At 69.6% G+C, this 56,594-nt stretch carries 55 protein-coding genes and 1 pseudogene (1 of these 56 running past the window's edge); 34 read left to right on the top strand and 22 right to left on the bottom strand.

Annotated elements, in window-relative coordinates; genetic code table 11:
- The first annotated feature begins 406 nt into the window (after positions 1–406).
- On the top strand, positions 407–1,420 hold the full coding sequence (locus A6A27_RS18210; protein WP_073835810.1) for a LysR family transcriptional regulator: 1,014 nt from the start codon (positions 407–409) through the stop codon (positions 1,418–1,420).
- Here the strand turns inward: A6A27_RS18210 and A6A27_RS18205 are convergent.
- From A6A27_RS18205 to A6A27_RS18185, 5 genes are read right to left on the bottom strand one after another with little or no spacing between them, the layout of a single operon-like run.
- Positions 1,303–2,100, bottom strand: a complete 798-nt coding sequence (locus A6A27_RS18205; protein ID WP_073835809.1) for a serine hydrolase — start codon at positions 2,098–2,100, stop codon at positions 1,303–1,305. The two genes, A6A27_RS18210 and A6A27_RS18205, sit on opposite strands and share 118 nt — an antisense overlap.
- Complete coding sequence (locus A6A27_RS18200) at positions 2,097–3,713, bottom strand: N-acyl-D-amino-acid deacylase family protein (RefSeq protein WP_073835808.1); 1,617 nt, start codon at positions 3,711–3,713, stop codon at positions 2,097–2,099. The genes A6A27_RS18205 and A6A27_RS18200 overlap by 4 nt, the downstream gene beginning before the upstream one ends.
- Complete coding sequence (locus A6A27_RS18195; protein ID WP_274534557.1) at positions 3,713–4,477, bottom strand: amino acid ABC transporter ATP-binding protein; 765 nt, start codon at positions 4,475–4,477, stop codon at positions 3,713–3,715. The genes A6A27_RS18200 and A6A27_RS18195 overlap by 1 nt, the downstream gene beginning before the upstream one ends.
- Entirely contained in the window at positions 4,474–5,433 is a 960-nt protein-coding gene (locus A6A27_RS18190; RefSeq protein ID WP_241825319.1) for an amino acid ABC transporter permease, read from the bottom strand. The genes A6A27_RS18195 and A6A27_RS18190 overlap by 4 nt, the downstream gene beginning before the upstream one ends.
- On the bottom strand, positions 5,430–6,317 hold the full coding sequence (locus A6A27_RS18185) for an ABC transporter substrate-binding protein (RefSeq protein ID WP_073835807.1): 888 nt from the start codon (positions 6,315–6,317) through the stop codon (positions 5,430–5,432). Before A6A27_RS18185 ends, A6A27_RS18190 begins: the two co-directional genes overlap by 4 nt.
- A gap of 267 nt (positions 6,318–6,584) precedes the next feature.
- Between A6A27_RS18185 and A6A27_RS18180 the strand changes: the two genes are divergently transcribed.
- Positions 6,585–8,216, top strand: coding sequence for an amidohydrolase (locus A6A27_RS18180; protein WP_073835806.1), 1,632 nt, complete (start codon positions 6,585–6,587; stop codon positions 8,214–8,216).
- Positions 8,217–8,252: 36 nt separating this feature from the next.
- On the opposite strand, the gene A6A27_RS18175 is transcribed toward A6A27_RS18180, so the two are convergent.
- Positions 8,253–8,702, bottom strand: coding sequence for a hypothetical protein (locus tag A6A27_RS18175; RefSeq protein WP_073835805.1), 450 nt, complete (start codon positions 8,700–8,702; stop codon positions 8,253–8,255).
- Between the two features lie 528 nt (positions 8,703–9,230).
- On the opposite strand from A6A27_RS18175, the gene A6A27_RS18170 reads away from it, so the two are divergent.
- On the top strand, positions 9,231–10,478 hold the full coding sequence (locus tag A6A27_RS18170) for a M14 family zinc carboxypeptidase (RefSeq protein WP_198940353.1): 1,248 nt from the start codon (positions 9,231–9,233) through the stop codon (positions 10,476–10,478).
- Positions 10,479–10,569: 91 nt separating this feature from the next.
- Here the strand turns inward: A6A27_RS18170 and A6A27_RS18165 are convergent, their stop codons facing one another.
- Complete coding sequence (locus tag A6A27_RS18165) at positions 10,570–11,931, bottom strand: hypothetical protein (RefSeq protein ID WP_073835804.1); 1,362 nt, start codon at positions 11,929–11,931, stop codon at positions 10,570–10,572.
- 472 nt (positions 11,932–12,403) lie between these two features.
- On the opposite strand from A6A27_RS18165, the gene A6A27_RS18160 reads away from it, so the two are divergent.
- From A6A27_RS18160 to A6A27_RS18105, 12 genes are all read left to right on the top strand, one after another.
- Positions 12,404–13,450 (top strand): LacI family DNA-binding transcriptional regulator, encoded by a 1,047-nt coding sequence (locus A6A27_RS18160; protein WP_073835803.1) that lies wholly within the window; start codon positions 12,404–12,406, stop codon positions 13,448–13,450.
- A gap of 39 nt (positions 13,451–13,489) precedes the next feature.
- The gene (locus A6A27_RS18155; RefSeq protein ID WP_073835802.1) at positions 13,490–15,085 is read left to right on the top strand and encodes an FAD-dependent oxidoreductase; all 1,596 of its coding nucleotides are present in this window, start codon (positions 13,490–13,492) and stop codon (positions 15,083–15,085) included.
- 21 nt (positions 15,086–15,106) lie between these two features.
- Positions 15,107–16,387, top strand: coding sequence for an ABC transporter substrate-binding protein (locus A6A27_RS18150; RefSeq protein WP_073835801.1), 1,281 nt, complete (start codon positions 15,107–15,109; stop codon positions 16,385–16,387).
- A gap of 7 nt (positions 16,388–16,394) precedes the next feature.
- A complete protein-coding gene (locus A6A27_RS18145) occupies positions 16,395–17,342 on the top strand; it encodes a carbohydrate ABC transporter permease (protein WP_073835800.1) in 948 nt (315 codons plus the stop codon).
- Positions 17,332–18,174 (top strand): carbohydrate ABC transporter permease, encoded by an 843-nt coding sequence (locus A6A27_RS18140; protein WP_073835799.1) that lies wholly within the window; start codon positions 17,332–17,334, stop codon positions 18,172–18,174. Before A6A27_RS18145 ends, A6A27_RS18140 begins: the two co-directional genes overlap by 11 nt.
- Positions 18,171–19,070: an ROK family protein gene (locus A6A27_RS18135; protein ID WP_073835798.1), complete on the top strand. Its 900-nt coding sequence runs from the start codon at positions 18,171–18,173 to the stop codon at positions 19,068–19,070. The genes A6A27_RS18140 and A6A27_RS18135 overlap by 4 nt, the downstream gene beginning before the upstream one ends.
- Positions 19,071–19,117: 47 nt before the next feature.
- The gene (locus A6A27_RS18130; RefSeq protein WP_073835851.1) at positions 19,118–19,819 is read left to right on the top strand and encodes an N-acetylmannosamine-6-phosphate 2-epimerase; all 702 of its coding nucleotides are present in this window, start codon (positions 19,118–19,120) and stop codon (positions 19,817–19,819) included.
- A gap of 9 nt (positions 19,820–19,828) precedes the next feature.
- Positions 19,829–21,469 (top strand): DUF4127 family protein, encoded by a 1,641-nt coding sequence (locus tag A6A27_RS18125; RefSeq protein ID WP_073835797.1) that lies wholly within the window; start codon positions 19,829–19,831, stop codon positions 21,467–21,469.
- A gap of 207 nt (positions 21,470–21,676) precedes the next feature.
- Positions 21,677–22,603 carry a hypothetical protein gene (locus tag A6A27_RS18120; protein WP_073835796.1) on the top strand — a complete coding sequence of 309 codons (927 nt, stop codon included), beginning with the start codon at positions 21,677–21,679 and terminating at the stop codon, positions 22,601–22,603.
- On the top strand, positions 22,600–23,055 hold the full coding sequence (locus A6A27_RS18115; protein ID WP_073835795.1) for an ABA4-like family protein: 456 nt from the start codon (positions 22,600–22,602) through the stop codon (positions 23,053–23,055). The genes A6A27_RS18120 and A6A27_RS18115 overlap by 4 nt, the downstream gene beginning before the upstream one ends.
- Before the next feature lie 5 nt (positions 23,056–23,060).
- Positions 23,061–24,332 (top strand): sensor histidine kinase, encoded by a 1,272-nt coding sequence (locus A6A27_RS18110; RefSeq protein WP_083672672.1) that lies wholly within the window; start codon positions 23,061–23,063, stop codon positions 24,330–24,332.
- The gene (locus A6A27_RS18105) at positions 24,329–24,955 is read left to right on the top strand and encodes a response regulator transcription factor (RefSeq protein WP_073835793.1); all 627 of its coding nucleotides are present in this window, start codon (positions 24,329–24,331) and stop codon (positions 24,953–24,955) included. Before A6A27_RS18110 ends, A6A27_RS18105 begins: the two co-directional genes overlap by 4 nt.
- A 174-nt stretch (positions 24,956–25,129) precedes the next feature.
- On the opposite strand, the gene A6A27_RS18100 is transcribed toward A6A27_RS18105, so the two are convergent.
- From A6A27_RS18100 to A6A27_RS18090, 3 genes are all read right to left on the bottom strand, one after another.
- A complete protein-coding gene (locus A6A27_RS18100; RefSeq protein WP_143194057.1) occupies positions 25,130–25,942 on the bottom strand; it encodes a hypothetical protein in 813 nt (270 codons plus the stop codon).
- Between the two features lie 323 nt (positions 25,943–26,265).
- The gene (locus tag A6A27_RS18095; RefSeq protein WP_158074003.1) at positions 26,266–27,939 is read right to left on the bottom strand and encodes a glycoside hydrolase family 28 protein; all 1,674 of its coding nucleotides are present in this window, start codon (positions 27,937–27,939) and stop codon (positions 26,266–26,268) included.
- The gene (locus tag A6A27_RS18090) at positions 27,932–28,132 is read right to left on the bottom strand and encodes a hypothetical protein (RefSeq protein WP_073835791.1); all 201 of its coding nucleotides are present in this window, start codon (positions 28,130–28,132) and stop codon (positions 27,932–27,934) included. Before A6A27_RS18090 ends, A6A27_RS18095 begins: the two co-directional genes overlap by 8 nt.
- A 799-nt stretch (positions 28,133–28,931) precedes the next feature.
- On the opposite strand from A6A27_RS18090, the gene A6A27_RS18085 reads away from it, so the two are divergent.
- The 3 genes from A6A27_RS18085 to A6A27_RS18075 all read left to right on the top strand — a co-directional run bounded on the left by A6A27_RS18085 (position 28,932) and on the right by A6A27_RS18075 (position 31,559).
- A complete protein-coding gene (locus A6A27_RS18085) occupies positions 28,932–30,128 on the top strand; it encodes an NAD(P)/FAD-dependent oxidoreductase (RefSeq protein ID WP_073835790.1) in 1,197 nt (398 codons plus the stop codon).
- Positions 30,125–31,045: an RNA polymerase sigma-70 factor gene (locus A6A27_RS18080; protein ID WP_073835789.1), complete on the top strand. Its 921-nt coding sequence runs from the start codon at positions 30,125–30,127 to the stop codon at positions 31,043–31,045. The genes A6A27_RS18085 and A6A27_RS18080 overlap by 4 nt, the downstream gene beginning before the upstream one ends.
- A gap of 79 nt (positions 31,046–31,124) precedes the next feature.
- Entirely contained in the window at positions 31,125–31,559 is a 435-nt protein-coding gene (locus tag A6A27_RS18075) for an ankyrin repeat domain-containing protein (RefSeq protein ID WP_073835849.1), read from the top strand.
- A gap of 46 nt (positions 31,560–31,605) precedes the next feature.
- Here the strand turns inward: A6A27_RS18075 and A6A27_RS18070 are convergent, their stop codons facing one another.
- The gene (locus tag A6A27_RS18070) at positions 31,606–32,406 is read right to left on the bottom strand and encodes a DUF998 domain-containing protein (protein ID WP_143194055.1); all 801 of its coding nucleotides are present in this window, start codon (positions 32,404–32,406) and stop codon (positions 31,606–31,608) included.
- A gap of 198 nt (positions 32,407–32,604) precedes the next feature.
- Here A6A27_RS18070 and A6A27_RS45975 point away from each other — a divergent pair.
- Positions 32,605–32,781: pseudogene (locus A6A27_RS45975) on the top strand (IS1634 family transposase); the annotation flags it as partial.
- 9 nt (positions 32,782–32,790) lie between these two features.
- Here the strand turns inward: A6A27_RS45975 and A6A27_RS18065 are convergent.
- A complete protein-coding gene (locus A6A27_RS18065; RefSeq protein ID WP_143194054.1) occupies positions 32,791–33,636 on the bottom strand; it encodes a hypothetical protein in 846 nt (281 codons plus the stop codon).
- A gap of 302 nt (positions 33,637–33,938) precedes the next feature.
- Between A6A27_RS18065 and A6A27_RS18060 the strand changes: the two genes are divergently transcribed.
- From A6A27_RS18060 to A6A27_RS18045, 3 genes are all read left to right on the top strand, one after another.
- Complete coding sequence (locus A6A27_RS18060) at positions 33,939–34,364, top strand: hypothetical protein (protein WP_073835786.1); 426 nt, start codon at positions 33,939–33,941, stop codon at positions 34,362–34,364.
- Between the two features lie 33 nt (positions 34,365–34,397).
- Entirely contained in the window at positions 34,398–37,034 is a 2,637-nt protein-coding gene (locus A6A27_RS42240) for a caspase, EACC1-associated type (RefSeq protein ID WP_083672671.1), read from the top strand.
- A gap of 125 nt (positions 37,035–37,159) precedes the next feature.
- A complete protein-coding gene (locus tag A6A27_RS18045; protein WP_143194053.1) occupies positions 37,160–37,825 on the top strand; it encodes a hypothetical protein in 666 nt (221 codons plus the stop codon).
- 87 nt (positions 37,826–37,912) lie between these two features.
- Here the strand turns inward: A6A27_RS18045 and A6A27_RS18040 are convergent, their stop codons facing one another.
- A complete protein-coding gene (locus tag A6A27_RS18040) occupies positions 37,913–38,239 on the bottom strand; it encodes a hypothetical protein (RefSeq protein ID WP_073835784.1) in 327 nt (108 codons plus the stop codon).
- A 379-nt stretch (positions 38,240–38,618) separates the two neighbouring features.
- Between A6A27_RS18040 and A6A27_RS18035 the strand changes: the two genes are divergently transcribed.
- From A6A27_RS18035 to A6A27_RS18020, 4 genes are all read left to right on the top strand, one after another.
- Positions 38,619–39,035, top strand: a complete 417-nt coding sequence (locus A6A27_RS18035; protein ID WP_073835783.1) for an ASCH domain-containing protein — start codon at positions 38,619–38,621, stop codon at positions 39,033–39,035.
- A gap of 116 nt (positions 39,036–39,151) precedes the next feature.
- The gene (locus tag A6A27_RS18030) at positions 39,152–39,499 is read left to right on the top strand and encodes an ArsR/SmtB family transcription factor (protein WP_073835782.1); all 348 of its coding nucleotides are present in this window, start codon (positions 39,152–39,154) and stop codon (positions 39,497–39,499) included.
- The gene (locus tag A6A27_RS18025) at positions 39,496–39,960 is read left to right on the top strand and encodes an SRPBCC family protein (protein WP_073835781.1); all 465 of its coding nucleotides are present in this window, start codon (positions 39,496–39,498) and stop codon (positions 39,958–39,960) included. The genes A6A27_RS18030 and A6A27_RS18025 overlap by 4 nt, the downstream gene beginning before the upstream one ends.
- A complete protein-coding gene (locus A6A27_RS18020; RefSeq protein WP_073835780.1) occupies positions 39,957–40,316 on the top strand; it encodes a nuclear transport factor 2 family protein in 360 nt (119 codons plus the stop codon). Before A6A27_RS18025 ends, A6A27_RS18020 begins: the two co-directional genes overlap by 4 nt.
- Positions 40,317–40,719: 403 nt before the next feature.
- Here A6A27_RS18020 and A6A27_RS18015 read toward each other — a convergent pair whose 3' ends face one another.
- From A6A27_RS18015 to A6A27_RS18000, 4 genes are all read right to left on the bottom strand, one after another.
- Positions 40,720–41,457 carry a maleylpyruvate isomerase family mycothiol-dependent enzyme gene (locus tag A6A27_RS18015; RefSeq protein WP_241825317.1) on the bottom strand — a complete coding sequence of 246 codons (738 nt, stop codon included), beginning with the start codon at positions 41,455–41,457 and terminating at the stop codon, positions 40,720–40,722.
- Between the two features lie 69 nt (positions 41,458–41,526).
- Complete coding sequence (locus tag A6A27_RS18010) at positions 41,527–41,973, bottom strand: hypothetical protein (protein WP_073835779.1); 447 nt, start codon at positions 41,971–41,973, stop codon at positions 41,527–41,529.
- Positions 41,973–42,416: a hypothetical protein gene (locus A6A27_RS18005; protein WP_073835778.1), complete on the bottom strand. Its 444-nt coding sequence runs from the start codon at positions 42,414–42,416 to the stop codon at positions 41,973–41,975. Before A6A27_RS18005 ends, A6A27_RS18010 begins: the two co-directional genes overlap by 1 nt.
- A 23-nt stretch (positions 42,417–42,439) precedes the next feature.
- Positions 42,440–44,071: a phospholipid carrier-dependent glycosyltransferase gene (locus tag A6A27_RS18000; protein WP_083672676.1), complete on the bottom strand. Its 1,632-nt coding sequence runs from the start codon at positions 44,069–44,071 to the stop codon at positions 42,440–42,442.
- A 358-nt stretch (positions 44,072–44,429) separates the two neighbouring features.
- On the opposite strand from A6A27_RS18000, the gene A6A27_RS17990 reads away from it, so the two are divergent.
- Entirely contained in the window at positions 44,430–44,870 is a 441-nt protein-coding gene (locus A6A27_RS17990) for a hypothetical protein (protein ID WP_143194051.1), read from the top strand.
- 181 nt (positions 44,871–45,051) lie between these two features.
- Here the strand turns inward: A6A27_RS17990 and A6A27_RS17985 are convergent, their stop codons facing one another.
- Positions 45,052–45,921 carry a class I SAM-dependent methyltransferase gene (locus A6A27_RS17985; protein WP_073835774.1) on the bottom strand — a complete coding sequence of 290 codons (870 nt, stop codon included), beginning with the start codon at positions 45,919–45,921 and terminating at the stop codon, positions 45,052–45,054.
- Positions 45,899–46,423, bottom strand: coding sequence for a hypothetical protein (locus A6A27_RS17980; RefSeq protein WP_073835773.1), 525 nt, complete (start codon positions 46,421–46,423; stop codon positions 45,899–45,901). The genes A6A27_RS17985 and A6A27_RS17980 overlap by 23 nt, the downstream gene beginning before the upstream one ends.
- Positions 46,424–46,601: 178 nt before the next feature.
- Between A6A27_RS17980 and A6A27_RS17975 the strand changes: the two genes are divergently transcribed.
- A complete protein-coding gene (locus A6A27_RS17975) occupies positions 46,602–47,246 on the top strand; it encodes a TetR/AcrR family transcriptional regulator (protein ID WP_073835772.1) in 645 nt (214 codons plus the stop codon).
- A 115-nt stretch (positions 47,247–47,361) separates the two neighbouring features.
- On the opposite strand, the gene A6A27_RS17970 is transcribed toward A6A27_RS17975, so the two are convergent.
- Together A6A27_RS17970 and A6A27_RS17965 are read right to left on the bottom strand one after the other, a co-directional pair.
- On the bottom strand, positions 47,362–48,024 hold the full coding sequence (locus A6A27_RS17970; protein WP_241825323.1) for a response regulator transcription factor: 663 nt from the start codon (positions 48,022–48,024) through the stop codon (positions 47,362–47,364).
- Positions 48,025–48,059: 35 nt separating this feature from the next.
- Positions 48,060–49,301, bottom strand: a complete 1,242-nt coding sequence (locus tag A6A27_RS17965; RefSeq protein ID WP_073835770.1) for a sensor histidine kinase — start codon at positions 49,299–49,301, stop codon at positions 48,060–48,062.
- 202 nt (positions 49,302–49,503) lie between these two features.
- On the opposite strand from A6A27_RS17965, the gene A6A27_RS17960 reads away from it, so the two are divergent.
- The 4 genes from A6A27_RS17960 (at position 49,504) to A6A27_RS17950 (ending at position 54,405) form a co-directional block, all read left to right on the top strand.
- Positions 49,504–49,932, top strand: a complete 429-nt coding sequence (locus A6A27_RS17960; protein ID WP_073835769.1) for a DUF6220 domain-containing protein — start codon at positions 49,504–49,506, stop codon at positions 49,930–49,932.
- Positions 49,929–51,926 carry a multicopper oxidase family protein gene (locus A6A27_RS17955; RefSeq protein ID WP_073835768.1) on the top strand — a complete coding sequence of 666 codons (1,998 nt, stop codon included), beginning with the start codon at positions 49,929–49,931 and terminating at the stop codon, positions 51,924–51,926. Before A6A27_RS17960 ends, A6A27_RS17955 begins: the two co-directional genes overlap by 4 nt.
- Before the next feature lie 67 nt (positions 51,927–51,993).
- Entirely contained in the window at positions 51,994–52,230 is a 237-nt protein-coding gene (locus A6A27_RS43220; protein WP_143194049.1) for a hypothetical protein, read from the top strand.
- 9 nt (positions 52,231–52,239) lie between these two features.
- The gene (locus A6A27_RS17950; RefSeq protein ID WP_198940352.1) at positions 52,240–54,405 is read left to right on the top strand and encodes an MMPL family transporter; all 2,166 of its coding nucleotides are present in this window, start codon (positions 52,240–52,242) and stop codon (positions 54,403–54,405) included.
- Between the two features lie 364 nt (positions 54,406–54,769).
- Here A6A27_RS17950 and A6A27_RS17945 read toward each other — a convergent pair whose 3' ends face one another.
- Positions 54,770–55,246 carry a YciI family protein gene (locus tag A6A27_RS17945; protein ID WP_198940351.1) on the bottom strand — a complete coding sequence of 159 codons (477 nt, stop codon included), beginning with the start codon at positions 55,244–55,246 and terminating at the stop codon, positions 54,770–54,772.
- Between the two features lie 109 nt (positions 55,247–55,355).
- On the opposite strand from A6A27_RS17945, the gene A6A27_RS17940 reads away from it, so the two are divergent.
- Positions 55,356–56,150: a methyltransferase domain-containing protein gene (locus A6A27_RS17940; RefSeq protein WP_073835765.1), complete on the top strand. Its 795-nt coding sequence runs from the start codon at positions 55,356–55,358 to the stop codon at positions 56,148–56,150.
- Between the two features lie 74 nt (positions 56,151–56,224).
- A protein-coding gene (locus A6A27_RS17935; protein WP_073835764.1) for an SDR family NAD(P)-dependent oxidoreductase crosses the window boundary here: on the top strand, positions 56,225–56,594 show its 5' end (the start). The gene runs 374 nt beyond the window's last position; 370 of the gene's 744 nt are visible here — the first part of the coding sequence; its start codon is at positions 56,225–56,227; the stop codon falls past the right edge of the window.

Genomic DNA, 56,594 nt, shown 5'->3' with positions numbered 1-56,594 from the left:
CCCGTGCCACGCCCGGGAACAGGCCGGCGCGAACGGCCGCCAGTTCTGGGCGCCGGGGCTGCGCAGCGCAGCCAGCGCCCGCCGTCGACGAACGGATCCACCCTGGAAAATCATGATCAGCCGCCCTCCTTCGAATGCGGTGATCGGGTCGCATCGCATCGCCAGCGGGTAGCACCGATGGCTGGGCTTCCAGCCGGCGCGGATCGACCCGTGCGGGGTGAGGCGGTGTCGCCCCAGACCCAACTGCTGTGCAGTGACGTCCTTCTACCCCCGCCGACGGCTGACTATGCCTAGGCCGCGCGACGCGTCATCGGCCCTGCCGCGGGCGCGGCCGGCATGCGAGAGTGTGGGCCCGGCGGAGGTCGACGATTGACCGCACGCCGCTGAGCAGGGAAGGCAGCCGCCGATGTTCAACACCGCACGCCTGCAGGTCGTCCTGGAGATCGCGCGGCACGGCACGATCGTCGCCGCGGCCGAGCAGCTGGGGCTGAGCCCGTCCGCGGTCTCCCACCAGCTCGCCACCCTGGAGCAGGAGGCCGGGGTGGCGCTGGTGGACCGGGGGCCGCGGAGCCTGCGGCTCACCGTCGCGGGCCAGCGCCTGGCGGACTACGCGCAGCAGATCGCCGATCTGATGTCGGCGGCCCGCGACGAGCTGTCCGCGCACGGGGAGGGCCGCCGCGGACTGCTGCGGATCGGGTTCTTCGCCACCGCCGGCACGGAGCTGCTGCCGCGCGCGCTGTCGAGCTTCACCCGGGACCATCCGCAGGTCGAGCTGGCGCTGATCCTGGGTCAGCCGCACGAGCTGCTGCCCCGCCTGCAGCAGGGTGAGCTGGACCTGGTGGTGGTCTTCGACCATCCGCTGAGTCCGGCCCAGGAGTTGCCCTACGCGAGGGTCGAGCCGCTGATGGTGGATCCGCAGCTGGTGGTGCTCCCGGCCGAGCATCCGCTCGCTGGCCGGCGGCGGCTGCAGCTGGGCGACCTTGCGACCGAGCCGTGGATCACCACCCTCGGCGTGCAGGGTGAGGTGTCGGTGCTGGAGCTGGCGGCGCGGGCCGAGGGGTTCGCGCCGCGGATCCGATGCCGCAGCGACCACTACGAGGTGGTGCTGGGCCTGGTGCGGGCCGGGGTCGGCGTGGCGCTGGTGCCGTCGCTGGGCCTGCGTAATCCGGGTGGGGTGGCGGTGCGGCAGCTCGCCCACGCCAGCCTGCATCGGGAGATCGGGGTGGCGTTGCGCCCCGGCAACCCCAACCCGGTGGTCGGCAGGTTCGTCGAGCGGTTGACCGACGCGGCGGTGGAGCTGAGTCAGGAGCTGTCGGGGCGGTGGGGTCCGGCGAGCCGGTCGACGGCCGTGCCCCAGCGCCGTAGTTCGGCCATGGCGGCCCGTTCGGCCCCGGGCTCGAACGCGGCGATCACGGCGTAGACGACGATGTGCTGGCCGGCCACGATGCCAGTGTCGGCGCGTACGCCGGTGTCGGTGCCGGTCTTGTTCGCCACCCGGACCCCGTCGCTCGACCACGGGTCGTGGCCGATCGAGTCGGCGACCATCGTGCGGTCGGTGTTTCCGGCGAGCCAGCCGCGCAGCAGCCGACACGCCTGCGGGCCCTGCCAGGTCCCCGTCGCCACGTCGGTGAGGAAGGCGCAGAGCTCGCGGGCGGTGCCGCTGGCGAAGGTCTCCGGTACGCCCGGACCGCGCTCGGCGCGGATCCGGTCGTGCATGGTGGTGTGCCGTAATCCGGCGCGGTAGGCCAGCTGCCGCACGGCGTCCAGCGTCACCAGCCGCAGCAGGGCGTTGGTGGCGGCGTTGTCGCTGACGGCGGCGACTGCCCTGGCCAGGTCGGCGACCGTCCAGTGTTGGGGTGACAGCTGGCCGATCAGGCCGGTCCCGCCGACTTCCCGGTCGTCGTCGCGCAGCTCGACGGGCTGGGTCGGGCTGAGCGTGCCGTCGGCGAGCCGCCGGGCCACCTCGCCGAGGAGCAGCACCTTGCCGACGCTGGCCAGCGGCAGGACCAGGTCGGGGTCGACGGAGAGGGCGTGGCCGTCGTCCAGCCGCCGCACCATCGCCCCGACCCGCACCGCCGGGCCGCCGCCGGCCGCGCTCACGGCCGCCCCGGCCCAGCTCGATCCGGTACGGCCAGCACCCGGCCCGGTCGGGCCTCGGTGACCGTATCGCCGTCCACGACAACCTGGCCGCCGACCACCACGCACCGCACCCCGCGCGGCGGCGCCAGCGGCTCGTCGTAGGTGGCGCCGTCGGCGATCCGCTGCGGGTCGAGGACCACCAGGTCTGCGGTGTACCCGTCGGCGAGCAGCCCGCGGTCCGGCAGGCCGAAGCGGCGGGCGGGCATTGCCGTCATCTTGTGCACCGCCTCGGTCAGGTCCAGCAGTCCCACGTCGCGCACGTAGTGGCCGAGCACGCGGGCGAAGCTGCCCGCCCACCGTGGGTGGGGGCGGCCCCCCTTCGGTACGCCGTCGGAGCACAGCATGGTCAGCGGGCTGGCCAGCACCCGGCGTACGTCGTCCTCGTGCATAGAGTGGCTGAGGATGGTGACGTCGCCGCGTTCGGCGGCGAGCAGGTCGCAGGCGTAGTCGACCGAGTCGACGCCGTGCGCGGCGGCCAGGTCGGCGATGGTCTGGCCCTGGGTGGCGGGGTTCTTCGGGGCGGACGCGACGCGGATCAGGTCCCAGCCGCCGTTGCCGACGGTGTTCTCCCAGCCGGGCACACCGGCGACCAGGTCGTGGCGGATCCGGTCGCGGACCGCCGGTTCGGCTGCGGCGGCGAGCATCGCCGGTACCCCGTCGGCGATCAGCCACGGCGGCAGCATCGCATGCAGGGCGGTGCTGCCGGCAGTGTAGGGGTAGACGTCGCAGGCCACGTCCAGCCCATCGGTGCGGGCCCGCTCCAGTCGGGCGAGGGTGCGGACGGTGGCACCCCAGGCGCGCCGCCCTGCCGTCTTGTGGTGCGAGACCTGCAGCGCCGACCCGGCGACGGTGGCGATCTCGATCGCCTCCTCGAGGGCGGACTCGACCTGGGACATCTCGTCGCGCAGGTGGGTCACGTACGGCTTGCCGTGCGCGGCCGCCACCCGGGCCAAGGCGATGACCTCGTCGGTGCTGGCGTTGACGCCCGGGGAGTAGATCAGCCCGGTGGACAGGCCGGCTGCGCCCGCGGCGAGCGCCGCGTCGAGCAGCTCGCACATCCGCCGGGTTTCCTCGGGCGCGGCGCGTCGCTGGGCGAAGCCGACCACCGCGGCGCGCAGCGTGCCGTGCCCGACGAGGGCGGCGAGATGGTTGCGTCGGGCCACGCCCTGCGCGCGGGCGAATTCGGCGAACGACGCGTACGCCGACGCGGGCGGGCCGAAGGTCGCGGCGATCAACTCCCGCACGGGCCCGTCGCGGTCGGGCGGGATCGGGAAGGGGCTGATCCCGCAGTTGCCGCAGATCTCGGTGGTGACGCCCTGGCGCAGCGGCGCCTGCCGCAGCACCTCGCGCTGCTGGTCGTCGCCGGCGAGCAGGTCGGAGTGGGTGTGCACGTCGATGAAGCCCGGCGTGACGACCAGCCCGGTCGCGTCGACCACCTCGGCGGCGGTGGCGCGGCTGCCCGGTGGCAGCAGCACGATCCGCCCGTCCCGCGCGCCCACGTCGGCGGGTCGGCCCGGCGAGCCGGTGCCGTCGATCACGGTGCCGCCGGTGATCAGCAGGTCGAGCCGCGCCATCAGAGCACCTTCGACAGGAAGGCGCGGGTACGGTCGTGGCGCGGCGCGGCGAGCACCTCGCGGGGTGGGCCCTGTTCGACGATCAGGCCCTCGTCCATGAAGATGAGGTGATCGCCGACCTCGCGGGCGAAGCCCATCTCGTGGGTCACCACGATCATGGTCATGCCGCTGGCCGCGAGGTCTTTCATCACCTCCAGCACCTCGCCGACCAGTTCCGGGTCCAGCGCCGAGGTCGGCTCGTCGAAGAGCATCAGCTTCGGCGACATGGCCAGCGAGCGGGCGATGGCCACCCGCTGCTGCTGCCCGCCGGAGAGCTGGGCCGGGTAGTGGTGGGCGCGGGCGGCCAACCCGACCCGGTCGAGCAGGTCGGCGGCGCGCCGCCGGGCGTCGGCCGACGGGACGCCCTTGACCGCGACCAGGCCCTCCATCACGTTCTCCAGGGCGGTGCGGTGCGGGAACAGGTGGAAACGCTGGAAGACCATGCCGATCGACTCGCGCTGCCGGCGCAGTCGCACGTCCGGCAGCGGCCGCAGCCGGCCGTCGCGCTCCTCGTACCCGATCAGTTCGCCGTCGACGTAGATCCGGCCCGCCTGCGGTTCCTCGAGGTGGTTGAGGCAGCGCAGCAGGGTGGACTTGCCGGAGCCGGACGGGCCGACCACGCAGACCACCCGGCCGCGTTCGATGGTCAGGTCGATGCCGCGCAGAACCTCCAGGCGTCCGAAGCTCTTGCGCAGGGATCGGCACTGCACCATCGGCGGGGTCATCGCGTGCTCCCGATTGGGCGCAGGTTGCGGGCGATCCGTCCCCGCAGCGTGCCCAGGGTGGTGGCGCCGAAGCCGCGGCTGAACCGGCGTTCCAGGAAGTACTGGCCGATGCTGGCGACGGTGGTCAGGACCAGGTACCAGATGGACGCGACGATCAGCAGGGCGATCACCTCGAAGTTGGTCAGGTAGAGCCGCTGGGCGACGGTGAGCAGGTCGGCGCCGGCGATGACCGAGACCAGCGAGGTGGTCTTCAGCATGGAGATGAACTGGTTGCCGGTCGGCGGGACGATGATCCGCATCGCCTGGGGCAGCACGACTCGCTTCATGATCTTCATGCGGGACATGCCTAACGCCGCGGCGGCCTCCTGCTGGCCGGGATCGACCGCGCGCAGGCCGGCTCGGACGATCTCGCTCATGTAGGCGCCCTCGTTGATGCTCAGCCCGAGCAGCGCCGCCACGAAGCCGGTGACCAGGGTGTTGGTCTCCCACGTCACCAGCTTCGGGCCGCCGAACGGCACGCCCAGCCCGATCTCGGGGAAGATCAGCGCGATGTTGAACCAGAAGATCAGCTGCACCAGCAGGGGCGTGCCGCGGAAGAACCAGACGTAGGCCATGGCGCCGGTGCGCAGGATGCGGCTGTCGGAGACCTGCATCAGCGCGACGATGACGCCGAGCGCCACGCCGATCGCCATGGCGGCGACGGTGAGCTGGATGGTGACCCAGAGCCCGTCCAGGATGACCCGGTCGAGCTGGTACTTGACGACGATGTCCCAGTGCAGGTTCGGGTTGACCGCGATGGTCCAGGCCAGCCAGGCCAGGATCAGGGTGATCGCCCCGGCGGCCAGCCAGCGCCCGGGCCGCAGCGGGTGGCTGATCCGGTTCGCCTCCGGTGTCTCCGGGCCGGCGGGCGTGGCCTGGCCCGGGCCTTCGGCGGTCGCGTCCACCGGTGTGCTCACTTCTGGTCGTTGACCGTCGCGGCCTTGACGGCGCTGCCCTGCACGCCCCATTTCTCGAGGAGCTTGGTGTATTCGCCCGAGTCGATCAGCTCCTGGAGCGCCTTGTGCACGGCGTCGCGCAGCTGGCTGTCCTTCTTGTCGATCGCGATGCCCCACGGGCCGGCCTCGTACTGGGCCTCCAGGACGTCGTACTTGCCGCTCTGCTGGGCCAGCATCTTGGCCACGGGGTAGTCGACGATGGTGGCCACGGCGCGTCCGGCGTCGATCTGCAGCAGGCCGGTCGGGGCGTCCTCGCTCTGCGAGATGGTCATCTTCTTGGCGCACGAGGTGTTCTGCTTCTCGCCGATGGCGAGGTTGGAGCTGCCCTTGGCGAGCACGACGGCCCGGCCGCACAGGTCCGCCAGGTCCTTCACCCCGGCCGGGTTGCCCTTGGCCACCATGATCGAGCCGCCGGCCTGGAAGTAGTCGACGAAGTCGACAGCCTTGCGGCGTTCCTCGGTGTCGCTCATCGAGGACATCGCCAGGTCCCAGCGGTCGGCCTGCAGGCCGGGGATCAGGCCGGGGAAGCTGGCGTTGGTCATCTCCAGTTTGAGGCCGAGCCGCCCGGCGATCGCCGCGGCCAGGTCCGGGTCGACACCGGTGAGTTCCTGGGTCCCGTCCTTGTACATCTCCATCGGCGGGTAGCCCTCGGCGGTGGCGGCCCGGAGGACGCCCTTCTCCTTGACGGCTGCGGGGACCAGATCGGCGGCCTTGGCGTCGGCGGCGACCGAGGCGCCGCCAGTGCCCTGTGGGGTCTGACCGCTGGTCGAGCGTCCGCAGCCGGTGACGGCGAGCGAGAGTGTGGCGAGACCGACGACGATGCGCAGCGCACGCTTGCTGACCATCGGAAACCTCCTGGCTGAGACGAATGGCGGGACCTTATCCGGGATCAGCCAGCATGAACAGCCCGAACGCTTTGCAGGGTGAGCATCGTCATCTTCGATGCTCAGTGTTCATGGCCCCCACGGCGCCAAGCCGGCACCGATCATTGCCGAAGCGTTTCGGTATGTGTTTCGATCCTGGGCCAACAGCTGCCGGCCCGGATCAGCTCCCGGCCGACACGCCAGCGGGCGGCGAAGGTCGCCGTGCGGTGGAGCCGGAAAGGAGGCACGGTGACCGAGTACGCCGACCTGATCATCACCGGCGTCGACGTCTACACCGTCGACGCCGCCCGCAGCTGGTCCGACGCCGTCGCCGTACGCGGTGACCGGATCGTCGCGGTCGGCTCCGAGCCCGTGTCCGAGCTCGTCGGCCCGCGGACCAGGGTGATCGAGGCCGCGGGCGGCATGGTGCTGCCAGGTTTCCAGGACGCCCACATCCACGCGCCCTTCGCCGGGCGCAACCGGCTCCGGGTCTGGCTCAACGACCTCGCCGGCCGACCCGCGTACCTGGACCGGATCGCGCGCTACGCGGCCGACAACCCCGACCAGCCCTGGATCATCGGGGGCGGCTGGGCGATGGAGCACTTCCCCGGCGGCACCCCACGCAAGGAAGACCTGGACGCGATCGTGCCGGACCGCCCGGTGTTCCTGTTCAACCGCGACGTGCACGGTGCCTGGGTCAACTCCAGGGCCCTCGAGATCGCCGGCATCACCAGGGACACCCCGGACCCCGCCGACGGGCGGATCGAACGCGACCCGGTCACCGGTGAGCCGACCGGCACACTGCACGAGGGCGCGGCGTACAGCTTCAACGACCGGCACGTGCCGCTGCCGGGGCGCGCCGAGTGGGAGGACGCGATCCTCAACGCCCAGGAGCACCTGCACTCGTTGGGCATCACCGGATGGCAGGACGCCTGGGTGACGCCGGGGACCCTGGCGGCGTACCAGTCGCTCGCCGCGTCCGGCCGGCTCGCGGCCCGGGTCGTCGGCGCCCTGTGGTGGGACCGGCACCGCGGCCTCGACCAGATCCCCGAGTTCCTCACCCAGCGGGAGTCCGCCACTGGTGGCAGCTTCCACCCGACCACGATCAAGATCATGACCGACGGGGTGCTGGAGAACTACACCGGCGCGCTGCTCGAGCCGTACTGCGACGGCTGCGGCGGCCACACCGACAACCACGGCCTGGCGTACGTCGAGGCCGAACTGCTCGCCGCCGCGGTGACCGAACTGGACCGGCTCGACTTCCAGGTGCACCTGCACGCGATCGGCGACCGCGCCGTACGCAACGCCCTCGACGCCGTCGCGGCCGCCCGCACGGCCAACGGACGTCGCGACAACCGGCACCACATCGCCCATCTGCAGCTCGTCCACCCGCAGGACGTGCCGCGCTTCCGGCAGTTGGGGGTCACCGCGAACTGCCAGGCCTACTGGGCACAGGTGGAAGCGCAGATGGAGGAGCTCACGGTGCCGTTCCTCGGCCGGGAGCGGGCGGACCTGCAGTACCCCTTCGGTGATCTGCTGCGCTCCGGCGCCACCCTGGCCATGGGCAGCGACTGGTCGGTGACAACGGCGAACCCGCTCGAGGAGATCGAGGTCGCCGTCACCCGGATCGACCCGGAGCACCGCGACAACGCGCCGTTCCTCCCGGAGCAGGCGCTGCCGCTGTCCGTCGCCCTCGCGGCGTTCACCGCCGGCTCGGCGTACGTCAACCACGACGCCGACGGCGGCACTATCGCGGTCAGCAAGCGCGCGGACCTGGCCGTACTCGACCGCAACCTGTTCGCCGCCGGCGCAGGGCTACCGGCCGACGCGCGCGTCACCCACACGATCGCCAACGGCGCCGTCGTCTACGAATCCGCATGAGGGCCTAGGATCTTTGGTCGCCAGCAGCCGAGACCCCTAGAACCTGCTCCCGAATGAACGAATTACCAACCGCCATGCCGGCGTCTTGAGGGCTTCCAGATCCGGGGCTACGACCGGTTCGAGGCCAGGCGCGCACACGCCGTAGATCTGCGGCGCGATCGCATCGGTGAGGATGTTGTCAAAATGGAACGATCCCTCGAATCCGAGCCATACCACGCTGTCGCCCGCGGCGCACGCGACGCCCAGGCAGTGAACCAGGTACGCGTTGAGGTCGGGCGGCAGCTCGTCGAAGACCAGGTCGTATTCGGTGACCCAGGCGTACGGGAAGGAATCCGGGTCATCCCGTTCGAGCAGGTACGTCCGCACCTCGGCCGGCGCCGTGCCGCCGAACTCGAAGTTCGGCGGCATGGTCGGAGCACCCGGCACGAAGACGCTGACGACCGGCTGCGCGGCGAACCGCAGCCCGGATGCCAGGTCAGCAGCCACTGCTCTCCCAGAGCTTCAGATCTGTGGGGGTTACGGCGGAACGACGGGACACGTGGTCGACCCTACCCGCGCCATACCTCGAGTGCCTCGGCCGCAGGGTGCGCCGACTCGGCGTACGCACGGACAGCGGCGCGATCGCGGTCGGCAAGCAGGCGGACCGGGCCGTGCTCGATCGCATTCTGTTCGCCGCCGGCGCGGGACTGCCGGGCGACGCGCGTCACCCACACCATCGCCGGCAGCGCCGTCGTCCACGGAGGTAGTTGTTGATCTACACGCTGGAGGCAAAAGTCCCATTTGAGCATAGCAGCGGGTTCGTGGGCTTCTGCCGTCTGTCGGAAAAAGGTGGACGGAGCTCCACCGTCTGTAGGAAATCTTCATTTTCATTGGCAAAGTTGCATCTTTTCATTGCATCGCCGGGGGCGCGCACGCCAAGATCGCCGAAAGGCAGAGGTGGTCCGCTCCCCCGAGCCTCACCGGTGCTGAGCTGCGCCTCGCTCGGTGGACAGTGGATCCACGAGAGGAGTACGCGTGCAGGTATACAAGATGTCGACGATCCTCCGATCCCGAAGCGCGCTGGCCGCCGCCGTGACGGCCGCGCTGGCCGGTTCGATCCTCACCGCCCCACCCGTATCCGCCGCCGCTCCAGAGGGGCCGGGGCAGGGCAGCTGCAAGATCGCCGACGACCCCTCCTGGTCGGGCTGGAGCAACCACCAGCAGGTGGGCGAGCGGCTGGCGCAGATCGAGCGCACCAGCGGCGGCCGGGTGGACGTCGACGTGGTCGGGCGCACTCAGCAGGGCCGGGAGCTGTGGGCGGCCCGGGTGGGCACCGGCGACAAGGTGCTGCTGGTCACCAGCGCGATCCACGGCAACGAGCGGACCGGCACGGAGGCGCTGCTCGCGATCCTCAAGCGCCTGGGCAGCAGCGGTGACGCGCAGACCCGGAAGATCCTCAGCGAGATCACCTTCGTCGCGATGCCCATGGTCAACCCCGACGGCGGCGAGCTCAACCGACGGATGAACGAGCGGTCCTGGGACGAGACACTGGCGGAGTTCCCGCAGCTGGCCGGGGCGCCGCGCGCCTGGTACCACCGGCTCAGCGGAGACGGCATCGACCTGCCCGGCTACGACCTCAACCGCGACTTCAACCCCGACCTCAACTACGTGCCGCGCGCCGCCGACCTGCCGGGCCGCGACACCGACGCCGGGTTCTTCCTCTCCCCCGAGTCGCGCGCCATTCGCGACGTCTACGTCGGACTGCGGGCGGAAAAGGGCGCGGTCGACGCGTACGTCGACCTGCACCACATGGGACCGTGTGACCGGCTCACCGGCGGTACGCAGGACGGCAACCTCATCTCCGTATCGCTCGACTACCCGCCGCTCGGGGTGCAGGACGGCGCCAAGTACAAGGCGGCGTGGCCGGCGCTCGACCAGGACAAGTCCCGCCGCTACGCCCTCACCGTCGCCAACGGCATGAAGGCGCAGTACGGCGACCAGTCCAAGCTCGCGGCCGTGGGCCGGTACTTCCACCCGGACGCGCGGGAGTACGCGGGCCAGGGCCGCTCGGCGTTCGCCCTCAACGGCACCGGCACGGTGCTGTTCGAGGTCCGCGGCCAGCAGGACGACCTGGGCCAGAAGCAGCACGGCATGCTCGTGAAGAGCGTGCAGACCGGCGTGGAGTCGCTGCTCGGTGGCCTCGCTGACGGCACCGTCGACCGGGTCGACGGCGACGACTTCTTCGACCTGCCCGACTACGGCTGGGACACCACTAACGACTGACGACCGACGAGGCAGCCGCGGGGACATCCTGTTCCCGCGGCTGCTTCGTCTCCTCGCCCCTACCCGCCGTTAGGGAGCCGTAGGTTGAAGATCAAGCGGGTGGCTGCCCCTCGTCGTGCGGGACGGTGACGGTGACGGTGCAGCCGACCGGTCGTCCGATCTCGTCGTGGCCGGCGTATGTCAGGTGGTAGACGCGGTCCCCGCCGTTGCCGGCCCGTTCGGCCCGCAGCTTGCCGCTCGTGGCGGGCGTGCCGGTGGTGAAGCCGCTGACGTCCGCGGCGTCGCCGCCGGTCACGCCGGTCAGGGCGAACGCGTTCGGGCCGAGCACCCCGTCGCGCAGGTCGACGGTCACGGTGACGTCGATCAGCTCGTGGTTCGGCGGCCACAGCACCGGCCGGTCCACCGTGCAGTCCAGCTGCCGTTCGGGCACCAGGTTTGCCAGGGTGGCGGTGGCGTGTCCGATGGTGGCGGTGAGGCGACCGCCGGCCTCGTAGTACATGTGCGCGGTACGTCCGTCGAAGTAGAACGTCGGCGCGGCCGATCGGCCGAGGTCGGGCGCGCCGGACATGGAGTCGTGCACGATGCCGAGGTGGGTCTCCTGGTCGAAGTTCTCCCCGACGTCCACCGCGTGCATGTTGCCGTCGGCGGCGTGGTAGATCACCAGATTGCGGTCGTTCCAGCGCAGGAAGAACGGCCCCGAGGCGTTCGGGCCTTCGACGCCCTGCGGGGTCACGATCGGTTCGGGTTGCATGGTCCAGGTCCGTGCGTCGTTGGAGACCGCCCAGCGGATGCGTCGGGACACCGGCCCGGTCGGTCCGGGCGGCGCCGCGGTGGGGTTGTCCATGAACAGCATCAGGTAGCGGGTGCCGAGGCGGGGCACGGACTGCTCGAACACCCGGGCGTAGGAGGTCTCGCCGCCGGTGGTCTCGTTGCGGCTGACCGCGGTGCCGCCATAGGTGAAGTGGATGCCATCGTCGGAGGTCGCGTACCGGGTGATGGAGTTCTCGCCGTGGAAGTAGAGGAACAGCTTGCGCTCGCCCTCGATCCACACCGCGTGTGGTGAGGAGATGTGGCTGACCGTCGAGTAGTGCGGCAGCCAGGTGTTGCTGATCAGCGGGTTGGCGTCGTACTCGGTCCACGGACCGTCGATCGAGTCGGCGTACGCGAGGGCGATCCCGCCGGGCCGCTCGTGCGGCGCGTAGTACAGGTAGTAGGTGCCGAGCGGGTGGGGGAAGTAGTCGGCGGCCCGGATGACGCTCGGGAAGATGAACTCGTTCGTCGGGTTGTAGGCGAGCTTGCTCTTGTCGAACGCGGTGCCCACGTAGCTGAACTGGGGGAAGTCGAGGCCAGGGTCGGCGGCGGCCGGCGCGGCGCCGGCCATGGCGGCGACGAGCAGGCCGGTGCCGGCGGCTGCCAGGACGGCGCGTCGGGACGAGGCGGGTGGTGGCGTCATGCGTCTTCCTGTTCTGTCGGATCGATCGCTTGGCGGTTATCGACGGGCGGTGGCGGGAGTGCGGGGCGTCCGGCGGCAGCCCGGGAGGCGCCGTCCCGTGAGTGGTGCTCCACGCGGGCCGCCGGCGGCACCGGGCGGCAGGTGGTGACTCTCGGTAAGAGGGCAGGGGTCGTCGACCGTCGGGGTTCTCTCGACCATCTGAGCTAATACGTATTAGCATCTATGTTTCTCGAATGTTGCTCGCCGGGCAGGGCTCCTGTCAAGAGGCTGGCCCACCTCCTCCGGTTTCGCGCAGATCTTCGGCCACCCATGGGTCACCCCGCCGAGGACGGTTCCCGCTAATGCGCATTACTCCAGGGAGTTCATCGGGCGGAAATCTCGACTCCACCTCTTGACACAGGCCAACCCACCCGCCAAGCTCCTTCCCAACGCCGAGCGCTAATACGCATTAGCCGCACCGGAAGGACTCGTCGTGACCGCTCCCCCCAGACGTGTCACCCAACGTGATATCGCGCGGTTGGCTGGTGTCAGTCAGGCGACGGTGTCGTTGGTGCTGAACAACCGCACCGACGCCGAGGTCCGCATTGCCCCGGAGACCCGGGACCGCGTGCTGCGGGTCATCGCCGAGACCGGGTACGCCGCCGATCCCGTGGCCCGCCGCCTCGCCGCACGGTTCAACCGGATCATCGGCGTGTTCACGTACGAGCCCGCCTTCCCCAGCGGCAGCCGGGACTTCTTCCACCCGTTTCTGCTCGGCATCGAGGAGTACGCCGAGCGGGTGGGCTGCGACCTGCTGTTGTTCACCAGCGCACCCGTGGTGGACGGCCGGCGGCGGATCTTCCACCAGGACAACCGGTTGCGCCTGGCCGACGGGTGCATCCTGCTCGGGCGCGAGATCGACGGCTCGGAACTGCACCGGCTCAACCGCGACGGATTTCCGTACGTCGCCGTGGGGCGCCGCGACGACGCCGGCGGACCGGTGCCCTACGTCGGCGCCGACTACGCGACGGCGGTGGCCCGGCTCGTCGAGCTGGCGGTGCAGCGCGGTCATCGGCGCCTGACATACGTGAGCATGGGCATGAACGCCGAGTCCTCGGAGGACCGGCGCCGTGGGTTCGTCGCCGCCGCGACGACGGCGGCGAGCGCCCGCCAGGTGTCCACGGTGGCCGGGGAGGCCGACGCGAGCCTCGACGACCTGCTGGCCGACGGGACCACCGCCGCGTTCGTGGAGGATTTCGCCACGGCGGTGGCGTTGGAGTCGGCCGCCCGGCGGCGTGGGCTGACCGTGCCGGGTGACCTGTCGATCGTCACTCTCGGCGATCCGACCGTCCCGGTTCCCACCGATATCGCGTTCACCGGGTTCCTGATCCCGCGGGAGGAGATGGGCCGGCAGGCGGTCGAGGTGCTGACCGGCGTCATCGACGGCAGCGCCGTCGGCCTCCAGCAGCGGCTTCTCCCCTGCGAGCTCGTCGAGGGCAACACCCTCGGCGCCCCTGATCCGGCGGTTCACCGCCGCTGAGCGGTGGACCGCGCAACTGGAAGGAAGCAAGTGGTACAGATGCGTGCGGACGTCCTCGTCGTCGGGGGCGGACTGGGCGGGGTCGCCGCGGCGCTCGCCGCGGCCAGGGCCGGCCGGTCCGTCATCCTGACCGAGGAGTTCGACTGGCTCGGCGGGCAGCTCACCAGCCAGGCCGTCCCGCCGGACGAGCACTCCTGGATCGAGCAGTTCGGCGCCACCGCCAGCTACCGGGCCCTGCGCAACGGCATCCGCGACTACTACCGTCGCCACTACCCGCTGACGGAGCGGTCCCGGGCCTGGACCGACCTCAACCCGGGCGCCGGCTGGGTGAGCCGGCTCTGCCACGAGCCGCGGGTGGCCGTGGCCGTGCTCGAGGAGATGCTCGCGCCGTACCGGGGATCGGGGCGGCTGACGGTGCTGCAGCCGTACCGGCCGGTCGCCGCGGAGACCGACGGGGACCGGGTCACCGGCGTCACCCTGGCGCACCGGGACCGGGACGATCGGATCGACGTGGTCGCACCGTACATCCTGGACGCCACGGAGACCGGTGAGCTGCTGCCGCTGACCGGCACGGAGTACGTCACCGGGTTCGAGTCGCAGGTCGAGACCGGGGAGCCGAGCGCGCCCGCCGAGGCGCAGCCGATGAACATGCAGGCCGTGTCGGTGTGCTTCGCGATCGACCACGTCGACGGTGATCAGACCATTGACCGGCCCGCGGGGTATGACTTCTGGCGCGACTACAAGCCCGACTTCTGGGGTGACCGGCTGCTGTCCTGGCGGTCGCCGCACCCGCGCACGCTGGAGATCGTCGAGCGCAGCTTCACCCCCAACCCGGACGACGACCCGCTGAGCGTCGACGCCGATCAGCGCGTCAACCCGGGTGACGGCAACCTGTGGACGTTCCGGCGGATCGCCGCCCGGCGCAACTTCACCGACGGGACGTACGGCAGCGACATCACGCTGGTCAACTGGCCGATGATCGACTACTTCGAGGGTCCGGTCATCGACGTGCCGAACGCGTCGTGGCACCTGGCCAAGGCCCGCGAGCTGTCGTACTCGGTGCTGTACTGGCTGCAGACGGAGGCGCCCCGGCCGGACGGCGGCACCGGCTTCCCCGGGCTGCGGCTGCGCGGGGACGTGACCGGTAGCCCGGACGGGTTGGCGCAGGCGCCCTACATCCGGGAGTCGCGCCGCATCCGGGCCGAGTACACGGTGGTGGAGCAGGACCTCTCCCTCGCGGTGCGGGGTGAGCACGGCGCGGTGCGCTACGCCGACTCGATCGGCGTGGGGATGTACCGCATCGACCTACACCCGTCCACCGGCGGTGACAACTACATCGACGTCGGCTCCTGCCCGTTCGAGATTCCGCTCGGTGCGCTGATCCCGCAGCGGATGGAGAACCTGCTGCCGGCCGGCAAGAACATCGGCACCACGCACATCACCAACGGCAGCTACCGGCTGCACCCGGTCGAGTGGAACGTCGGCGAGGTCGCCGGCCTGCTCGCCGACTTCTGTCTGACGCGGGGCGAGTCCCCGCGTGCGGTCCGCGGCACCCCCCGCCTGCTGGCCGAATTCACCGACCGCGTCTCGGCCGCCGGCGTGCAACGCCGCTGGCCGCAGATCGCGGGCTACTGAACCCCCGGTGAGGAGAAGATAGTGAAACGAGGAAAGGCTCTGGCTGTTGTCGCCGCCGCACTGGCCGGCGTCCTCGCCCTGTCCGCCTGTGGTGGCGGCGAGGCGAAGGACAAGGGCCCGGCCAGTCTGCGGATGACCATCTGGTCGGCCAACGAGGCGCACCTGAAGCTGTTCAACGAGATCGCCGACGAGTACCGCAAGAGCCACCCGAACGTCGCCGAGATCAAGTTCGACCCCATCCCCTTCGAGAACTACACCACCACGCTGACCACCCAGATCGCCGGCGGGAACGCACCTGACCTGGCGTGGGTACTGGAGGGCTCCGCACCGGACTTCGTCGCGTCCGGCGCGCTGCTGCCCCTCGATGCCACGCTGAAGAAGGCCGACGGGTACCAGTACGACGACCTGTCGCCGGCCACCCTCAAGCTGTGGCGGAACGGCGGGAAGCTCTACGGCTACCCGTTCTCCACGTCGCCGTTCGGGGTGTTCGTCAACACCGACCTGTTGAAGAAGGCTGGGCAGAAGACGCCGGCCGAGCTGATCGCGGCCGGGCAGTGGGATTGGGACACCGCCCTCGCGGCGGCTGGGGCGGTCAACGGCAAGACCGGCAAGGCCGGGCTGGTGATCCGGGACTTCGACTACAAGGCCTGGGACAACTTGTCCATGTTTTGGGCCGGGTGGGGCGCTCAGGCGTGGAGTGAGGACGGCAAGAGTTGCGGTTTCGCCAGTCCGGAGATGGTCGAGGCGATGACCGCGCTGCACAAGGCCATTTTCACCACGAAGGCGCTGCCCGGTCCGGGCACCACCGCTGACTTCTTCGCCGGTGACGCCGCCATGACGATCACCCAGATCTCCCGCGCCTCGCTGCTGAAGGACGACGGCTTCGCCTGGGACCTGGTCCCGCTGCCCGCGGGTCCGAAGGGTCCGTATTCGGTGTTCGGTCAGGGCGGCATCGGGGTGATGAAGAAGGGCCCGCACGCCGATGTGGCCGCCGACTTTCTGGCGTTTCTGACCAACCCCACCAACTCGGCGAAGCTGGCCCAGTTCTTCCCGCCGCCGCGCCAGTCGCTGCTGACCGCGGAGACCCTCGCGAAGGCGAACCCGAAGCTCAAGCCGGAGCAGTTGCAGAAGGTCGTCATCGACGGCATCACCAACGGTGTGGTCAAGCCCAACCATGCCGGGCAGGCCGAGCTGAGCCAGCAGGTACGCGCCGGACTCGACCCGCTGTGGAAGCCCGACGCGGACGTCAAGGCCGTCCTCGACGGGGTCTGCGCCAAGATCCAACCGCTGCTGGCGAAGTAGGGAAATCATGACCCGGACGGACACCAGGGTGGGCCAGGTCGAGGCCCGGCCCACCCTGGGCCGGCCGCGGCGCTTCTGGACCAGCCGACGCCGCGACCAGCTCACCGGCTACCTCTTCATCACCCCGCAACTGCTCGGCAGCGCCGTCTTCGTGATCCTGCCGCTGATCCTCGTGGTCTGGTACAGCCTGCACGAGTGGAACGTGCTCGCCGGCACATTCGACTTCGTCGGCACCGACAACTACCAGACCCTCGCCGACGACCCCAACCTCGGCGCGGTACTGCGGGCCACCGGCCTGTTCTCCATCGGCCTGGTGGTGCTCAACCTCGGCCTGGCGTTGCTGCTGGCCGTCCTGCTCAACCAGAAGCTGCGCGGCACCATCCTGTTCCGCACCCTGTTCTTCTCCCCCGTCGTGGTCTCCCTGGTGGCCTGGACCATCGTGTGGGGCTTCCTGCTACAGGACAACGGCGGGATCAACGGCCTGCTCGACACCATCGGCGTGGACGGGCCGAACTGGCTGCGCGGCGAGGGCACGGCGATGCTGTCGGTGATCGTCGTGCAGGTGTTCAAGAACGTCGGCTTGAACATGGTGCTGTTCCTGGCCGCCCTACAAGGGGTGCCGGCGGAGCTGTACGAGGCCGCAGAGGTGGACGGGGCGGGCCGGATGCGCCAGTTCTGGCGAATCACCGTGCCGCTGATCAGCCCGACGATCCTGCTCACGTCGATCATCACGGTGGTCGGGTCGCTGCAGGTCTTCGCGCAGATCGCGGTGCTCACCCAGGGCGGACCCGGCACCTCAACCACGGTGCTCGTCTACTACCTCTACCAGCAGGCGTTCCAGTTCCACCACTTCGGCTACGGCGCCACGCTGTCGATCCTGATGTTCGTCATCGTGCTCGCACTCACCATGCTGCAGTGGCAGATGCGCAAGAAGTGGGTCTTCCATGAATCGTGACCTGTCGCGGCGGACCAAACTGGCGCTCTACGGGGCGCTGCTGATCCTGGCGATCCCATTCGTCTTCCCGACCTGGTGGATGGTCACCTCGTCACTCAAGCCGGTCGCGGACATCTTCACCTTCCCACCACAACTGCTGCCGACCAACCCACGACTCGACGCCTACCAGCGGGTGTTCGAACTGCAGCCATTCGGGCAGCAATACCTCAACAGCCTCTACATCGCGCTGCTCGTCACCGTCGGCACCCTCGCCGTGTCGGCGCTGGCCGGGTACGCCTTCGCGCGGATCCGGTTCCACGGCCAGAACGTGTTGTTCCTGATCGTCCTCGCCGGCCTGCTCATCCCCAGCGAAGTCACGATCGTGCCGCTGTTCCAGATGTTCTTCAAACTCGGCCTCATCAACACCCACTGGCCACTGATCCTCGTACCGATCTTCGGCGCGCCCAGCGTCCTCGCCACCTTCATCATGCGGCAGTTCTTCATCAGCCTCCCCGGTGAACTGGAAGAGGCGGCCCGGGTCGACGGACTGGGCCGCTTCGCCACCTTCTGGCGGATCGCCCTGCCACTGTCCCGGCCCGCACTCGGCGCGGTAGCCATCTTCACCTTCCTACACAGCTGGAACCTGTACCTGGAACCGATCGTGTTCCTCTCCTCCCCGGAAAAGTTCACCCTGCCCCAGGCACTCACCCAATTCGTCGACGCCTACGGCGGCCCGATGTGGGACGTCCAACTCGCCGCCGCGTCAATGACCGCACTACCCGTACTGGTGGTGTTCATCATCGCGCAGAGGCAGTTCGTCGAAGGCCTCGCCCACACCGGCCTGAAGGGATGACGGCCCCGGTGGTCGGAGTCGACATCGGCGGCACCAAAACCGCCGCCGCACTGGTCGGCCCCGACGGGAAAGTGCTGCAACACCGGGACGCGCCCACCCCCGCCCAGTCCGGCCCCGAGGCGGTGCTGGACACCGCGGCAGGGCTGGCCGCCGGGCTGGTCGGCGCGGCGGGGACCGGGCCGGTTGGGGTGGGCACCGCCGGCACGGTCGACCCGGCGACCGGCCGTATCCGGTACGCCACCGACAGCCTGCCCGGCTGGGCCGGCACCCCGGTCGCGGACGCGCTGGCCGCGCGGCTGGGACGACCCGTGCGGGTCACCAATGACGTGAACGCCGCGGCGCTGGGCGAATGCTGGGCCGGCGCCGGGCGGGACCGGGCTCATGTGCTGCTGGTGGCCGCCGGCACCGGGCTGGGCGGGGCGGTCGTTCGCAACGGCCGCGTCGAGGCCGGTGCCCGCGGCGCCGCCGGCGAGGTGGCGCATCTGCCGGCGCCCGGTGCCGAACGGCTGCGGTGCGGGTGCGGCCGGTACGGGCACCTGGAGGCGATCGCCTCGGGCACCGGGCTGGCCGCCGCGTACGCCATCGAGACCGGCGACCGGATCAGCGGACGGGCGGTGGCGGACCGCGCGGCGGCCGGGGACACGGCCGCCCGGCAGGTCGTGGACCGGGCCGGCGCCGTGCTCGGCGCGGTGCTGGCGGGGTTGGTGGCCCTGCTCGACCCGGACGCCGTCCTGGTGGCCGGCGGGGCGGCCGGAGCACTGCTGCCCGCCGCGTCGGCCGCCTACGCGGCGGAACTGCCGGCGGGCTGGGCCGGCGTGCCGCTGCTGCCGGCCGCCCTGGGCGCCGACGCCGTCGTGGTCGGCGCGGCCCGGCTGGCCACGAATACACCGGAGTGACCGGTGACGGCACCAACCGCACCCACATCAACGGAAGGACCAGAGCGGTGAGTGTGCTCGACGACCTGGCCGGCGGGCTGGTGGTGTCCTGCCAGCCGCTGCCCGACGAGCCGGAGGATCCGATGCGGGACCCGTACGTCCAGGCCCGGGTGGCGTCGGCGGTGGTACGCGGCGGCGCGGTGGCGGTGCGGGTCAACGGACCGGACGACGTCAAGGCGGTGCGCGCCGCGGTCGACGTGCCGGTGATCGGGTTGTACAAGCACGGCACGGCGGACGTGTTCATCACCCCGACGGCGGCGCACGCGCTTGAGGTGGCGCTGGCTGGGGCGGACATCGTCGCGGTCGACGCCACCGACCGTCCCCGACCGGACGGGCGCACCTTCGCCGACACCGTGCGGGCGCTCCGCGAACGGACCGACGCGCTAGTGCTGGCCGACGTCTCCACCATGGCCGAGGGCGTCGCCGCCGTCGAGGCGGGCGCGGACGCCGTCGCCACCACGCTGTCCGGCTACACCCCGGCCAGCCCGCAGACTGACGGGCCCGACCTCGGGCTCGTGGCGCGACTCGTCGCACTGCTGCCGGTTCCGGTGATCGCCGAAGGGCGGTACCGGGGCACGGAGCAGATCGGCGCGGCCTTCGAAGCCGGTGCGCACGCGGTGGTGGTGGGCAACGCCGTCACCTCACCGCAGTGGATCACCCGCCGGCTCGTGCCGGCCACCCCACGCGCGGCGAGCGCCCCAGAGAAGTAGGGAGAGCAAGTGAAGAGACGTACCCTCCTGGCCACCGGCATGGCCGGGCTGGCCACCGCGGCCATCGGCCGGCCGACGTTCGCCGGGCCCGCGGACCGGCAGCTGACCGTGGCGCTGGTGCCGTTGGACGACCGGCCGGTCAACACCTACTGCCCGCAGATGACCGCGGCGAGCGCCGGCGCGCAGGTGCAGCTGCCGCCCCGGGAACTGCTGGGCCGCTTCTTCACCCCCGGCGACGGGGCCGCCGTCGCCCGTTGGCTCGGCGCCGCCGACGGTGTCGACGGGTACGTGATCTCGGTCAGCATGCTCGCCTACGGCGGTCTGATCGCGTCCCGGACCGCCGCCCCGACGCTGGCTGCCGCCCTGGAGAACCTGGCCGCGATCCGGAACCTGCGCGCAACGCGGCCGGCGGCGGTGATCGAGGTGCACGACACCATCCAGCGGCTCGCCATCACCAGCACCGGCACCGACCTGGACAAGTACCGCGACCGGCTGGTCGAGTGGGCGAAGCTCTACGACCAGGTGGTCAACCTCGGGCAGGAGGAGCTGCGGTCCCGGCTCGACGCCGTCCGGGCGCAGATCCCGGACCAGGTCGTCGAGGACTACCTCGCCGCGCGGGCCCGCAACCACCAGGTCAACCGGTTGATGGTGGAGTGGGTCGCCGACGGCACGATCAGTCATCTCGTGCTGTCGGAGGACGACACCGCGCCGGTCGGCCTGGCCCGGGCGGAGCGGGTGGAGCTGGAGGCGTTGGTGGCCCGGCTCGGCGTCGGCGACCGGGTGGAGATCTTCCCCGGCGCGGACGAGGTCGACGCGCTGCTGGTCGCGCGGGTGGTCGCCGCCGGCACGGCACCCACCTACCGGGTGGAGTACGCCGGTGTCTCGGGTGAGGACTGGACCGCGCAGTTGGAGGGCATCCCGTTCGCGGAGAACATCCGCCGGCACGTGGCCGCCATCGGTGGCCGGGTGGTCAGCGGCGACGCGGACATCGTGCTCGCCGTGAACACCCCGTCCGCGGCGTCCGGGCAGCGGGCCGCCGACCTGGACGCCTTCGTCGGGCGGATCGGCGCACAGCTGGCCGCCGGCACCCCGGTGATCGTGGTGGACCCGCTGATCGTGAACAAGGCCGACCACGAACTGGTCGCGCGGATGGAGAACGGTCTGGATCTCGCGGCGCTGCTGTCGTACTCGGGGTGGAACACCGGCGGCAACGCGCTCGGGCTGGCGCTCGGCCATGGCACCGCCCGCTGGGCGTACCTGCGCTCCTCAGGCAGCGGGTACGGCGTACCCGAGCTGCGCGGGCCCGGCCTGGCGCACGCCGAGTACCTGCTCTACCGGTTCGTCAAGGACGACCCGTGGAAGAACGTGGTGCAGGTCGAGGCGTACGCGCACACGCGGGCGCAGGGCTGGGACCCGCTCGCGCTCACACCCGAGCAGAAGAGCTACTTCGACGGCTGGGTACGGGAGCGGCTGGTGCCGCTGACCGAGCGGTACTTCGCCGACCACTTCGCCGGGCACCCCGTGGTGCTGGGCCGGCGGGGCGCGAAGACGTTCACGGCGACCCTGGCGCGGTTCGAGTCGGCCCGGGTCGAGCTGCCGTGGGACCGGCTCTTCGAGGTGGCCCTGGAGCCCCGGCTGCAGCTGTCCTGACCAGCACATCCGGTCGCGCCGGCAGGGGGACTGCCGGCGCGACCGCGTGCCGGCCACCGGACGGTCCCGGCGTCGAACGCCAGGCACGGACCAGGGCTTACGGTTCCGTCTCCTACCCAGGTAGGAGGAAGCGGCTCCGACCGCCGGCCGCGACCGGGGCTTCAGGTCGGGCGACGTACGCCGGCCGGCGCACCAGCATCTGCAGGTATGACAACCACGATGCGCCGGGCGGCACACTGGCACCGCCCACTGATGCTCTTCGTCGCGGCGATGGCGGTGCTGGCCCTCGTCTCCGCGGTCGGCATCGTCGCCGACTCGCGGGTCCTCACCGGCGTGCCGATCTGGCTCAAGCCGTTCAAGTTTTCCGTGTCGTTCGTGCTGTACGGCACCACCCTCGCTTGGATGCTGTCCCTGCTGCCGCGGCGGAGCCGGGTCGCGGAGTGGGCGGGCACCGTCATCGTCGCGATGGGCGTGATGGAGATGGCGGTGATCGTCGGGCAGGTGCTGCGCGGCACGACCAGCCATTTCAACGGGACCACCCCGCTCAACGGCATCCTGTTCTCGCTGATGGGTGCCGCGATCATGGTGCTGTTCACGGCGCACCTGGTCATCGGGATCGTGGTGCTGCGCCAGCCGATCGCGGACCGGGTCGGCAAGTACGCCGTCGGGCTGGGACTCGGCCTGACCCTGCTCGGCATGCTGGTGGCGATCCCGATGGTGCTGCCCAGCCAGGAGCCGGGCATCGAGGGGATCTCCGGGGCGCACAGCGTGGGCGTGCCGGACGGCGGGCCCGGGCTGCCGCTGGTGGGCTGGAGCACCACCGGCGGGGATCTGCGGATCGGACACTTCGTGGGGATGCACGCGCTGCAGGCGCTGCCTATCCTGGCGATGCTGCTGGGCCGGTTCCTCGGGCGGCTCGACGAGCGCACCCGGGCGCGCCTGGTGGTCGTCGCAGGCGGCGCGTACGGTGCACTCACCATGCTGTTCACCTGGCAGGCCCTGCGCGGGCAGCCGCTGCTGCGGCCGGACGCGCTCACGCTGGCCGCCGTGGCGGCGCTGGTGGTCGCGACCGCAGCCGCCGCTGGGGCGGTCCTGGCCCGTCGGCACCGCCCGGAAATGGTGCTGGCGGCATGACCGGCACCCTGTTCGAGCTGACGTTCGCGGTGGCCGCGCCGTTCTGGGCGCTGATGATCCTGCTGCCCCGCTGGTCGTGGACCGCCCGGATCATCAGGTCGCCACTGATCGTGGCACCGGCCCTGCTGATCTACGCGACCCTGGTGATCCCGGCGCTCGGGGACGTGCTCCCGGCGGTGGCGTCCCCGACCCTGGACGGCGTACGCGACCTGCTCGGCACCGCCACCGGCGCGGCGGCGGCCTGGGCGCACATGATCGCGTTCGACCTGTTCGTCGGCCGGTGGGCGTGGCTCGACAGCCGGGAACGGGGGGTGCCGGCGCTGGTCATGGCTCCGGTGCTGGTGCTGACGATCCTGCTCGGGCCGCTCGGCCTGGCCGCCTACCTCGCCGCCCGGGTCAGGTGGCCGCAGCCGGCGGCGATTCCGGCCGCCGAGCCGCAGCGCATAGGCTGAACGCCGTGGGGTGGGTGGGACGACTGTTCGACGTGCGCGACGGCTTCGTGCGGATCGTGCTGCTCGACCTGAGCGGCGTCGGCTACCTGGTCTTCGGTGCCCCGATGCAAGGCCACGGGCCGACGGCCACGCAGTTGATCCTCGCGGGGATCGCGTTCGGCGTCGCGTTGGTGTTGCACCGCCGACCACTGGTCAACCTGTTGGCGCAGACCGCGCTGCTGGCGGTCGCCATCTGCCTGCTCGACGACATCACTATCAACCAGGTAGGCGCCAGCTGGGCGTTGCTCGAACTGGCCATGCGGGCGCGCCGACCACGGACCATCTGGCTGGCCGCCGGGCTGCTGGCCGCGGTCGACCTGACCGATTCGATCGGCGACCCGTTCCCACGGTTCCTCTCCGGCATCGTCGGGCTGCTCGTGGAGGTCGGCGTCCCGCTGCTGCTCGGCCTGGTCATCCGGGCCCAACGGGAACTCACCCGGCAGGCGCAGGAGCGGGCGGCGGAGGAGCAGCGCCGACTCGAGTCGGAGAGCCGTGCCGCCCGCGCCGACGAACGCAGCGCCATCGCCCGGGAATTGCACGACGTGGTCGCGCACCACGTCGCGTCGATGGTGCTGCGGGTCGGCGTGGCCCGGCACGTACTGACGGATCTGGACCCGCGCGTGGGTGAGGTGTTCGACGACGTGCACGGCACGGGGACCGCCGCCCTGGCCGACCTGCGCCGGCTCGTCGCGGTCCTGCGCAACCCCGACGGCGTACGCGGCGACGCGGCGCTGACCGCCATCGAGCCGTCGGCACTGCCGGCGGCCCTCGGCGCGGCGGTCGACCGGGCCCGCCAGGCCGGCGTCACCGTCGAGGCCGACATCGACCCCGCGGTCGGGTCGCTGGATGCGGTACGAGGAATGGCGGTGTTGCGACTCACCCAGGAGGCGCTGACCAACGTGGCAAAGCACGCCGGCACATCCGCCCTCGCCCACCTGTCGGTCAGCGTGGTCGACGAGGCCGTGCGCTGGGAGGTGTCCGACGACGGGGGCGGCTGGTTGCCGGCGGCGATGCCGTCCGGCGGCGGCCACGGCATCACCGGCATGCGCGAACGCGTCGAGGTCCTCGGCGGTCAACTGGAGGCCGGCCCGGCGGGTGCGGGTTGGCGGGTGCGTACCGTCCTCCCGGGCCCGGCCATCGCGCTGGCGCCTGCTCCCCCCTCCCCTGCCGTCCCGCCGGCCCAGTCGGACCAGGACCGCGAGGCTCCGGTGGGGCCACGCACGACGGAGCCGGCATGATCCGCGTCCTGCTGGTCGACGACCAGCACCTCATCCGCGCTGGCCTTCGCATGCTCTGCGACGCCCAACCCGACATCGAGGTCGTCGGCGAGGCCGACAACGGCCGCGACGCGGTATCCCTCGCCGCGCGGCTCATCCCCGACGTCGTCGTCATGGACCTGCGCATGCCCGGCGTCGACGGGATCACCGCGACCAGCCGCATCCTCGCCGACCGTCCCGGCACCCGGATCCTGGTGCTGACCACGTTCGGCGACGACGACCACCTCTATCCGGCGCTGACCGCCGGCGCCTGCGGATTCCTGCTCAAGGACGCGCCCCCCGCCGACCTGTTGGACGGCGTCCGCAAGGCCGCCGCCGGCGACAGCCCGTTCAGCCAGGAGGTGCTGCGCCGCCTGGTCCAGCGCGCGGTCGACGCCCGCTCCGACACACCCCGGCCGGTCGAGGGACTGACCGCCCGCGAGCAGGACGTGCTGAACCTGGTCGCCGAGGGCCTGTCGAACACGGAGATCGCCGAGCAACTGCACATCGGCATCACCACGGTCAAGACCCACATCACCAGCCTCATGACCAAGACCGGCAGCGACAACCGGGTACGCCTGGCCCTGTTCGCCCGCGGCGCCTGACCGGTCGCCGCGGGCGGGCAGTTGGCCACAGTAGGAGCTATCCGCGACTGATCGCCCTGCACACCCAGCCTTTCTTGGGGTTCAGCGGCAGGTGTTTCTTGGGTGCTGACCAGTTCCGCAACAGAGTCGCGGAGGTGGTCCAGAGGATGGAGGGAGTTCTGCTGCTCTCGCACGTCAGCCGGCGTAGCCCCTCACATGCTTGCGAGTGATTTCCATAAGCTCGTCCGGGTCCTCGACATTCCGAGGGAAGTAGTAGTAACTCAGACAATCTGAGCCGAGGTCGACAACCTCTGGAAGGCGCCGGTCGACGAGAGGGTGGACCGACTTGCGCAGAGCATATGTCTCCGCCAGGAGGAGGCTACGTTTGCCGTTCCTTCTGGCCATCGAGATAAAGCGCTCCCCGTCGCCGCCGAGTAGAACCTTCTTTTGGTCACCCGGGTCGTCCGGACCCCATGGGCTGCCATCACAACCGAAATAATCAAGAGCCTCGATCCGGGCGAACTGTTCGGCCGCGTCGTCCGACGATGCTCCTTGGTAGGCTGAGAGGTCAAGGAAGAGCGAGATTGTCACGTCAGGCTTGATCGCCTTGGCGTGCTCGCTGGCCTGGCGAAACAGGTCGCAGGCGTTGTTGTCCTTCGGCTCGTCCCAGATTATGCCCTCGAAGGGCCACTGGGTCAGCAGCCTCTCAGTGCTCTCCTTGAAGAACCGAACCGTATTCGGGTGGGTCGGATCGCTTCGATGGCCTCTGCTATTGGTATAGGGACTGCCGTCGTCTTTCATCAGCCAAGTCTCAGGGTGAGTCTCGGTGAAATTGCTGGGCACGCTGGGTGCACCGGCTACCAGACTTCCCCAACGCGAGGGAACGGCATAAGGGGTTATACCGGCCCGCTTCGCCTCTTCGATCGTGATTTGTATGTTGTAATTTGCGCTGTCAAAATCTTGCTCCAACACACTGATGGAGACCGCGTTGGTCCCGATGCTGGCCATCCACCTCATGTCCTCGCGAACTCGGCGTGGCACGATCGTGTAAGCGTTGGCAGCCAGGTAGTACGCATTGAGAATCCTGCCCGACTTACCTGGCTTCTGTGGCTGCGCGAGCCGCTCAGATGCGGAGGCGCGCTGTTGCCCCAGCGCGACTGCGGAGGCAGCGGCACCCGCTCCCACCAACAGGTTTCGTCGTGCGATCCCTCTCGCACCCGTTCCCTCACTCGGCATTTCGGCTCACTCCGTCCTTTCCGACTACTCGCGCAGTACCTACGGTCGCGCGGGCAGTTGCTCATCGTTTTACAGTCCCGCAGATGTATAGAACGTCAGCACGTCGGCACGGCATCGCCGTTCCGGCAGCGTTCCCCGTTCATCCACACATTCTTGAGGTTGATGCCGTCCACATTTCTGATGACAAGCCGGTTTTCGACATCATTGATGGTCACGTTCCTCACCAAAATATCTCGGATCGGCTGACCCTCGATTCCAACTGCACGGATTCCTGTCCCAGCCCTTTTGGCTGTCACCTTCTCGACGTTGAAGTTCCGGTACAGTGATGGATACCTGCCGCTGCCCTCGTTCTTATAGTTGGTGTCAAAGTCAAGCACCGTGTCGGCGTCGCCGACCTCGATATTGCGCACCCAGATATCTTCGATAGCGCCGCCTCGGTCCGTGTTCGACTTAAAGTAGAGCGCCGACCTCACGTCGCCGAGTACGTTGTTCTCCATGAAAACATTTCGCACGCCACCGGACATCTCACTCCCGATTGTCAAGCCGTTATGGCCGCGCATGTCGTTGTCCCGGATGATGATGTTTTCGCTCGGGCGTCCAACACGCCACCCATCTTGGTCACGGCCCGACTTCACAACCACGCTGTCGTCACCGGTGATGAAAGTATTGCCTTCGATCATCACATTGGCGCTGGAATCTACGTCCACGCCGTCATTGTTCAATGACTTGCTGTCAACCGTCACATTGCGGAGTGTGGCGTTATGCGTGTAGACGAAGTGGTTGACCCAGAAGGGAGAGTCGATGGCTGTGAATCCCTCCAACAGCACGTTTTCTGATTCATAGAACTGAATCATGCTCGGCCGAAGGTAGTCCCCTTCACCGAACACCCTCTCATCAACAGGTACGCCCGTGGCGCCCATCGCGCGAAGGCGCGACTGTGCGGGGCCCGGCTTAGGCCTAAACGTCCCAAACCCCTCCTTGTCAGAGGGTTCGGCATTCCCGTCAATAACACCGCGGCCGGTAACCGCGATGTTCATCGCCTGGAAGGCGTAGATCATCGGAGAATAGTTGTAGAGGTCTGTGCCCTCCCAACGTGTCAGCACCTGAGGAAGGTAGTCAGCGGCGTCATGGCTAAACCGCAGCACCGCGCCCTCAGAGACGTGCAGGTCGACATTGCTCATCAGGTGTATTGGACCTTGGCTGAACCAGGTACCCTCGGGCAGTACGACGCGGCCGCCGCCGACGCTGTTGGCTGCATGGATCGCGGCCGTAATGGCTGGCCTCGCGTCGGTTGTTCCGTCTCCTACCGCCCCGAACTCGGTCACGGTGTAATCGCGGTCCGGGAATGTGGGCACTGTGATCGACTTTTCAATCTTCGGCACCTGCCCCCATCCGGGCGCACCCAGCTGAGCACCGGCACCGTTGCCAGGCGTGCCAGACGCAGCTGCGGCCGCCGTCGGAAGACTTGAAAGAGCGAGCCCGAGTAAGGCCGACATCATCATGATGATGCGGCCCCTACTTCTCCCACGGCGCTGCATCTCCACACCTTCCTCACCGATCTCCAACGTCGGTCTGGTCCGCACGATTCTCAGGGTCTCATGCATGGAAGTTTCTCCATTTGTTCTCGAAATAGACTTCCCCAGGTCTTGCCGGTGGCGACCCGGTTCGACCGCCTTGCCGCCAGCGTTAAGGAAGTCCCCCGAGGAGTCCATTCCGGAACCGTCGACCTCCCCCTCCGCCGCTCTGTCATCCGTGGCGGGGTCAAACATCCTCGAGTCCCACATTGTCGAGTTCCACCTCCTCGATCGGGTGGGCGTGGAGCGCGGAGAAGCTCTTCAAATCGCGAGGTACGAAGGTCGGCGCATCGGTGGCCCTCTGCGCCCTGCGGTAGAGGAACCGTGCACGCTCAAGACCGTTAGGGACGAACGCACGACGCCGATCGTCTTCGAAGACGGCGACCATGTCAGGTCGACCTCGTCTCGGTTGCCGCCGGCCAGCCATCCTGACCGGAAGCGCCGTAGCGGGCCGTGGCGGCAGCCCCGGACCGAAGAGTCCATGTCGGATGATGACGGGACGGGAATTGACAGGTCGCATGTATCTCCTCTGGGATCTCGCCCGCCTGCCTCCAGCGTTGAAACCGTTTGCGGTCGTTAAAGACCAGATCATGCAACTCGTCGGCCAGTCAATGACTCCCCTGACTGAAACTTGTTTCAATCAAGGTCCTCCGCTGATCGTTCAGCGGGTGCTCGTCGGCGTGGCCGAGCCGGTTCGTTCGAGCTCGACGTGCATAGGCCTCCTGACGAGGCTTCGCCTCGTACCAACGAGGTGGGTGGTTGCTGCAGGTCGTGATTTGCGTGGTGGTTGACGCCGCGTTGGTGTCATCGGCGCCGGCCAGTCGGAAATGTTCCGGTGGTGACGGTCAGCGATCTGCTCGACGGGGCTGGACATCGAGTGTCTGGACCGCATCTACCTCGATGGGCACGTGCCAACCTGCAGGTAGGCGGGCAGGTGGTGACGTTCCTGACCATGCAGTGGACCGGGCCGGACGGGTGCCGATTGCACTCTGCCCTCGGACGCGATTGCATCGAGCCGGCCAGGTTGAGTAAGAGGTACTAACAAAGTCGTCACGTGCCGGCACTGATGATGCGATGACCGCTAGTGGACGCCGCACCGTGTCGCGCGTCACATGCACCTCATGTCACGGACGGGCGGGCAGCTTCCATCTGCTGGTCGTCAGCAACACGTGGAGGAAGGCGCAACGATGAGCACACAGCGCGAAGCCGGCACGACCACCCACCGCGTCCTGATCCTGGGCGCGGGCTACGCGGGCATGGCCGCGGCTGTCCAACTCGCGGCCCGGCTCAGGCGGCGTGACGACGTGCAGGTGACCCTGGTGAATGCGCAGGAGCGGTTCACCGAGCGGCTGCGGCTACACATGACGGCGACCGGCCAGCAGGTCGCCGAGCTGAGCATCCCGGAGCTGCTGGACGGTACGGGTGCGCAGTTCGTACGCGGCTGGGTGACGGCGGTGGACGCGGACGCGAACATCGTGCGGATCGACGACGACCGGGTCCTGCACTACGACACGCTGGTGTACGGGTTGGGCAGCGTGGCCGACACGGCGGCGGTTCCGGGTGTCGAGGACCACGCGTACACCTTGAACAGCGCCCAGGACGCGGAGCTGCTGGCCGCCCGGCTGGCACAGCTGGGCAGCGGCACGGTGGTGGTCGGTGGCAGCGGGCTGACCGGTGTCGAGTCGGCCGCGGAGATCGCCGAGCGGCACCCGGAACTGAATGTCGTGCTTCTGGGCCGGGGCGAGCCCGGTGCGGCCATGAACCCGAAGGCGAAGGCGTATCTGCAGGCCGCGCTCACGCGGCTGGGCGTCCAGGCGCGCAGCGGGGTCGAGGTGGTAAAGGTGCTGCCCGATTCGGTCGAGCTGGCCGGCGGGGAGAGCATCGCCGCCGAGGTGGTTCTGTGGACCAGCGGCACGCGGGTGTCACCGCTGGCGGCCGCCGCCGGGCTGACCGTCGACGAGCGCGGCCGCGTCGTCACCGACGCCGCGCTGCGGTCGGTGTCACACCCGGATGTGTACGCCGTGGGCGACGCGGCCGCGAGCCGTCAGGGCTACGGCGTCATGCACGGCACCTGCCAAGGTGGTATGCCGACCGGGGTGCACGCGGCGGTGTCGATCGTCCGTGCGCTGGCGGGTAAACAGCCCAAGCCGTTCCGGTTCGGCTTTTACCACACGCCGGTGAGCCTGGGTCGGCACGATGCGGTTGTGCAGTTCACCCGTCCCGACGACAGCCCCCGGCGGGTGTGTCTGACCGGCCGCCTGGCGGCACGGTACAAGGAGACGGTGACCGCTTCGCCTTGGCCGACCTACGGCCGCATGAAGAAGATGCCCGCCTCGGGCGCGTTCTGGCCCCACGGCGGCCGCTTCACCCGGGAGGCACGGTGACCCACTCGCCGTCGGACCTCGACCAGCAGGTCTTCCATCAGCATCGCAACCTGCTCTTCTCGGTGGCGTACCGCATCCTCGGCACCGCGGCCGACGCCGAGGACGCCGTCCAGGACGCCTGGATCAAGTGGTCGGCCGCCGACCGCGCGCAGGTGGCCGACCCCAAGGCGTACCTGGCGCGGATCGTGTCGAACCTGGCGCTGGAACGGCTGCGCTCCACCCGGCACAAGCGCGAGACCTATGTCGGACCCTGGCTGCCGGAACCCATCCTCACCACCGGCGACACCGCCGAGGTTGTCACGGACGCCGAGTCGGTGTCGACGGCGATGCTGGTGGTGCTGGAGACGCTGAGCCCGCTCGAGCGCGCGGTGTTCGTGCTGAAGGAGGTCTTCGACTTCAGCCATGCCGAGATCGCGGAGGCCCTGGAGCGTTCCGAGACCGCGGTGCGGCAGGCCGCGCACCGGGCCCGTAACCATGTGCGTGCGCGGCGGCCGCGCTTCACGGCGGACCGGTCACGGCAGCGCGAGGTCACCGAGCGGTTCTTCGCGGCCGCGACCGGTGGCGACATCAACGCCCTGATGGAGTTGCTGTCTCCGGATGTCACCCTGTGGACCGACGGCGGCGGCAAGGTCCGCCAGGCCCTCCGCCCGGTCGTCGGCGCGGGTACGGTGGCCGCCTGGTTCGCCGCCATCGGCACCGTCACCTATCAGGGCGTCGAGCCGGCCGACATGAACGTCGAACTCGTCGAGCTCAATGGCGGTCCGGGCATCGTGTTCAGCGGACCGGGTCGGGTGATCGCCACCGTCACCTTCGATTTCGATGCCGGCGGCCGCATCACCGCCATCCACAACGTGGCCAACCCGGACAAGCTCCGGGCGGTCGCCGACGGCACCGCGCACGACATCGGGACGGAGTGAGCCGGCGCGGGCCCTGTCCCTTCGAACCCGGCCGACGGGGCAGGGCCCGGGTGGTCTGGAGCCGCCTACGCTGGTGCTGGTGAACGTCCGAGAGCGCAAGAAACTCACCACCCGCCTGATGGCGGCGCTGCTGGGCGAAGACCTCCCCGCTGTGCTCACGCTGCTGCGCGCGGGGGCGGACCCGAATGCGGCGGACCGCGACGGTACGACGCCCCTGTACCGGGCATCCGTGCACAACGAGCCCGCGGTGGTACGGGTTCTCCTGGAGGCCGGCGCGGACCCGAATGTGGAGAGCGGGCGTGGTGAGGAGGGCACGCCGCTGACCGGTGCCGCGGCGTGGGGGCACATCGACGTGGTACGCGTACTCCTCGCGCGGGGCGCGGACCCGAACCTCCGCGAAGACCACGGCAGCGGCCTGTCGCCGCTCGACTGGGCCGTCCGGGGCGGCCACACCGAGACGGCCGCTCTTCTGGTGGCCGCAGGCGGGTCCCACCACCCAGGGCCACGCGAGTAGCGAGCAGCCCGAGCGCCACTGGCAGTGCCTGCGCCACCGGAGCGGCCTACCGGGGACGCCCGCCGCCGAGCTGCCCGGCCACACCTCGCTTGCCGACGCTGTCGACGGCGCTGCCGAGCTGGACATCCCCCGCCCGATACGCTCCGCCGCGCCACCTATCCAGGGAGCGCTGACGTGATCGACTGCCAGGTTGAATCAGGCCGGGAGTCGTGCCCGCCGCCGTCAGCGTGGTTGCCTGCAGGCCCACGCGAATCGTGCCGAGCAACAACAGCAGGATGACCTCGCCCAGCGCGACGGCCCGTTCAATCAGCCCGAGGTACGGCTTCAGCGGCGAACTCGCCAGGTAGGCGGAGACGAACGGAACGAGGGCGACCAGGCAGGCCACCGCGGTCATCGCCACCACCCGGGCACCCGGTCCGCACCGCCGCCTTGCCGTCAGCAGCGCGCCGAGCGGCAGGCTGAGCAGGGCGGTCACGGATGCCCATTTGTGGATCTCGCCGGTCACGGTGGTCGGTGCCCCCACCGGATCGCGTGGAAAGACTGTCAGCACCACCAGTCCGAGGCACCAGCAGGCGTAGCAGGCGGTGGCCAGCGGCACGGCGGCCTGCCGCCGCAGCAACGGACCGAGCAGGCACACCGAGCCGCCGGCCAGCACCAATGCCGCCGTGTCGAAGATCCAGCCGTCCGGGGAGAGCGCGTAGTCGCTGATCGTGTCCGTAACCGGGCTGAGCCGGGTCGCCAGCACATGCAACAGGGCAAACAGCACCAGCGCCACCGTGGCGGCGGCCAGGCCGAGGAGCCGCCCGAGCCGGTTGGCGACACGAAGCGCGAGACGGGCGTCGGTCATCCGGCCCACCCCTGCCCGGGCCACTTCCGCCACTGGTGTCCCCGCCGCCCGTCGGCGCACCTCGGCAATCCTGCCGGCGGCGCCGCCACCAGAGACGTTGACAAGGTTCCCTCCCTATCCCGACGGCGATGACAGGGCACCTTCTGCCGGATCAGCCGGCAGGGGCGCCCCCCGAGCGCGCCTCGTGCAGTGTCGGGGATCGAGGCACACCTGGCCATCGTCTTCGCCGCCAACCACCGGATCGAGGACGGCACAGGGTGATCGCTCAGGACGCCCGTCCGCACCGCCCGCCGCTACCGCACGATCCGTGCTGGCGGCCAGAGGCGCTCCGCCGGATACCCGCTGCCCGACGAACTACGCCACCAGCGTCCCTGATCGGCGTGCTCAGTCGGCGCGGCGCAGCCGGCCCGTCTCCTTGGACCGGGCGTCGAGGAGCACCAGGGTCTCGCCGGCCAGTCCGGCCCGCCAGGACGAAGTTAGCCACGCCCCGACGGGTACCCCGTCGCAGCCGATCTGGGTGCTTGGCCCGGTGGTGGCAAGGAAGGCACCTCCGGAGCCGACCACCCAGCGCCCGGCCTGGCCGTTGCAACCGTCGGAGCCGCGCCACTCACCATCGGCCTTGAACTCGACGTACGCCGTCCTGGGCCCGGACACGGGCACCCACTTCCCGACAAGCCGGTCCCCGGCGACGGGAGCCAGGGTTGCCGGCAGCGCGGCTGCGGGCGCGAACTGCCGCCGGACCTCGTCGGTGATCTCCGGTGGCGCCACCTCGGACGCCGCCAGGTACGGTCCGGGCGTCGGTGTCGCCCCCGGCAGCAGGCGGGCGACGAGCGCACCGTCGGCGTCGAGGAGCATCGGCGTGTCACCCTCCAGCCGGTACGAGGCGACCCGCTGCAGCCACTGCGGGTTCTGCCCGGGGGCGTCGTCGCAGCCGCGGCCGCCCTCCGCTCCGGATGAGCCGAACATTCCGGCGACGAAGAGACCACCGGTGTCGGCCCGCCAGGAACCGACCAGGATCCCGCAGCGGCCGAAGAGCTGCATCCGATCGGGTGCGAGACGCAGGATGCCGTGCGGCTCCTCGGCGACCCCGGCCAGCGTCCAGTTGCCCAGCAACGCCACCGGATCCGCTGTTCCCGGGCTTCCGGTGCCCGGCGGCAGGGCGGGCGCCGAAGGCTCCGCCGCCCCTCCCCCGCCGGCGCAGCCCGCCAGCAGGGCCCCGACTGCGACCATCGTCAGGAGGAACCTTCGCCGGCCCATCTCGCTTCGCCGTCCTTCCGCCGTGCCGGCCAACCGCCGGTCCCAGTGCTTGGACGGCGCACGGTCACCCGTGGTTGCCACACCCGGCACGGAATCCCGGCGTCGTGCCTATCGTCGCGATCTGTCGGATGCCCGTCATCACCCGGCCGTCGAGGACCCGCGTAAGGGTTAGATCGGGTGGTGACGGGCGCGCCACCGACACAGCACCCGGCGCCGCACGGGATCCCATGGCCGGGACCCTTGCACGGTCAACCGAGTACGACCACGATGGGATCATGGCCGATGGATTGATCTTGCGGGTGGTGTCCGACGGGCCGGTCAGCGATGAGGAACTGGCCGAGCAGACCCGCCAGCTGAAGGACCACCTGAACCACCTTCCAGGCGTCGAGGCGGCGGAACTCGTCGAGGCGGCCGGGCCGGGGACGCGAGATACGGTCAGCATCATCTTCGGCGCGCTCACCCTCGCGGTCTTCAGCTATCCGACCGCGAAGCGGGCCGCGGCGGACGTCAAGCATCTGGCCGAGGTCATCAAGCGCTATCAGGACCGTAACAAGGGCAAGCACCTGCGGGTGAGTCTCCCGGACGGCACCGAGATCGAGGTGCGGGACGTGTCGGAGAAGACCTTGACCGAGGTCATCAAGTCGGTGTCGGTGCCCCGGCAGGGGACGCCCGCCGTGCCCGAGAAGGTCGATGGTGAGTGACGCGGGAGCGTTAGGAGCCGGTGGGCAGCCGCGGTGAAGCGGGCACTCCTGATCGGTGTGGGCAGCTACACCAGCGAAGGGTTGCCCGACCTTGACTCACCCGCCAGTGATCTCAAGGACTGGGGACGGCTCCTTCGGGACCCCGCCCTGGGCGCGTTCGACGACGTCCGGGACTGCCTCGACGACGACACCCACACGGTGCAGGTCACGCTCTACGACTTCCTGACGAGCGCCGATCCGCACGACTTCCTGCTCGTGTACTACTCCGGCCACGGCCGGCTGCACGACGGCCATCGCCTCTACCTGACCGCGACCGACACCGACCTGGACCGCCTTCCGCCCACCGCGGTGCCGACCGACGAGCTGCGGCACTGGCTCGACGAGTGCCGGGCCAGCGAGCTGGTCCTGATCCTGGACTGCTGCCATGCGGGCGCCTTCGGCGACCTCAAGCAGCGCGGGGACCGCAGCCGCATCGTCGTGGTGTCCGCCGGGGCCACCGAGCTGGCCCACGAGGGTGACGGCTACAAGCAGCATGCGCTGCCGTCCGCATTCTCCGGTCCCTTCCTCGAGGGGCTGCGGACCGGTGCCGCCGACCGGGACGGCAACGGGATCATCAGCGTCCGGGAAGCGTTCGAGTACGCGGCCGTGCGCATGGTCGACCGGGAACGCCGGCAGACCCCCCAGATGCGGGCCGCCGGCGTCGGGGACCTGATCCTCAGTAACGCGCCCCGGCGGCCCGAGTTGATTCCGGACGATCTTCTCGCGCTCACCCGCAGCGGGCTCGCGTCGGCGCGGGTGCTCGCCGTGGACGAGCTGAGCAACTGGGCGCACGGCAACCAGCGGACCCGCGAGCAGCTCGTGGCCGCGTCCGAGACCCTCGAGGCCCTGGAGCGGGACCCGGCGGAGCGGGTGGCCGCGCGAGCCCGCCAGGCCCTGTCGGGTCGGCTCCGGCTCGCCCGCACCGACGTTGAGGACACCCCAGGCCCGCAGCCGCCGGACGACCCGAACTGGGCGGCCGGCAGCACCTTCTACGAAGTGAACGTGCCCTTCTTCTACGACTCGGACGGCGACGGCCACGGCGACCTGCACGGCGTCACAGAGAAGCTGGACTACCTGCGCCGGCTGGGGGTGGACTGCCTGCTGCTGAACCCGATCATGGCGTCGCCGCCCCTGGGTGACGGTCGAGCCGCGTCCGACTTCGAGACCATCGACGCCGGCCTCGGGCAGCCCTCACACCTGCTGGAGCTGCTCAGCCTCGCCCACCGCCAGGGCCTGCGGGTGGTGCTGGACCTGGTGCTCAACCACACCAGCGACGAGCATCCGTGGTTCACCGCCTCCCGGCACGACCCGGATGGCCCGTACGGGAACTTCTACGTGTGGAGCGACACGGGCGACGACTACGCCGAGGCGGACGATCCGCTCAGCAGCCGTGGCGGGGGCTGGACCTACGACGGTAAGCGGCGGCAGTACTACTGGCACCGCTACAGCCGGCACGAGCCGGACCTGAACTACGACGCACCCGAGGTGCGGGCCGCCATGCGCGCGGTAATGGACTTCTGGCTCCGGCAGGGGGTCGACGGGCTGCGCCTGCTCACGGTCCCCTACCTGTTCGAGCGCACCGGCACGTCGAGCAAGGGCCTCGACGAGACGCACACCTACCTGCGGGACCTACGGTCCTGGTTGGACTCCACGTACCCGAACCGGATCCTCATCGCGTGGAGTGAGGACTGGCCGGAGGGCGCCAGCTCCTACTTCGGCACCACCGAGCACCCCGAGTGCCACCTGGTGATGTACGCCTCGCTCATGCCGAGCCTGCTGCTCGCCATGCGGCGGGAGACGCACCGCCCGGTGTCACAGGTGCTGCTGCAGATGCGTGACCAGCCGGATGACCGCCACTGGGCGGTGTTCCTCCGCAACGGCGACGAGTTGTCGCTGGGCCTGCTGCCCGAGCGGGAACGCGACGAACTGCTGCACACGTACGCGCCGCTGGCCCGCATGCGCGGCGTGACGGGCATCCGCCGGCGGACGGCCAGCCTGCTCAACGACGACCGGGGCCAGCTCGAGCTCGCCTTCGCGTTGCTGCTGTCGATGCCCGGCGTTCCGGTCATCTACTACGGCGACGAGATCGGCATGGGCGAGAACCTGTCGCTGCCCGGCAACCGGGCGGTCAACACACCGATGCAGTGGGCACCGGACCGCAACGGCGGCTTCTCCGTGGCGCAGCCGGAGAACCTGCCGGCGCCACTGACCCACGAGTCGATCTACGGCTACCTGGCGGTCAACGTCGAGAACCAGCTCCGCTCACGGTCCTCCCTGCTGCACGTGATCGAGAAGCTGATCGAGACCCGCCACGCCTGGACGGCGTTCTCCCGCCGTGGCTGCCGCATCGTCCGGTCGACCAACCCGGCGGTCCTCGCCGTCCTCCGCGGCGAGCCGGACGACGACGTGTTGTGCTTGTTCAACTTCTCCCGATACCCGCAGACGACGACACTGACCCTGTCCTCCCACGCCGGCCGTCGGCCACGGGAGCTCATGGGCGGCGCCGAGTTCCCCGCGGTGCGGGAGTCCGGCGAATACGACCTTGGCCTCGCCGGTCACGGCTTCTTCTGGCTCTCCCTGTCCACGGCGGAGACCCCAACGATTTCCGAGCAGCCGCCGCACGTCGGGTAGCGGGCGCTTCGCGGCACATGCGGCTCAGTAGAGCGGGTTCGCCGTTCTTGGCGCGGCGGACGCCGGCATGAGCGGATCTTGTCACCGGCTTGCCCGGGATGGCGGCGGATCGGCACCATGCGGTCGTGGGATCGGACTGGATCTGGGAACTGCACGTGCCCGTGGCGGCGGGACCGGCCCTGCGCCAGTTGTACGCACTGGCAGCCGAGCGGAACCTGCGTCCGCAGCGCGCCGACGGGCTGATCAACCTGTTCACCAATCCCGACGCCGACCTACGCACGGTCGAGGACCTCGACACGGCGCTCGCCGCAATGGCGACGGGCGCCGAGCACGGCCAGTTCTGGACGAACGGCGACATCGACATCTTCGTCAACTGGGAAGACGGGCGTCTCGTCTGGGCTCTCGACACATGCTTCTGCCATCGCCGACCGGCACCCGAGGCGGCCACCTTCCGCGACCTGCACGGCCGCCTGACCGGCTTGTGGCTTGATATGGCGCAGCGTCTGAACGACGACGTCGGCCGAGTCCTCGACGAGTGGTCGACTGATCAGATCTGGGAATGGAGCATCCACGACGCCGCGCATCCGACCGGTGGCCGGCCGGCTGAGCTCGGCTGGTGGACCTACGTCGGACCCGACCGCCGTCTGCCACCGCCACCACTGCCCGAGGTCGCCGCCCGCACGCGCCGGCTCCCCAACGGCGCCCTGCTGGTCACCCTCCTCGACGACCCGGCCGCCGTCGACCCGGTCCGCTACGAGGCCATCCACAGCCGCTGGCTCCGGGCCGCATGACCCCGCCAGGGCAGCACCCTCTGATACGGCTACGGCGGCCTAACGCGTACGGCATGTCAGTGGGCATCTCTCGTCGGGGCGTACTGGTCATCGAAGGCCGCGTGTTTCCGTGTAGTAGGAGTTGACCGCAGGCTGGCCGGTGTAGTTGGGGCCAGCGCGGTCGTCGGCGCCGAGATACGCGTACGGCAGAGACACCACGCCAGGCCCGTTCCGCCTGATCCGCCGACGGCGGGTATCCACGGCGAAGCCTGCCCCGCGTAGTGCGGTGGCGAGTCTCCGGCCGGCGGGCCGACCATCGGCGAGACGCACGCTGTCCAGGTCGAGATCGGCGCTGAACTGTCCGTCGTCGGTAAGCCAGCTGGCGATGCGGGTCAACACCGCGAGTTTGTCGCCGACATAGACCCTGTTGGTCATTCTCGGTTCAGGCAGCGAGGGTGAGTTCCAGCCGTGAGAGGTGGGTGGTTCGGCGGGGGTCGAGAGTCTCGCCGTTCCTTCCCCGGCAGGTTCTACGGCTTCGTGTGCCTGTCGTCTGGATACAGCCTGTCATCAGTGATGGCCATTTATCTGCCCGCCAACTGGCCGCTAACAGTCGGTGAAGGTGCCGGGAGGTCGTACGCCCAGACGGTCGAGCCCCAGGCAGGCCAGGAGTCCGAATCGCCAGAGATCGAGGATGTCATGGCCCAGCCATGCCAGAACGGCTGGCCGCGACGAGTCGATCCGCGGCATCAACACTGCTCGTAAGGGCCGCACAATCGGCTCGCTGTCGACAAGGCTCTCTCGTTAGTCTCGCCCGATGACGGCAGATCTACCCGCGTTCGAGTTCGCCTTCCCTGGTCCACTGCGCGACAAGCTGGTCGCTGCAGTGCTCGACGGGACCAAGACCACCACGACCGGCCTGCTCCAGGACTACGAAATCGACGAGGAGCCGCTACCGGTCGTGGGTGACCGAGCGGCGGTGATCGATTCTGCCGGCCGCCGGGTGGCCGTGATCGAACTGACCGAGGTGCGTATCAGCCGACTCGGAGACGTGGACCTCGACCATGCCCGGAACGAGGGCGAGGGGCACGACTCGGTCGCCGCCTGGCGAGCTGGCCACGAGGACTACTGGCACGGAACGGACTACCGAGGGTGGCTGGGCGATCCGGACTTCACCGTAGACGACGACACGCCAGCTGTGTTGGAACGGTTCCGGCTCGTCGCGATGCTTTGACCGCGCCACGACCGCACGGCGCTTTCGCTGCTGGGAGCCCGCATACGGCGCCTACAGGGCCGCGACATCCGCAAAAGACGGCTTGCGCAAATGGTCGTTTGCATTAGGGTGGAGCCATGGCTCCTGCAGTCGTGGCCCCTGGTCCGGACCTGGATCTGGCCTTCGCCGCTCTCGGCGACCCCGTCCGCCGCGCCCTGGTGACTCGCCTCGCCCGAGGCGATGCCACGGTGGGAGAGCTTGCTGCACCGTTCGACCTGACCCCACAGGCGATCTCCCACCACGTCGGTGTCCTGCGGCGCTGCGGCCTGGTCGAGCAGCGACGCGAAGGCACCAGGCGCCCCTGCCGGCTCAGGGTCGATCAGCTTTCGCTGCTCGGCACGTGGATCGACGACCAGCGCCGCGCGTGGAACGATCGGCTCGACGCCCTCGAGCGGCATCTCACCGACGAGGGAGCGGCTCGTTGACCAGCGCCGAGCTCCACGGCGACGAACTGATCGCCCAGCGCCACCTCCGGGCGGAACCCGAACGTGTCTGGGCCGCCTTCACCTCGCCGGCAAGCATCGCGGCGTTCTGGGGAGGTTCGCACGCCACCGTGCCGCCTGAGTCGGTAAGCGTCGATCTGCGTCCCGGCGGAGAGTTCGCGCTTGACACCCGCGCGCCGGACGGCCGGACCCGCCGGCTCCGGTTTGTCTACGTGAGCGTCACCGCACCGCGCGAACTGGTGTTCGACGAATCCGTCACCGGCCTCCGGACGACCGTCACCGTCCAATCCGCTGGCGATGGCACGGACCTCACGGTCCATCAGCGGCGGCTTCCCCCTGAGCTCCGGACAGCGCAAGCAGTCGACGGGCTCGCCTCGATCCTCGACGCCCTTGCCGCACACCTGCAGCACCACCAGCCCACACAAGGACGGAGAACGCCGTGACGCAAACGACCCAGCGCGACCTCGTCGCAGAGTACTTCGACGGATTCCGGGCGAGCGACCACCCGCGCATCCTCGCGACCCTTGCCGATGACATCGAGTGGGTCATCCACGGCCACCGGACCACCCGCGGCAAGACGGAGTTCGACGACGAGATCGAGAATCCGGCGTTCACCGGAAGCCCCGAGCTCGACGTTCAGCGTGTCTACGAGGACGGTCGAGTCGTCGTCGCCGTAGGCGAGGGCCGCGGCGTCAGCGTCGACCATGGGCCGTTCCGCTTCGTCTTCAACGACCTGTTCACCTTCCGCGACGGGCTCATCGCCCGCGTCGACTCCTACGTTGTCCCACTGCCTTACTGATCGTTTCAGAATGAGTCGAGCTGCGGGTCTTGCGCTCGGCAATCTTGGTCGGCAGGGTACCGCGGTTGCTGATCTTGTTCTCGGATGACCTGTGGGAGCGGGTGGCTCCGCTGTTTGCCGCCCGTTCCCCGGCGGCGGTGCCGCTTCCCAGGTCGACTCCGTGTTCCCGGCTGGTCTGAACCTGGACCAGCTGGCCGGTCTGCGGCTGCCGGCTGTCGACGTACTCGTCCCTGACGGTGCGGAGGCCGCGAGGTCGAGATCTACCAGGTAAACGGCCAGCTTCGTGGCGTACCGTCAGTCCGCCCTCGCGGGCTTGAGGGCGCTGCCGATGTTCCGGGCGGACCTGGCGGAGTGGTCGTGTCCCCGTCGGCCCGGGGCGCAGCAGGTGGTGCACCGTTACGTCCTACTCATCCGGGTCCCGGGCCTGGAGCAGGTCGCTGGCCGTGCCCCGGGCGGAGGCGTCGGCCGCGTCCGGGTCCTCGCCGGCAGCGGTGGCGAACATCGTGCCGGGTTTGGGCAGGCGGGCGGTCCGTGCGCCGTCGGCGGAGAGCCAGAGGCGCCAGGAGCGGCCCTCGGTGGTGTGGTAGTCGACGGCAGCGGGCTCGTGCGGCCAGGCGGCCGTCGTTGCGCAGCAGGTGGACAGAAACTCGTCGACACCGTCGAGTGCCGCCTCGACCGGAAGCGACTGCGGGGCGCCTAGGGCGACCTGAGCGTCGTAGGTGTGCACCGCGATCTCCTGGAGCTGGTGTCGGGCGACGGCACCGCAGGTCTGCGGCGACTGCGACGTACCCACCACGTCCAGCAACCGCCGTCCGGGCCAGCCTCCCGCAATGCGTCCAGTAGCTGCTGCGTCGATGCGGCCAACCAGGCCAGCAGGGCCTCGCGCTCCCGAGGCGCAGCCCGGCCCTCCGATGCGGACTTGGCCGAGGCGGTAGGCCCCGCGGCGACGGGCGGCCCAGGAACGACGCCCCTCGCCCAGGTGCTGCACCAGATCGAACAGCGTCCACTCAGGGCAGGTCGGCACCCGCACGTCGAGGCTGGGCGCGGAGGCGGCCGCGGCCCGGAACGCGACCGACCGTTCGTCGATCAGCCGCAGCAGAACGGGGACTCCAGAGCACTCCTCACGCCGGCTGTCTATCACCGTCCTCCGGCAACCGGGCAGCGAATTTCGCAGCCGACGCGGCGGGCGCGCGCCGGGCCGCGCGCCCTCTCAAGACCCCAGTTGCGCCGCCTCTGGGCCCTCGCCCCAGATGCTCATGATCGTCCAGCGGGTCAGCCCGTAGACCAGCGTCCAGCCGATCGGCGTCAGGTAGGACACCAGGATGACGAAGGCGGCGACGGTGCCGGCCTGTATCCGGTCCCGCAGGCCCTGCTCTCCGTCGCCCTTCAGCGCACGCCGGCCCTGCCAGGCAAGAAACGCCGCGATGAGCGGGGCCAGCCAGGCCACCGCCATGGCGAGCAAGGTGAACCAGGCGGGCGGAAAGGCCAGCGAGCCACGCACCGACACCCCCTCAGGGAGCGGTCCGTACACCATGTCGTACACGCCGTTGCTGTTTCCGCCGTGCGGCCCGCCCAGCAGCCCGAAGAGGAAGAAGAAGACCGCGAGCCCGAAAGCCCACACCAGGGCCAGCTGCGCCCGCCACAGTCCCTTTGTCATCAGTCCAGCACCCAGCCCAGCAGGAGTCGGCCCGGCGGCAGCAGCGTGAAGACCAGGAAGGCCAACGTGAGCCCGGCCGCCCCGAACAGCGACCGCCGCAGCACGGCGGACATCTCCCGACGCCGCCTGGCCAGCGAGGTGAACGACATCAGCAGCAAGAGGACCGCAGCCATCGGCCCCAGAATCGTGATGATCATGGCGGGAACCAGCAGCACCAACATCGGCCCGCTGAACACGTCCCCGGGCGCCTGGCATCCGGTCGTCGACGAGCAGTGATCGATCCCCTCAAGGGTGAACTTCAGCAGGTACGGGACGACCACGCCCGCCAGATAGAGCGCCACCATCGACAGCTGCCCGACCACGAGCAACCGCGCCGCGACGAGACGGGACCCCGGCTGTGACACGCACGGAGCATACGGCCAGTGGATCTCCAGCACCAGCACGAGCGACCGGGATCAGGCAGGAACTAGATCCAGCGGTTGCCCAACCACATCCGGGCGGCCCAGTCGGTGTACGGCAGGACCTTGCCGACGTAGATCGGATAGAAGTACGCGAAGCAAGCCGCAACCAGTAGTACGTAGGCCGCTGCGACGATGACGCCGATCGGACGCCGGTCAGGTCCGGACGGCGCGCTGCCGGTGGCAGCCGATGGGCGAGGCGGAGTCATGACCATGCCGAGGACGTAGACGACGGCGAGGACCAGGAACGGCTCCGCGGGAAGGGCGTAGAAATAGAACATCGTCCGGTGGTCGGCGACGGCGAAGTAGAACCAGGGCAGCAGTCCGGCGAGGACGCCGAGCCAGATGGGGCCGACCCGCCAGTCCCGTCGCGCGATGCCGAACCAGGTCAGTGCGCCCAGTGCCGGGATGAACGACCACCACAGCAGCGGCGTCCCCAACAGCAGGACCTCCCTTGTGGGGGCTGACCCGGCGCATGCTGCGCCGCCACACCACCAGTCGAACGCGACCGGTCGCCCGAGCAGCAGCCACTGCCACGGCCAGGACTGGTACGGATGCGCCTTTTCCAGCGTGGTGTGGAACCGTAACGCCTCCACGTGGTAGTGCCAGAAGTTCTGCAGCGCGCCCACGATCGGCAACTCGTCGTGGCCGGCGTCCCGCAGCCAGTGCCGGAAGTGTCCGCCGTCGGTGAACAACCAGCCTGACCAGCTCGCCAGGTACACGACGAGGAGAAGCGTGCCGCCGATCGCCACCCAGCCGATCTCTCTGACCAGAGCGTCCCGCCACGGGCGGCGTACGCCCGCGGAGCGGCGTGCCTGCATCTCCCAGTAGAGCATCAGCGCGGCGAAGGCGAGCACGTACCAGATGCCGCTCCACTTGACCGCGCACGCGCAGCCGAGCAGAACGAAGGTGGCCAGGCGCCACCACGGCACCGCAAACGGCAGGCGGCCGTCCGGCCCCGGGACGGTAGGGTCGAGGCCGGCTTCGAGCGCCGTCAGCCAGCGCCGCCGGCGGGCGTCGCGGTCGAGGAGCAGAGTGCCGAACGCCGCGAGGATGAAGAACATCAGAAAGATGTCGAGCAGCGCCGCCCGGGACAACACCAGATGCATGCCGTCCAGCGCCATCAGTAGACCCGCCGCGCAGCCCAGCACGGTGGACCGGAACATCCGCCGCGCCACGCGTACGAGGATGAGCACCGACAGGGTGCCGACGACTGCGGCGGAGACGCGCCAACCCGTCTCGTTATAGCCGAACACCAGCTCACCGAGCCCGATCATCCACTTCCCGAGCGGCGGGTGGACGACGTTTGCGGCGACGTTGTTCTTCTCGTCCCACTCGAAGCCGCGCAGCAGCAGGTGATGTGCCTCGGTGGCGTAGTACAGCTCGTCGAAGATTTTGCCCTTTGGGCTGCCCAGATTGAGCAGACGCGGCACGGCGGCAACGGCGACGATCAGCGCGGTGGCCAACCAGGAGCAGAGGTCACCGCCTGCGTCGAACGGCGACAGCCGACGCCGGACGACTTCCGGGACTGCTCGGCGGACGTCACCGGAAGAACCCGCCACGTTCGGCCCGCCTGCGGCGGGTTGGTCCGCCTCGCCACCGAGCGGGGCACATCTCAGATACGCACCAGCCGCCGCCATCATCGGCAGATCGTAGGCCAACCAGCGCCACTGTCGCTGGCACCTGTGACCGCACAAGCCATCCTGCGATGTCGGTTAAGCGGCGATGTTCCGGGCCCGGATCCGGTGGCGGACCGGTGCGGCGACCGTGATGTGGGCCAGTGGCTCGTGCTTCAGGGCGGGGGTGAAAGCCCGCGGGGGGCGGGCCGTCGCGGCCCGGCGTGCTCTGACCAGCTCGTGCAGCCGGTGAGCGACCTGCAGGCGCGCCCGCTCGGCCAACGGCGCGCGACGGCCTAACGCCCTAGTGCTCGACATCGGCAGGCTGGACAGGGAGCTGGCGCGACTTCCGTAGAGCCGGCGTGTTCGCGATGATCTCTGCATGACGGTGTTCGCCTGTGTCCGCTGCAGAACCTCTCTTACCAATGACCTGGACGAGGTGCAGTTCGCGGAGTTGCCGGAGCCGGTCGCGCCGTCTGATCTACAAACTGGCGACCCCTGTCCAGCATGGGTGCCGAGCGGGAACTTCGCTGTCACCGTCGATCCGTTCGGGCCGCCCTATGTGTGGAGCGAGGACGAGGGATTCCTGATCTCCGCAGGGCCACGAAACACTGTCCTGATCAGCCCAGACGACCTGCTCGTGCGCCGCCTGCACCCCGACGACAAGCGCCGTAGCGGCTGCTGCGGCCCCGCCGGTCACGACGGCCCCAACTTGGTGTGCAACTGCGGAGCAGAGCTCGCGACCGAATCATCCGACTGCTGGACGGCCCAGGTCGTGCGGTTGCAGCCGCACGCCGTGGTTCGGACCGACGGAGGAGCCTAAAACCCCAAGCCCGCCCATGATCGATGAATCGAGCGCATCCGGGCGAGTCGGCGCTCCGGCCTCGCTCTCACTTGTCGGCATCACGCGACGTTCACACTGCTTGCAGTCGTCGTTTGTACTGAAGCTGTACTGGTACGCCGGCCTGAGGGGCCGCAGAGCGGCGGCGGCTGGGGCGTTGCGCTCAGTGCACGAATCGCTGATCATCTGTTTCCGTTGCGGCGGTGACGAGCCAGAATGCTCCCTTTAGCTGGACGCCGTCGGGGTGCTCGTAGGTGCTCAGCGCAGTGGTGAGCGCGACCCGCGCTCGGCTCGCGGCGTGCCGGTCGCTGCCGTCGAGCAGTGCGCGTGCCGGGCCGGTGCCGAGTACGAGTTGGGTGGCGTCCGCGGCGTCGTGTCCGTAGGTCATGGCGGGGTCGAGGCCGGTGATGGTGATGTCGCGGAAGTCGGCCGTGGTCAGCAGGTCGTCGATGCGTTGGGGGTCGGCCAGGGAGAACATGCCCGGCTCGTACGCCGCGCCCGGGTCGGTGTGCGGGACGCGGCCGACGAGTGCGGTCATGAATACGGTGAACCACTGCTGTTCGTCGATGGCTCGCGCGCAGGTGAACGCCAGGCGCCCGCCGGGTCGCAGCGCGTGCGCGATGTTGGTGAAGGCCGCCACGGGGTCGGTGAAGAAGGTCAGCCCGCCTCGGCTGAGGGCGACATCGAACTCGCCGGGCGGGAACGGGTGCACCTGCACGTCGCCCTGCTCGAACCGGACGTTGGTCAACCCTTCGCCGGCGGCGTGGGCCCGCGCTGTTTGCAGCATCGGACCGGACAGGTCGACGCCAAGCGCGTATCCGTCTCGGGCCCGCCGGGCGGCGAGCCGGGTGCTCTGGCCGTTGCCGCAGCCGAGGTCGAGCACCCGGTCGTCCGGCTTGATCCCGGCTACCGTCAGGAGCGGTTCGTTGAGCTCTGCGCTTACCGCGTCCCACTCGGCGGCGTGGTCGGCCCAGTGCCTGCCTTCCGGCCCGTTCCACGCCTGCGCCTGCTCAACGTTGACGATCGGCTGCATATGCCACCTCCGAAGTTGCCGCCTGACTGGGCCTGCGCCGGCCCGGCTTGAAGACTCCGAGGACCACGTTGATCGCGAGGGCCAGCAGTGCCGCAGCCGGTGCCGCCACCGCGACGACCCGGTCGCCGGCGGGGACGCCCGGCGGCGATGACGCGACCGCCGCTGCGGCGGCTGCGTGCCCGAGCCGGGGTACGAGCAGAGCCAGGGCGGCCGCGGTGAGTACCGCCGCGAGTGTGAGCTTGACGGTGACCCAGCCGTGCCGCAGTGGCCGCCACGGGCCGGCGGCCGCCAGCGCGAGGCCGGTCAGCACGCTGCTCACGGCCAACGGCGCGACCAGCCACCGGCCGAGGAGGTACGCCGCCGGGTACACGGTGCGTGGATCGGTGTCGCGCAGTCCGGACACCGCCAGCGCCAGGAGTGCCGTGTCGGCGCCCAGTGCACCCACCGTGATGATGATGTGGGCGGCCAGCAGCAGCCGACGAGATCGTGGGGGCAGGTACATCGGGCGTCTCCCTACCGCTGACCTGGCCGGGGCTGTCGGCCGCGGCCGGACACTCGTTCGATGTCGAACACCACGTCCGAGTATGGTCACGGGCAGCGAGCCGGTTCAACGACCAGAACAGGGCCACGATCCGTTACCGGACATCCGCCGACAACTGTTCGGGAAGCGAGGATGCGAGATGCCGGGACAGGACCGCCGGGTACGGCGCAGCCAGCGCCTTCTTCGTGAGGCGCTCGTCGCCCTGATTCCCGAGAAGGGCTACGACCGGATCACCGTGCAGGACATCCTCGACCGCGCCGACGTGGGACGCTCCACCTTCTACACCCACTACCGCGATAAGGACGACCTGCTGCTGGCCGGCTTCGACGACCTGCGCACCGATCTGCAGCGCGACCTCGACGCCCTCAGCCCCGGCGTGCCACCCCATCCGACCAGCCCGACCGGCGTGATCTTCGCCCACGCGTACCGCCACCGGGACCTCTACCGCGCGCTGTGCGGCCGACGCGGCGGCCTCGTCGCGCAGCGCCACCTGTACCGGCTCGTCAGCGACCTGTTCCGCGACCATCTGCGCCCGCACATCGAGGCCGCCCGTAGCGATCTACCGGTCGACGTCGCCGCCGCGTTCTACACCTCCGCAGCCCTTGGCCTGCTCACCTGGTGGGTCGACCAGGACTTCCGGCCCGGACCCGCCGCCCTCGCCAGCATCTATCAGCGGCTCGCCGCACCTGGCCTGCTCGCCGCCCTCGCCCCGCCGGCAGCCGAGCCACCCCCCTCGACCGGGAAGCGAAGCGGGGCACCCGGCGAGCGCTCGGCGCCGGATTGACCGTGCTCACAGCTGTACGCGCGCTTGTGCCGGTAGCCGGCGAGCGGTTCCGGGTTTCCGTGGCGGGAATCCGGTCGGCTGATCGATGCGGGCTGCGTCGTGGCGCGGTACGCGTTCACGCCTTGTTGGGGCTGACCAGTCCGGTCTGGTAGGCGATGACGACCAGTTGCGCACGGTCGCGCGCACCCAGTTTCACCATCGCGTGGCTGACATGGGTGCGGGCGGTGGCCGGGCTGAGGAACAACTCGGTGCCGATCTCGTTGTTGCTCAGGCCCTGTCCCACCAGGGCCAGCACTTCGCGCTCGCGTTGGGTCAGCACCGCGAGCCGGTCCTCCGCGGCTTGGGCAGCGCTTCGTTGCGCAGTGAACTGGCCGATGAGGCGTCGGGTGATCCGGGGCGCGAGCAGCGCGTCTCCGGCAGCGACCACCCGGATGGCGTGCAGGAGCTCGGCCGGTCCGGCGTCTTTGAGCAGGAAGCCGCTGGCGCCGGCTTCCAATGCCTCGAAGACGTACTCGTCGGTGTCATAGGTGGTGAGGATGAGGACTCGGACCTGCTCCAACCCGTGCGTCTTGGTGATCTGGCTGGTGGCTTGAATCCCGTCCAGCCTCGGCATGCGGATGTCCATGAGGACGACGTCGGGGCGGGTGGCGCGGGCCCGCTCGACGGCTTCGGCGCCGTTGGTGGCTTCTCCCACCACCATGATGTCGTCCTCGACGTCGAGCAGGACCTTGAATCCGGACCGGACGAGACCTTCATCGTCGGCGAGCAGCACCTTGATCGGAGCGTTGGTGGACGATGATGTGGCTGCTGCGTTCACAGGCGCGACCCGGTCGGCGCGAGGGGCAGCCGGGCCATGACTTCGAACCCTCCGCCCGGAGTCGGCTTTGCCTCGAGTTCTCCGCCGAGCAGTTGGCAGCGTTCGCGCATGCCGAGGATGCCGCGGCCGGGCTTGGCCGAGCTGCCGGTGCTGGTCGGATGCTGGGCCGGTAGGTGCGGGCCCGCGGGGCCGCCGGCTGGGCGGGCGCGCCCCTCATCGGTCACGCGGATCTCCAAGGCGTCGATCCCTGGATGCAGCGCTACGGTCACCCGGGTCGGGCCGACGTGACGGATCACGTTGGTGATCGATTCCTGCAGGATTCGGTAGGCGGCGCTCCCCACCGCGCTCGGCAACGGCGCCGCGGGCGAGGTCTGCTCGAGTTTGATGTCAAGTCCGGCATCGCGTGCCTTGGCGGCGAGTTCGTCGATCTGCTCAAGCCCTGGGTACGGCACGCGCCCGTCGTTGTCGTCACGGAGCACCCCGAGGATGGCTCGCATCTCCCGCAGCGCCCGAGAACTGGTCTGCTCGATGGCTTGCAGCGCCTCGCGTGCCACTTCCGGCCTCCTGTCGAGCACGTGCGCGGTGACACCGGACTGGACGTTGATGATCGCTATGGCGTGCGCGACGGTGTCGTGGACCTCACGTGCGATCCGCAGTCGTTCGGCGTCGACCCGCGCCCGTGCTTCCTCCTCGCGAGTCCGTTCCGCCAGCTCAGCGCGCGCCTGAGCTTCGGCGGCGATGACCCGTCGAGACCGGACGGACTCGCCGAGGGCTGCGCTCATGACCGATGCACCGATCCGGAAGAACACCCAGCCGATGGCGGCGCGGGGCTCGATGTCGGCCGCGGCGACCAGCCACCAGACGGCGAGCACCGTGGTACCCACGCCAGCCACCACCAGCGATCGGCGCCCGTCGCCGTAGGCGGTGAGGGTGTACAGGGCGACGAAGAGCCCGAGCCAGCCGGGCCCGTCCGGGAAGTCGAGACCGTAATACACCACGCTGGCGAGCGCGGTGGTGACAAACACCGGCACCGGCCACCGGCGGCGGACGGCCAGGGCCAGGCCACTCACCATCAGCAGCGCGTAGCCGAGGTTTCCGAAGTCGGCGAGCGGGCGTGGTGCCCCCTCGATGGCAACCTTGGCGACCGTGCCCTGCACCTGCATCACGGTGACGAAGAGCGCGAGCGCCACGTCTTGCGCCACCATACGCAAGGGGAACGACACGGCACGTGGTTGCATGCGGTGATCCTACTGTTCTCGCCCACGGACGACGCTCGGCAGAGATGCGCGACCTGCTACGCGCACTGGCGTAGTGAGTAACGAGGTCGTCTACGCCCAATTGCGTAGACGCTGCCATCCGTTGTCAGAGGCCACGGCGGCCTCACCGGCGCGACGATCTCCGCCATGAGCGATCACCCTCACCCACTTCGAGGAGCGTGCCATGCGTAGATTCTTCGCCGGCCTGGCGGCCCTGCAGATGCTGGCCGTCGTCGCACAGTTCTTCCTGGCTGCCAGCGGTGCGTTCGACACGGCACCCAACGATGAGTCCTTCCAGCCGCACCGCGCGCTGGGCGGCGGAATTGCTCTGATCGCGGTCCTGGTGACCGTCGTCGCCGCGACAGCCCGGATGCCCGGGCGGGTCATCGGACTGAGTGGCCTGGTCGCCGGGCTCGCGATTGTCCAGTTCGCGATCAAGGGGATCGCCACGGCGCTCGACGGCACCGCCGGCGGGCTCGTTTTCGGCCTGCACGCGGTCAACGGTCTCGCCATCGTGGCAGTCACCGGGATGATCATCCGTCAGGCCATGCAGCTGTCCAGGCCGGACACCCAGCTGCCCAGGCCGGCCATGCCTGCGCGACAGGCGCCATGACCACCGGGCTGTGGATCATCCTGGACCACGTCGTCGCACTGCTGAGCATCGCCGCGTGGTTCGCCGCCGGCGTCACACTGGCGCTCCGCCGCACCCGGCTGGCGCTCACCGGCCTCGTCGCGGCGGTGCTCGTGACGCTGGTCCGAGTGGGCACCGTGGCGATGCTGGCCGGCCAGGGCTGGTGGTTCGTACAGGAGAAGGTGCTCCTGGGGCTGCCGATGCTGGGGGCCGCCGGGGCCGTCGCCGTGCTGCTCGCCGGCCCGCAACTGCTCGCGGTAAGACGGGGGCGAGCAGCTGGAGTGTCGGCACGTGGCGTGGTCTCGGTGTTCACCGCGGGCTACGCGGCGCTGGCCGGTCTGGTGGTGACCTTCCTGGCCGGATACCCACTCACCTTGAGCGCGGCCTTGATCACGATCTCGCTCGTGGGCGCCAGCGCGTTGCTGACCGCGCGAGTGGTCACGACGCCCGTCGAGAACAGCGCCGATGCGGGCATCGCGCAGGTGCCGGAGGATCGACGCGCGATCTCGCGCCGCCGGTTCCTCGGCTGGACCGGTGGCGCGGTCGTGGTGACCGCAGCCGGTTCCGGCACCGGGCTGTCGTTCCTCACCACCGAATCGGTGACCAGGGGCGGCGGCCCGGGACGCTCGCCGCGAGCGGCCGTGTCGGTGGCCGACCTACGCGGCCCCGGCTCACCGGCACCAGGTGGCACCGTACGGCGGCAGGTGCTCACCGCGAAGAAGGCCACCGTACGACTCCCGTCCGGGCGGGAGATCGACGCCTGGACCTACAACGGGGCGGTCCCGGGCCCGGCGATCACCGCGACCCAGGGGGACCTGATCGAAGTGCGGCTGCACAACGCCGACATCGACGACGGCGTGACCCTGCACTGGCACGGCTACGACGTACCGTGCGGCGAGGACGGCGCGCCGGGCGTGACGCAGCTGGCCGTGCGACCCGGTGCGGACTTCGTCTACCGGTTTCGCGCCGACCAGGTGGGCACCTACTGGTACCACACCCACTACGCGTCCCACGTCGGGGTACACAAGGGGCTGTACGGGACCCTCGTCGTGCAGCCGCGCGCCGGACAGCGAGCCGACGAACCCGCCACGGCGGAGCAGGTGGACCTGACCCTGCCCGTGCACACCTTCGACGGCACTGTCGTGATCGCCGGCAGAGACGGCCGAACCGAACACCCCGCACCACCCGGTGCACCCGTTCGGCTACGAGTGATCAACACCGACTCGGACCCGCACCGGATCGTCCTCGCCGGAACCCCGTTCCGGGTGGCGGCCGTCGACGGCCGAGACCTCAACCAGCCCGGTGAGGTCCGCGACGTCGGACTGCACCTGCCCGCGGGCGGGCGGTACGACCTGGTGTTCCTCATGCCGGACACGTCCGTGGCGCTCGTTGTCGACGACGATCGTGACGGCGGAGTGCGCCTACGCCCGCGCGGCGATGCGCGCGGTGAAGCGCGTGTCGAGGAAACGTCCGACCTGCCGGAGCTCGACCTGCTGCGGTACGGAGTTCCGGCCGCCGTGCCCTTCGACAGCCGCAACGCCGACCGGCACTTCACCATGGTCCTCGACCGCGGAGTGGCCATGACCGACGGGAAGCCGGCGTATGCGCAGACCGTCAACGGCCGGGGCCACCCCTCCATCCCCGACCAGCTCGTCGCCGAAGGCGACATCGTCCGGTTCACCGTCGTCAACCGAAGCCTGGAAACGCACCCCTGGCATCTGCACGGCCATCCCGTGCTGATCCTGTCCAGGAACGGGACGCCGTCGACCGGCAGTCCGCTGTGGGTGGACACCTTCGACGTCCGACCGGGCGAGACGTGGGAGGTCGCGTTCCACGCTACGAATCCGGGAATCTGGATGAACCATTGCCACAACCTGCCGCACGCGCACCAGGGCATGATGCTGCGGCTCCAATACGACGGCGTCACGACCCCATTCGGCGGCTCGCACGGCGGAAGCCCCAGCCATGGCCACTGATTCAGCCCGCGCCGCTGGTCAACCCGCTGGCGGCGCGGACCAGCTCAGGTCACACCTCCTTGCCCTGGTGCACCGGCACAACCGGTCCGTCATCGACGCCGAACTGCGTCGGCTGGCCCGTCGAGCACCGTCCCTCTCCCCTGCCGACCTGGACGTCGTCAACACGGCACTGGGAAAAGTCGCCGAGTCGGCGATTCTCGCTCCGCTGCGAAACGCGCCACGGAACACCGCGATTCTGCTGACGCACATTTTCGGCCACACCGGCAACGGATCAAGTCGATCGAATGCAACGCTCAACGATTAGGAGAAGATGATGACAACCGAGGCTCCCCGTACGGATGGGGCCCTGGCGGGACTAGCCCGGTTCTGTTACCGGCGCCGCGGCCTGGTCCTCCTGACCTGGATCGTCGGCGTGATGGCCGTGGCGTTCGTCGGCTTCAGCTACGGCGCCGCCTCCGACAACGACTACGCCGGTGGAGACTCCGATTCCGCCAAGGCGCAGGTCCTTATCGAGAAGCACTTCCCCGAACAGCAAGGGGACACCCTGACTCTCGCGATCAAGGCGGAAAACGGGATCGACGACCCCGCCGCCCGGCAAAAGATCGAGAAGGTCATCGCCGATCTGGACGCCTCCCCCATCACCGGGCCGGTGATCTCGCCGTATCAGGACGAGAATCTGGTGACGAAGGATCGCCGTATCGCCCGTACCACCATCCCGTTGACCGACAAGGATGTGGCGAAGACTGAGGTCAAGCCTCTGGTGGACAGGGTCAAGGGCGCGTCCGGTGACGGCGTGACGCTGGGGCTGGGCGGAGAGAAGGCGGAGAAGGCGGAAACGCCCCCGCAGGGCCCGGCCGAGGGTGTGGGCCTCCTGACTGCGGCGGTGGTCTTGTTCATCGCCTTCGGGTCGCTGGTGGCGATGGGCCTGCCGCTCGTGACCGGACTGATGGCGGTCCTCGGCGGCATCGCCCTGATGAAGCTCGTGGGGCACGTGGTCCCCTCGCCGGATTTCACTGTGCTCGTCTGCTCGTTGATCGGGCTCGGTGTCGGCATCGACTACGCACTGTTCATCCTGACCCGCTACAAGGACAGCCTGCAGGACGGCGACGAACCTGAGAGCGCCACGGTCAAGGCCATCACCACCGCCGGTCACGCGGTGCTTTTCGCCGGCACGACCGTCTTGATCGCACTGCTGGGCCTGATCGCCATGGGACAGAAGATAATGACCGGTGTGGCCATCGGCGCGTCGGTGACGGTGCTGGTGACGATGATCGCCGCGGTTACCCTGCTGCCGGCGTTCCTGGGCTTCATCGGCCACCGGATCAACTCGCTGCGCCTGCCCCGTCGCGCGTCCCGCCGGCGCGGGACCGGCGGTGTCCCGTCCCGGGAGCGCCGTACCCCCGCCGAGCGTTGGGCCGGCGTGGTGCAGCGCAAGCCGCTGGTCGCCGCGCTTCTGGCCGGCGCGAGCCTGCTGGTGCTGGCCGCCCCCGCGCTGTCGATGCGGCTGAGCCTGCCCGACGCCAGTGTCCAGCCCCGCGACCGGAGCAGCTACACCTCATACGAGATCCTCTCCGAGGGCTTCGGTCCCGGCTACGGCGCACCCCTGATCTTCGCCACCGAGGTCGACTCCACGGACGCCTCTCTGAGCTCCGTCGTCGCAGCGGTCAGAAAGACCGAGGGCATCGCCTACGCCACTCAGCCCCGGATCAGCCAGGATGGGCAGGCCGCCGTCTTCATGGCCTTCCCCAAGACCGGATACCAGGACGAGGCGACCGCGGACCTGGTGCACAAGCTCCGCCACGACGTGTTGTCCAAGGCATCCGGCGGCAACGCGGTCTACCTCGGCGGCCCGAACGCCGGCGCGATCGACTTCGCCACGGACACCAGCTCGCGCCTGCCCCTGATGATCACGGTCGTCATCGTGCTGTCCCTGCTGCTGCTGGTCGTGCTGGTCCGGTCGGTCACGATCGCGCTGCAGGCCGCCGTGATGAACCTGCTGTCGATCGGCGCCGCCTACGGCGTGCTGGTCGCGATCGTGCAGTGGGGATGGCTCGGCTCGGCCCTCGGTTTCCCCACCGACATGCCGATCACAACCTGGGTACCGATGATGATGTTCCCACTCCTGTTCGGCCTGTCGATGGACTACGAGGTATTCCTGATCTCGCGGATCCGTGAGGAGTACGAGCGCACCGGCGACACCCGGACGGCCGTGGCTCGCGGGCTGGCGCGAACCGCCAAGGTCATCACGGCCGCGGCCGCCATCATGATCGCCATCTTCACGACCGCCGTGCTCGGCCCCGACGTCTCGGTCAAACAGATCGGTCTGGGCATGGCGATCGCCGTCCTCGTCGACGCCACCATCATCCGGATGGTCCTCGTCCCCGCGGTGATGGAACTGTGCGGCGAAGCCAACTGGTGGATGCCTGGACGCCGCTCACCGAAGGCGGCCTCGGCTGCACAGGCCGAGGTCGGGGTCTGACCGTTCCTCGTGTGCGAGTGCGGAAACCCTCGGGCGGGCGGCTGACCACACAACCCGTAGGCATCCTAGGAGGATGCCTACGGGTTGGTGCGTCGGTGACGCCGTGCTCTGTTGGCAGCATCCGAGCGCGTTACTCCGCTCGTCGGCCAGAGTCACTCCGCGTGGCGTGGCTGAACCTGGTGTCGGCGTACGGGTTACCCGGCTGAACATGCACGGCGTCGTGCAGATGGCGGAGCCATGTCCGAGCCTTCAACCGCCTGCGAGCCGGCCAGCGGATTCAGCGAGACCCACAGGCAAGCCGGCATCCATCGCATTGCATCCATTTCTGTCGATGGGCGGATTTCCCGTGCGTCGCATCCTGGGACTACGGCGACTCCTGCAACGGCCAGACCTCGACCACACCGTGCGCGACTGCGCAGGGGGTCTTCGACACGATGTGGACGGCCTCCTCCTGCGTCGCGGCTTCGATTATCGTGAACCCAGCCACCGGGAGCGCGGAGGACATGAAGCTGCCGCTCTTCACCGTCATGTCAGTACCGTTGTGGTTCCGCACCTGCACGGGGGAGCCGGCAACGCCCATCTCGGCTCCCGCCTCCCGCAAGCGCGCGTCATGGGCGTGCGCCTGGTCGCGTACCGCCACGTCGGTACGGTCATAGTCTTCTTGGCTGCCGTACCCGATGATCACGAATTTCGCCACCGCAGGTCCCCCTGATTGATACTGACCGCTTGCCAATACCGAACGTAACAGCACCAACAGCTCGTCGTCGCGTTCGACAGTCCGCACATCGCACCAGCCGTCGACGCCCTCTGGTGGCCGCAATGCGCGCGGCGACTCGGGCACCAAACAGTCACCTCAGCTGGTCACGACCTCGGCCCGACTCCGACAGCGACAGTCACTACGTTGGCCCGTACGCCGACACCTCGATACCAACGAGAGGGATGATGCGGACGTGGCCGACGACAGCGGTTATCTGCTCGACAATCAGCAGGCAGAAGCGGGGACCCGCTTTGGCGCCCTGGCGGCGCTGTTCGACCCTTCCACGTTCCGGCACATCGACGCGCTCGGCATCGCGGACGGCTGGCGGTTTTGGGAAGTCGGCGCTGGCGGCCCCAGCGTGCCGTCCTGGCTCGCCGCGCGCGTCGGCCCGGCGGGGCACGTGCTCGCCACCGACATAGACGTCTCGTGGATGACCGCTGCCGCCGACGCTGGCTACGAGGTCCGCCGCCACGACGTCGGCGTCGAGCCGCCGCCGGCGGACGGATTCGACCTGGTGCACGCGCGCCTCGTCCTGGTGCACGTGCCACAGCGTGCCGCCGCGCTGGCCGCCATGATCTCGGCGCTGCGGCCCGGCGGCTGGTTGCTGGTGGAGGAGGCCGACCCGATGATGCAGCCGCTGGTCTGCCCGGACGAGTCGGGCCCGGCCCAGCGGCTGGCCAACAAACTCAAGCGCGACTTCCGCACGCTGATGGTTCAGCGTGGTGTGGACCTGTCGTACGGGCGCACGTTGCCTCGGTTGTTGCGCGGCGCGGGGCTCGTCGGCGTCGAAGCCGACGCCTTCTTCCCGATGACCGGCGCTGCCTGCACCCTGCTGGAGCGGGCCACCGTGGCGCAGATCCGCGACCGGCTGGTCGCCGCCGGCCTGGCTACCAACGAAGAAGTCGACCGGCATCTCGACAACGTCGCGGCGGGGCTTCTCGATCTCGCCACCTCGCCCATGATCTCGGCCTGGGGTCGGAAACCTTGAGGCCGGGAGTAGCGGCGAACGCGGCGTCCGATCACCGCCGGACGGCTGGGGTTTCGTCGACCAGACTTTGCGTCATGAACAACGCATTTGATGGCAAGGTGGCCCTGGTTACCGGCGGAGGTCGTGGCATTGGCGCCGCAGTGGCGCTACGCCTGGCCGAGAAAGGCGCCGACGTGGCGCTGACGTTCCAGCGGAATCAGCAGCGCGCCGACGAGGTGGTGGACCAGATCAAGGCCGCGGGACGGCGAGCGATCGCCGTGCAGGCCGACAGTGCCGATCCGGCGGCAGTGATCGCAGCGGTGGACCGGGTCGCCGGTGAGCTGGGTCGGTTGGACATCCTCGTCAACAACGCCGGCGCGTTCCTCCTCGGACCGCTGGAGCAACTGAGCCTGGAAGAGTTCGAGCAGACCGTCGCGGTCAACGTCCGGGCACCGTTCGTCGCCT

It is taken from the genome of Micromonospora sp. CB01531, assembly GCF_001905095.1.
Lineage (GTDB): Bacteria > Actinomycetota > Actinomycetes > Mycobacteriales > Micromonosporaceae > Micromonospora.
This window is presented reverse-complemented; position numbering and strand designations above follow the sequence as displayed.

Coding starts and splice junctions, on each gene's coding strand:
- A6A27_RS18210 (WP_073835810.1), top strand. CDS start 407: ATGTTCAACACCGCACGCCTGCAGGTCGTCCTGGAGATCGCGCGGCAC.
- A6A27_RS18200 (WP_073835808.1), bottom strand. CDS start 3,713: ATGGCGCGGCTCGACCTGCTGATCACCGGCGGCACCGTGATCGACGGC.
- A6A27_RS18195 (WP_274534557.1), bottom strand. CDS start 4,477: ATGACCCCGCCGATGGTGCAGTGCCGATCCCTGCGCAAGAGCTTCGGA.
- A6A27_RS18185 (WP_073835807.1), bottom strand. CDS start 6,317: ATGGTCAGCAAGCGTGCGCTGCGCATCGTCGTCGGTCTCGCCACACTC.
- A6A27_RS18165 (WP_073835804.1), bottom strand. CDS start 11,931: ATGACGCCACCACCCGCCTCGTCCCGACGCGCCGTCCTGGCAGCCGCC.
- A6A27_RS18155 (WP_073835802.1), top strand. CDS start 13,490: ATGCGTGCGGACGTCCTCGTCGTCGGGGGCGGACTGGGCGGGGTCGCC.
- A6A27_RS18145 (WP_073835800.1), top strand. CDS start 16,395: ATGACCCGGACGGACACCAGGGTGGGCCAGGTCGAGGCCCGGCCCACC.
- A6A27_RS18140 (WP_073835799.1), top strand. CDS start 17,332: ATGAATCGTGACCTGTCGCGGCGGACCAAACTGGCGCTCTACGGGGCG.
- A6A27_RS18135 (WP_073835798.1), top strand. CDS start 18,171: ATGACGGCCCCGGTGGTCGGAGTCGACATCGGCGGCACCAAAACCGCC.
- A6A27_RS18120 (WP_073835796.1), top strand. CDS start 21,677: ATGACAACCACGATGCGCCGGGCGGCACACTGGCACCGCCCACTGATG.
- A6A27_RS18115 (WP_073835795.1), top strand. CDS start 22,600: ATGACCGGCACCCTGTTCGAGCTGACGTTCGCGGTGGCCGCGCCGTTC.
- A6A27_RS18105 (WP_073835793.1), top strand. CDS start 24,329: ATGATCCGCGTCCTGCTGGTCGACGACCAGCACCTCATCCGCGCTGGC.
- A6A27_RS18100 (WP_143194057.1), bottom strand. CDS start 25,942: ATGGCCAGCATCGGGACCAACGCGGTCTCCATCAGTGTGTTGGAGCAA.
- A6A27_RS18095 (WP_158074003.1), bottom strand. CDS start 27,939: ATGTTTGACCCCGCCACGGATGACAGAGCGGCGGAGGGGGAGGTCGAC.
- A6A27_RS18090 (WP_073835791.1), bottom strand. CDS start 28,132: ATGGTCGCCGTCTTCGAAGACGATCGGCGTCGTGCGTTCGTCCCTAAC.
- A6A27_RS18085 (WP_073835790.1), top strand. CDS start 28,932: ATGAGCACACAGCGCGAAGCCGGCACGACCACCCACCGCGTCCTGATC.
- A6A27_RS18070 (WP_143194055.1), bottom strand. CDS start 32,406: ATGACCGACGCCCGTCTCGCGCTTCGTGTCGCCAACCGGCTCGGGCGG.
- A6A27_RS18065 (WP_143194054.1), bottom strand. CDS start 33,636: ATGGTCGCAGTCGGGGCCCTGCTGGCGGGCTGCGCCGGCGGGGGAGGG.
- A6A27_RS18060 (WP_073835786.1), top strand. CDS start 33,939: ATGGCCGATGGATTGATCTTGCGGGTGGTGTCCGACGGGCCGGTCAGC.
- A6A27_RS18040 (WP_073835784.1), bottom strand. CDS start 38,239: ATGACCAACAGGGTCTATGTCGGCGACAAACTCGCGGTGTTGACCCGC.
- A6A27_RS18035 (WP_073835783.1), top strand. CDS start 38,619: ATGACGGCAGATCTACCCGCGTTCGAGTTCGCCTTCCCTGGTCCACTG.
- A6A27_RS18030 (WP_073835782.1), top strand. CDS start 39,152: ATGGCTCCTGCAGTCGTGGCCCCTGGTCCGGACCTGGATCTGGCCTTC.
- A6A27_RS18010 (WP_073835779.1), bottom strand. CDS start 41,973: ATGACAAAGGGACTGTGGCGGGCGCAGCTGGCCCTGGTGTGGGCTTTC.
- A6A27_RS18000 (WP_083672676.1), bottom strand. CDS start 44,071: ATGGCGGCGGCTGGTGCGTATCTGAGATGTGCCCCGCTCGGTGGCGAG.
- A6A27_RS17990 (WP_143194051.1), top strand. CDS start 44,430: ATGACGGTGTTCGCCTGTGTCCGCTGCAGAACCTCTCTTACCAATGAC.
- A6A27_RS17985 (WP_073835774.1), bottom strand. CDS start 45,921: ATGCAGCCGATCGTCAACGTTGAGCAGGCGCAGGCGTGGAACGGGCCG.
- A6A27_RS17980 (WP_073835773.1), bottom strand. CDS start 46,423: ATGTACCTGCCCCCACGATCTCGTCGGCTGCTGCTGGCCGCCCACATC.
- A6A27_RS17975 (WP_073835772.1), top strand. CDS start 46,602: ATGCCGGGACAGGACCGCCGGGTACGGCGCAGCCAGCGCCTTCTTCGT.
- A6A27_RS17965 (WP_073835770.1), bottom strand. CDS start 49,301: ATGCAACCACGTGCCGTGTCGTTCCCCTTGCGTATGGTGGCGCAAGAC.
- A6A27_RS17960 (WP_073835769.1), top strand. CDS start 49,504: ATGCGTAGATTCTTCGCCGGCCTGGCGGCCCTGCAGATGCTGGCCGTC.
- A6A27_RS17955 (WP_073835768.1), top strand. CDS start 49,929: ATGACCACCGGGCTGTGGATCATCCTGGACCACGTCGTCGCACTGCTG.
- A6A27_RS17950 (WP_198940352.1), top strand. CDS start 52,240: ATGACAACCGAGGCTCCCCGTACGGATGGGGCCCTGGCGGGACTAGCC.